46 protein-coding genes (1 of these 46 only partly in view) are annotated in these 46817 nt (G+C 71.1%); 25 read left to right on the top strand and 21 right to left on the bottom strand.

Annotation, left to right across the window (positions count from 1 at the left end):
- Positions 1–309: 309 nt before the first annotated feature.
- Complete coding sequence (locus tag AC27LF_RS32850) at positions 310–1167, bottom strand: hypothetical protein (RefSeq protein ID WP_479660016.1); 858 nt, start codon at positions 1165–1167, stop codon at positions 310–312.
- A gap of 635 nt (positions 1168–1802) precedes the next feature.
- Here AC27LF_RS32850 and AC27LF_RS32845 point away from each other — a divergent pair.
- The 3 genes from AC27LF_RS32845 to AC27LF_RS32835 all read left to right on the top strand — a co-directional run bounded on the left by AC27LF_RS32845 (position 1803) and on the right by AC27LF_RS32835 (position 4126).
- Positions 1803–2186 carry a hypothetical protein gene (locus tag AC27LF_RS32845; protein WP_479660015.1) on the top strand — a complete coding sequence of 128 codons (384 nt, stop codon included), beginning with the start codon at positions 1803–1805 and terminating at the stop codon, positions 2184–2186.
- Positions 2187–2202: 16 nt separating this feature from the next.
- Complete coding sequence (locus AC27LF_RS32840; RefSeq protein WP_479660014.1) at positions 2203–2469, top strand: hypothetical protein; 267 nt, start codon at positions 2203–2205, stop codon at positions 2467–2469.
- 763 nt (positions 2470–3232) lie between these two features.
- Positions 3233–4126 (top strand): glycosyltransferase family 2 protein, encoded by an 894-nt coding sequence (locus AC27LF_RS32835; RefSeq protein WP_479660013.1) that lies wholly within the window; start codon positions 3233–3235, stop codon positions 4124–4126.
- 255 nt (positions 4127–4381) lie between these two features.
- Here AC27LF_RS32835 and AC27LF_RS32830 read toward each other — a convergent pair whose 3' ends face one another.
- The gene (locus AC27LF_RS32830) at positions 4382–6064 is read right to left on the bottom strand and encodes a bifunctional 3'-5' exonuclease/DNA polymerase (protein WP_479660012.1); all 1683 of its coding nucleotides are present in this window, start codon (positions 6062–6064) and stop codon (positions 4382–4384) included.
- Positions 6065–6141: 77 nt separating this feature from the next.
- Positions 6142–6681, bottom strand: a complete 540-nt coding sequence (locus AC27LF_RS32825; RefSeq protein WP_479660020.1) for a Clp protease N-terminal domain-containing protein — start codon at positions 6679–6681, stop codon at positions 6142–6144.
- Between the two features lie 687 nt (positions 6682–7368).
- On the opposite strand from AC27LF_RS32825, the gene AC27LF_RS32820 reads away from it, so the two are divergent.
- Complete coding sequence (locus AC27LF_RS32820; RefSeq protein WP_479660011.1) at positions 7369–8508, top strand: DUF2786 domain-containing protein; 1140 nt, start codon at positions 7369–7371, stop codon at positions 8506–8508.
- Positions 8509–8765: 257 nt separating this feature from the next.
- Here AC27LF_RS32820 and AC27LF_RS32815 read toward each other — a convergent pair whose 3' ends face one another.
- From AC27LF_RS32815 to rpmB, 4 genes are all read right to left on the bottom strand, one after another.
- Positions 8766–9278: a DUF4232 domain-containing protein gene (locus AC27LF_RS32815; RefSeq protein WP_479660010.1), complete on the bottom strand. Its 513-nt coding sequence runs from the start codon at positions 9276–9278 to the stop codon at positions 8766–8768.
- A 159-nt stretch (positions 9279–9437) separates the two neighbouring features.
- Positions 9438–9944 carry a hypothetical protein gene (locus AC27LF_RS32810; RefSeq protein WP_479660009.1) on the bottom strand — a complete coding sequence of 169 codons (507 nt, stop codon included), beginning with the start codon at positions 9942–9944 and terminating at the stop codon, positions 9438–9440.
- A 317-nt stretch (positions 9945–10261) separates the two neighbouring features.
- Positions 10262–10567 (bottom strand): 30S ribosomal protein S14, encoded by a 306-nt coding sequence (rpsN, locus tag AC27LF_RS32805; RefSeq protein ID WP_479660008.1) that lies wholly within the window; start codon positions 10565–10567, stop codon positions 10262–10264.
- An 18-nt stretch (positions 10568–10585) separates the two neighbouring features.
- Positions 10586–10822, bottom strand: coding sequence for a 50S ribosomal protein L28 (gene rpmB / locus AC27LF_RS32800; protein ID WP_479660007.1), 237 nt, complete (start codon positions 10820–10822; stop codon positions 10586–10588).
- 62 nt (positions 10823–10884) lie between these two features.
- Here rpmB and rpmG point away from each other — a divergent pair, with 62 nt between their 5' ends.
- The 8 genes from rpmG to AC27LF_RS32760 all read left to right on the top strand — a co-directional run bounded on the left by rpmG (position 10885) and on the right by AC27LF_RS32760 (position 14552).
- On the top strand, positions 10885–11049 hold the full coding sequence (rpmG, locus tag AC27LF_RS32795; protein ID WP_003999141.1) for a 50S ribosomal protein L33: 165 nt from the start codon (positions 10885–10887) through the stop codon (positions 11047–11049).
- Positions 11050–11058: 9 nt separating this feature from the next.
- Positions 11059–11313 carry a type B 50S ribosomal protein L31 gene (locus AC27LF_RS32790; protein WP_479660006.1) on the top strand — a complete coding sequence of 85 codons (255 nt, stop codon included), beginning with the start codon at positions 11059–11061 and terminating at the stop codon, positions 11311–11313.
- Positions 11310–12581, top strand: a complete 1272-nt coding sequence (locus AC27LF_RS32785; protein ID WP_479660005.1) for a CobW family GTP-binding protein — start codon at positions 11310–11312, stop codon at positions 12579–12581. Before AC27LF_RS32790 ends, AC27LF_RS32785 begins: the two co-directional genes overlap by 4 nt.
- Positions 12582–12587: 6 nt before the next feature.
- Positions 12588–12821 (top strand): 30S ribosomal protein S18, encoded by a 234-nt coding sequence (gene rpsR, locus AC27LF_RS32780; RefSeq protein WP_479660004.1) that lies wholly within the window; start codon positions 12588–12590, stop codon positions 12819–12821.
- Positions 12822–12914: 93 nt separating this feature from the next.
- On the top strand, positions 12915–13304 hold the full coding sequence (locus AC27LF_RS32775; protein WP_479660003.1) for a VOC family protein: 390 nt from the start codon (positions 12915–12917) through the stop codon (positions 13302–13304).
- Positions 13301–13654 (top strand): ArsR/SmtB family transcription factor, encoded by a 354-nt coding sequence (locus AC27LF_RS32770; RefSeq protein ID WP_479660002.1) that lies wholly within the window; start codon positions 13301–13303, stop codon positions 13652–13654. Before AC27LF_RS32775 ends, AC27LF_RS32770 begins: the two co-directional genes overlap by 4 nt.
- Entirely contained in the window at positions 13651–14136 is a 486-nt protein-coding gene (locus AC27LF_RS32765; protein WP_479660001.1) for an SRPBCC family protein, read from the top strand. Before AC27LF_RS32770 ends, AC27LF_RS32765 begins: the two co-directional genes overlap by 4 nt.
- A 197-nt stretch (positions 14137–14333) precedes the next feature.
- Positions 14334–14552 (top strand): DUF397 domain-containing protein, encoded by a 219-nt coding sequence (locus AC27LF_RS32760; RefSeq protein WP_388719932.1) that lies wholly within the window; start codon positions 14334–14336, stop codon positions 14550–14552.
- A gap of 90 nt (positions 14553–14642) precedes the next feature.
- Here AC27LF_RS32760 and AC27LF_RS32755 read toward each other — a convergent pair whose 3' ends face one another.
- Positions 14643–15131 (bottom strand): ATP-binding protein, encoded by a 489-nt coding sequence (locus AC27LF_RS32755; protein ID WP_479660000.1) that lies wholly within the window; start codon positions 15129–15131, stop codon positions 14643–14645.
- A 333-nt stretch (positions 15132–15464) separates the two neighbouring features.
- Between AC27LF_RS32755 and AC27LF_RS32750 the strand changes: the two genes are divergently transcribed.
- The 3 genes from AC27LF_RS32750 to AC27LF_RS32740 all read left to right on the top strand — a co-directional run bounded on the left by AC27LF_RS32750 (position 15465) and on the right by AC27LF_RS32740 (position 18704).
- Entirely contained in the window at positions 15465–16289 is an 825-nt protein-coding gene (locus AC27LF_RS32750; protein WP_479660019.1) for a helix-turn-helix domain-containing protein, read from the top strand.
- A gap of 190 nt (positions 16290–16479) precedes the next feature.
- A complete protein-coding gene (locus AC27LF_RS32745; RefSeq protein WP_479660018.1) occupies positions 16480–17940 on the top strand; it encodes an aldehyde dehydrogenase family protein in 1461 nt (486 codons plus the stop codon).
- 122 nt (positions 17941–18062) lie between these two features.
- The gene (locus tag AC27LF_RS32740; protein ID WP_479659999.1) at positions 18063–18704 is read left to right on the top strand and encodes a PadR family transcriptional regulator; all 642 of its coding nucleotides are present in this window, start codon (positions 18063–18065) and stop codon (positions 18702–18704) included.
- A 75-nt stretch (positions 18705–18779) separates the two neighbouring features.
- Here the strand turns inward: AC27LF_RS32740 and AC27LF_RS32735 are convergent, their stop codons facing one another.
- The gene (locus AC27LF_RS32735; RefSeq protein ID WP_479659998.1) at positions 18780–19937 is read right to left on the bottom strand and encodes a Dyp-type peroxidase; all 1158 of its coding nucleotides are present in this window, start codon (positions 19935–19937) and stop codon (positions 18780–18782) included.
- 89 nt (positions 19938–20026) lie between these two features.
- Between AC27LF_RS32735 and AC27LF_RS32730 the strand changes: the two genes are divergently transcribed.
- On the top strand, positions 20027–21367 hold the full coding sequence (locus tag AC27LF_RS32730) for a right-handed parallel beta-helix repeat-containing protein (RefSeq protein WP_479659997.1): 1341 nt from the start codon (positions 20027–20029) through the stop codon (positions 21365–21367).
- A gap of 7 nt (positions 21368–21374) precedes the next feature.
- Here AC27LF_RS32730 and AC27LF_RS32725 read toward each other — a convergent pair whose 3' ends face one another.
- From AC27LF_RS32725 to AC27LF_RS32710, 4 genes are all read right to left on the bottom strand, one after another.
- Positions 21375–22058, bottom strand: coding sequence for a hypothetical protein (locus AC27LF_RS32725; RefSeq protein WP_479659996.1), 684 nt, complete (start codon positions 22056–22058; stop codon positions 21375–21377).
- 310 nt (positions 22059–22368) lie between these two features.
- Entirely contained in the window at positions 22369–24903 is a 2535-nt protein-coding gene (locus AC27LF_RS32720; protein ID WP_479659995.1) for an SdrD B-like domain-containing protein, read from the bottom strand.
- Positions 24904–25349: 446 nt separating this feature from the next.
- Positions 25350–26762 carry a glutamate decarboxylase gene (gene gad, locus AC27LF_RS32715; RefSeq protein WP_479659994.1) on the bottom strand — a complete coding sequence of 471 codons (1413 nt, stop codon included), beginning with the start codon at positions 26760–26762 and terminating at the stop codon, positions 25350–25352.
- A gap of 38 nt (positions 26763–26800) precedes the next feature.
- Positions 26801–28084, bottom strand: a complete 1284-nt coding sequence (locus tag AC27LF_RS32710) for an ion channel protein (RefSeq protein ID WP_479659993.1) — start codon at positions 28082–28084, stop codon at positions 26801–26803.
- Positions 28085–28193: 109 nt separating this feature from the next.
- Here AC27LF_RS32710 and AC27LF_RS32705 point away from each other — a divergent pair, with 109 nt between their 5' ends.
- A complete protein-coding gene (locus AC27LF_RS32705) occupies positions 28194–28964 on the top strand; it encodes a MerR family transcriptional regulator (RefSeq protein WP_479659992.1) in 771 nt (256 codons plus the stop codon).
- Positions 28965–29145: 181 nt separating this feature from the next.
- Positions 29146–30138 carry a DedA family protein gene (locus AC27LF_RS32700; RefSeq protein WP_479659991.1) on the top strand — a complete coding sequence of 331 codons (993 nt, stop codon included), beginning with the start codon at positions 29146–29148 and terminating at the stop codon, positions 30136–30138.
- A 49-nt stretch (positions 30139–30187) separates the two neighbouring features.
- On the opposite strand, the gene AC27LF_RS32695 is transcribed toward AC27LF_RS32700, so the two are convergent.
- Both AC27LF_RS32695 and AC27LF_RS32690 read right to left on the bottom strand, forming a co-directional pair.
- The gene (locus tag AC27LF_RS32695; RefSeq protein WP_479659990.1) at positions 30188–31849 is read right to left on the bottom strand and encodes a threonine/serine exporter family protein; all 1662 of its coding nucleotides are present in this window, start codon (positions 31847–31849) and stop codon (positions 30188–30190) included.
- Positions 31850–31954: 105 nt separating this feature from the next.
- The gene (locus tag AC27LF_RS32690) at positions 31955–32446 is read right to left on the bottom strand and encodes an inorganic diphosphatase (RefSeq protein ID WP_189303680.1); all 492 of its coding nucleotides are present in this window, start codon (positions 32444–32446) and stop codon (positions 31955–31957) included.
- A gap of 85 nt (positions 32447–32531) precedes the next feature.
- Here AC27LF_RS32690 and dacB point away from each other — a divergent pair, with 85 nt between their 5' ends.
- From dacB to folE, 6 genes are all read left to right on the top strand, one after another.
- Positions 32532–34160 carry a D-alanyl-D-alanine carboxypeptidase/D-alanyl-D-alanine endopeptidase gene (dacB, locus tag AC27LF_RS32685; protein ID WP_479659989.1) on the top strand — a complete coding sequence of 543 codons (1629 nt, stop codon included), beginning with the start codon at positions 32532–32534 and terminating at the stop codon, positions 34158–34160.
- 340 nt (positions 34161–34500) lie between these two features.
- Complete coding sequence (locus AC27LF_RS32680) at positions 34501–35634, top strand: zinc-dependent metalloprotease (RefSeq protein ID WP_479659988.1); 1134 nt, start codon at positions 34501–34503, stop codon at positions 35632–35634.
- Positions 35635–35827: 193 nt separating this feature from the next.
- On the top strand, positions 35828–36895 hold the full coding sequence (gene tilS / locus AC27LF_RS32675; protein ID WP_479659987.1) for a tRNA lysidine(34) synthetase TilS: 1068 nt from the start codon (positions 35828–35830) through the stop codon (positions 36893–36895).
- 65 nt (positions 36896–36960) lie between these two features.
- On the top strand, positions 36961–37521 hold the full coding sequence (gene hpt / locus AC27LF_RS32670) for a hypoxanthine phosphoribosyltransferase (protein WP_351736104.1): 561 nt from the start codon (positions 36961–36963) through the stop codon (positions 37519–37521).
- 186 nt (positions 37522–37707) lie between these two features.
- Entirely contained in the window at positions 37708–39747 is a 2040-nt protein-coding gene (gene ftsH / locus AC27LF_RS32665; protein WP_479660017.1) for an ATP-dependent zinc metalloprotease FtsH, read from the top strand.
- A gap of 152 nt (positions 39748–39899) precedes the next feature.
- Complete coding sequence (folE, locus tag AC27LF_RS32660) at positions 39900–40505, top strand: GTP cyclohydrolase I FolE (RefSeq protein ID WP_479659986.1); 606 nt, start codon at positions 39900–39902, stop codon at positions 40503–40505.
- Between the two features lie 29 nt (positions 40506–40534).
- Here folE and AC27LF_RS32655 read toward each other — a convergent pair whose 3' ends face one another.
- The 6 genes from AC27LF_RS32655 to AC27LF_RS32630 all read right to left on the bottom strand — a co-directional run bounded on the left by AC27LF_RS32655 (position 40535) and on the right by AC27LF_RS32630 (position 45735).
- A complete protein-coding gene (locus AC27LF_RS32655; RefSeq protein WP_479659985.1) occupies positions 40535–41023 on the bottom strand; it encodes a DUF3180 domain-containing protein in 489 nt (162 codons plus the stop codon).
- Between the two features lie 82 nt (positions 41024–41105).
- On the bottom strand, positions 41106–41717 hold the full coding sequence (gene folK, locus AC27LF_RS32650) for a 2-amino-4-hydroxy-6-hydroxymethyldihydropteridine diphosphokinase (protein WP_404031418.1): 612 nt from the start codon (positions 41715–41717) through the stop codon (positions 41106–41108).
- A complete protein-coding gene (gene folB, locus AC27LF_RS32645; protein WP_479659984.1) occupies positions 41714–42073 on the bottom strand; it encodes a dihydroneopterin aldolase in 360 nt (119 codons plus the stop codon). The genes folK and folB overlap by 4 nt, the downstream gene beginning before the upstream one ends.
- Before the next feature lie 249 nt (positions 42074–42322).
- Positions 42323–42826 (bottom strand): nuclear transport factor 2 family protein, encoded by a 504-nt coding sequence (locus AC27LF_RS32640; RefSeq protein WP_479659983.1) that lies wholly within the window; start codon positions 42824–42826, stop codon positions 42323–42325.
- The gene (gene folP, locus AC27LF_RS32635; RefSeq protein ID WP_479659982.1) at positions 42823–43749 is read right to left on the bottom strand and encodes a dihydropteroate synthase; all 927 of its coding nucleotides are present in this window, start codon (positions 43747–43749) and stop codon (positions 42823–42825) included. Before folP ends, AC27LF_RS32640 begins: the two co-directional genes overlap by 4 nt.
- Before the next feature lie 120 nt (positions 43750–43869).
- Positions 43870–45735, bottom strand: coding sequence for a phosphatidylglycerol lysyltransferase domain-containing protein (locus tag AC27LF_RS32630; protein WP_479659981.1), 1866 nt, complete (start codon positions 45733–45735; stop codon positions 43870–43872).
- 231 nt (positions 45736–45966) lie between these two features.
- Between AC27LF_RS32630 and AC27LF_RS32625 the strand changes: the two genes are divergently transcribed.
- Positions 45967–46817 carry the 5' portion of an alpha/beta hydrolase gene (locus AC27LF_RS32625; RefSeq protein WP_479659980.1) on the top strand. 268 nt of this gene lie beyond the right edge of the window, so the window shows 851 of its 1119 coding nt (coding positions 1–851); the start codon lies at positions 45967–45969; its stop codon lies beyond the right edge, outside the window.

Below are 46817 nucleotides of genomic sequence, written 5' to 3'. Positions count from 1 at the left end.
TCTCAGTCGTGGTCTCGTCCGCTGTTGACTCCGAGGTGATCGGGTCACGTCCGTTAACGTCCGGCAGGCCGTCTGACCAGGGATGTAAGCAGCACGGCGAACGACGATGGACACCCCCGGACCAAGATCGGACAACTCGTAATACGTAGGCCAGGGGTTCGACTCCCTTAAGTGGCTCATCCAATGAAGGGCCTAGGTCGTGTCCGTGACCTGGGCCTTTCCGCCTCACCTGACCCTGCGGCGATGGTGGGTGGGTTCTCCCACAGGCAGGCAGAGTCGAAAGTCGTCTCCGTGGATGCTCAGGCTGTACTAGGTCGCAGGGGACTCGGGGACGCGCCAGGTGATCTGGAACCGCTCAGCCGTCGGCAGGCCAGGGCGGCCGACGGTCCTGACCTCCTTGATGAGGTATCCGAACACCATCTGATGCGCCTCCTCCGAGACGTCATCCCAGGTGTCCGGGGTCACGGTCATGACCTCTCGCATCAGGGTGATGTCCGACTCGGCCCGCAGCATCTCCGCCCGGTCTTCTCTGCTCATCGCCTCGTCGGCGCGCATCGCACGGATCGATTCTTGGAGAAGGTTAGGCTCGGATCGCAGCCGTCGGAGGATCTCCTGGCAGCCGTACCGGAATACCTCGTATGCCTCCGCTGTCTCGAAACCAGGGTCCTTATAGCCGTAGGGCGCGCCGCTCTCGGCTCCTACGTAGTCGCCCTTCAGCGTGCGTAGCAGGGCACGCAGGGCGAACTCCGCGCCGTGCTCCTCGATGAGCCGCACGCCCGCGCGGACCCAGTCGTCCTCCGCCATCAAGGGCTCATGTGGGGCCGTGAGCGAGGGATGGATCTCGATTGCGTTGAAGGGATTGATCAGGATGCCGACGACCTGTTCGGGGGTCCACCGTCCGTCCCCGCCTCCCCAACCGCTGAGGGCGAATTCCTGTGGCGACTTCAGTGCGCCCGAGTCGCCGTCACGCGCAGCACGCCATAGTGGCAAGAACCGGGCCACCTCGGACTGCGGGTTCCGGGGCGGGCTGCACTGTTCGGCCAACACCGCGACGATCGAGTGAACCGTCTCCCAGCGTGGCACGCGCTTCCCCTTGAGAGCGGACCGAATGCCTTCGTGGCTGACGGGCGTCGGGAGGTTTTCCTGGCCGTCGATGAGTGCGCTCACCCGTCGTGTGCTCAGCCAGCCAGCCGCCCGGTGCAGCTCCTGGAGAGCCTGGACCAACTCCCGGTTCGCACTCGTCGGTTGGGGGGACGAAGTAACGCTCACCGGCTGCGGACCTGCCTTCAAAATGTGGTGTCAGATTTCGTCAACATCGTAGGAGTCGCAGGGCAGGGGCGTGTCAACTTTCGCCAAGTTTCCGGCCTCGACCGTCAGACAGTGACATGTGGTCCGTGGCGGCGAGGAGCATGAGAAACGGCGCCGATGGGGGTCGGCGCTTTCTTCCGAGGAGTTGCCCGCACATGCATATCCCTGCCTACGCCCGTGCCACGATCCGGGCCGCGCTGCCGACCGTCCCTACGTCGCGTCAGGTGGGTGGCCTGGACTGCTGCCTCTGCGATGAGCCCTTCGACGATCGCGTGCCCGTCCCGCTCAGCCCGACCGAGACATCCGGCCTGTTTGCGTGCCGTCCCTGTTTGACCCGTCTGGTGTCATGGGCCCGTCGGTTGCGCGATAGCGCACTCGCCCAGGACGCCGAGCAGACTCGGGCAGAAGCAGCCGTGTGGGCTGCAACATGCGAACGGTACCTGGCCGGTTTCGACAGCGTGCGTCGGGCTGCCGAGGCCGTCACTCGCCTCGCTATGGAAGGGATCCTCGAACCGCTGCGGATCGCCTGGCTCCTCGTGTCACTAGAGTCGGCGTACACCTGGGCTACGGGCGACACTCCCGATCCGCCGGCCTCTGCGGATCCCATGGACACGACGTTGAGGGATGGCGAGTTCCGGCTCTACCTGGAGATGATCTCGGCGAGGGAGGCAGTGGCGGACCGTCTCGCCTATCACCTGATCAATGAGGCTATGCCTGCCGAACCGGAGTTGTGCGAGGAGTTCGAGTGCCCAGAGGGCTGCTCTGGTCGACATGACAGCTCGCACATCGACTGTGGACCGGACGCCATTTTCGAGGACTTGGCGGAGCATAAAGTCGTCGTGGAGCGCCCAGACCTCCGGTGCGACCCAGCCCGATAGAAGGTGAAGGCGCGCTATGAAGTGGGACGACGTGACACTGGTTATCCTCGCTGTGTTCGGCTGCGTCACGCTGTTGCTAACACAGGTCAGCGAGGTGCTGGCGAGACTGCCACAGATCATCCGCGCCTGGCGTCAGGTAAGGCAGGAATTGAATGGCGGTACCGACTCCGGCTCTGGAGACCACTCAGCGAGCGCCATTGCCCCAGGCATCAGCGCGGTCAGCTCGGGCGGTAGCGAAGGCCACGCATCCGGAGAGCCCGCAGAAGAGCGAAGCGAGGGCTGACCGAGTCACTGTCACCGCTGGTGGAATCCTCTTGAGTGAACGATCTCAGCAGACTTCCTCACCTGGCATGTACAACCTTTGTGCACCGACAATGGCCTCCACGCTTTCCTGGGACCATGGGTTACGCCGCCCGCTTCTGCGGGCCGGTGCGTGACCTGGCTGACTCATGGTCTCAGTCCCGGTCTCAGTTACTTCTACCTCCGGCGACGTCCGTGGTTATCCGCTGACGTGTGTCTCTACCTGTGACCTGCGGCGTTAGGTGGTCGGCAGACCTGGCCGGATTTACGCGGATCAAGTTCGGACAACTCGTAATGCGTAGGTCTCGGGTTCGAATCCCGAAAGCGGCTCTGGAAAAGGCCAGGTCACATTATACGTGACCTGGCCTTTTGGTTGATTCGAGACCTGTCGTGTCGCCTGGCTTGGCTGCCGGACGCCGTTTGCCTCCGCGAGGAACGCCCATCCTGTGATGTTCCGCGACAGGCGCATGTCGTCGTACCCCTGTGCCGACCGGTCATGAACGGGTCCCACAGTGGCACAGATGCCGGCCGGGCCGTCCGGTCAGGCAGGCCGAATGGCACCCTTCCTGCCCGGAGGCCGGGGGCGGGTGGACTCGTGGGGGAAATCGGGGTCAAAGGCGGAGCAAAAGGGCTGGAAAGTGAAGTGGAGTCTGGGGTAACGGCGGATCTGAGGGAACATCTTGGTGAACGGTGGGCGCCGCGCGGCCGGGCGTGGCTGCCGCCGACGGTCGGATGGGGTGAGGGACGTGGTGCAGCCGAGGATCGCCGTCGCCGTGGTGACCATGGGCAACCGGCCCGCCGAGGTCGACGCCCTGCTGGAGTCCGTGGCCAAGCAGGACCTCGCCCCCGCCCGGATCGTGATCGTCGGAAACGGCTGCCGGCTGCCCGAGTTCGCCCGGCGGCTTTCGCTGCCCGGCGAGGTCACCGCCATCGACGTGGAGGAGAACCTCGGCTGTCCCGGTGGCCGGAACGTCGCCCTCGCCCGGCTGCGGGAGTTCGGCGATGTCGACGTGGTCGTGGAACTGGACGACGACGGACTGCTCGTCGACGCCGACGTGCTGCGCCGGGTGCGCGATCTGTACGCCGCCGACCACCGGCTGGGCATCGTCGGCTTCCGTATCGCCGACGAGACGGGACAGACCCAGCAGCGGCACGTGCCCCGGGTCGGCAACTCCGATCCGCTGCGCGGCGGTTACGTCACCGGCTTCCTCGGCGGCGGACATGCGCTGAGCATGGCCATGCTGGAGGAGACCGGGGACTGGCCCGCGGAGTTTTTCTTCGCGCACGAGGAGACGGACCTCGCGTGGCGGGCCGCGGACGCGGGCTGGAAGATCCTCTACGCGCCCGAACTGCTGCTGCGGCACCCCAGGACCTCGCCGGCCCGGCACGCCATCTACTACCGGGTGACCGCCCGCAACCGGGTCTGGCTGGTCCGGCGCCGGCTGCCGCTCGCCCTGATCCCGGTGCACCTCGGGGTGTGGGCGCTCCTCACGCTCGTCCGCACCCGGTCGGCGGGCGGACTGCGGGCATGGTGGGGCGGCTTCGTGGAGGGCCTGCGGGAGCCGGCCGGCGAGCGCTGCCCCATGCGGTGGCGGACGGTATGGCACCTGACCCGCCTCGGCCGCCCGCCCGTCATCTGATACGACCCCCGGTCACCGCGCGTCCGCAACGTCATCGGCCCCGGCCCGCCCGCCCTGCCAGCCGACCTGGACCTGACCGCCGGCCCCGTCAGCCGACCTGGTCCCGGCCGCCCACCCGTCGCCTCACCTCATATGGCCTCGGTCGCGCCGTGTCTGACACCGAATCAGTCGTCCCTCGCCCGCGTGGCTCCGGTCGAGCCGCGCCGGCCACCCCGGCGAGGTTCGGTGGCCGCTCGACGGTCCCGGTGGGGGTGGTCACTTGGCGTCCGCGTAGCACTCCACCACGGCCGTCGTGAACGGAAACCGCACCGGTGTGTCGCCGAACGTCAGCCGCCCCGCCAGGTCCGCCGCCTGTGCGATCGCCGCGACGACGGCGTCGGCCTCCTCCTTCGGGCAGTGCACGATCACCTCGTCATGCTGGAAGAACACCAGTTCGGCCGCCATGGACGCGCAGGTCCTGCGCAGCGCCGCGAGCAGCAGCAGGGCCCAGTCGGCCGCGCTGCCCTGGACGACGAAGTTACGGGCGAAGCGGCCTCGGGCGCGGGCGTTGGTCGAGGCGTACCCCGGCTGCCAGCCCTCGGCGGGCGGCTCGACCGGCTCCTCCTGGGGAAGGCCGGCCTCCTCGGCGGCACCGGCCCCGGCAGCCGGTGGGCAGGTCCGTCCCAGCCAGGTCCGCACCAGCCGGCCTTCCTCGCCGGCCCGGGCCGCCTCGTCCACGTACGCCACCGCCTGCGGGAAGCGGCGTCTGAGCGCGGCGAGGTTCTTCAGGCCGTCGCCGGAGGTCTGGCCGTAGACCGCGCCGAGCACAGCGAGCTTGGCCTGGGCGCGGTCGCCGGAGAAGGCGTGGTCGGAGACCGACTGGTACAGGTCGGTCGGGCGGCCGGCCACCTCCATCAGACCGGGGTCGCGGGAGATCGCCGCGAGCACGCGCGGTTCCATCTGGTCGGCGTCGGCCACGACGAGCCGCCAGCCGGGTTCGGCGACCACCGCCCGCCGGATCACCTTGGGGATCTGCAGCGCGCCCCCGCCGTTGGTCACCCAGCGCCCGGTGACCGTCCCGCCGGCCAGGAACTCCGGCCGGAACCGGCCCTCCCGCACCCAGTCCTGCAACCACGTCCACCCGTGCGCCACCCAGACGCGGTACAGCTTCTTGTACTCCAGCAGCGGTCCGACCGCCGGATGGTCGACGGACTCGATCTCCCAGCGGCGGGTGGACTTCACCTTGATCCCGGCCTGCGCGAACGCCTTGATGACATCCGCCGGCAGATCGGGCCGCACCCGTCGGCCGAACGCCGCCGACACCTCGTCGGCCAGCTCGGCCAGCCGGCGCGGTTCGCCCCCGCCCGCGTACCGCTCGCCGAGCAGGCCGTCCAGCACCTCGCGGTGCACGTCCGCGCTCCAGGGCAGGCCCGCGCGGTTCATCTCGGCGGCCACCAGCATGCCCGCCGACTCGGCCGCCGTCAGCAGCCGCATCCGGTCGGGATGGGCCGCCCTGGCGTGCCGCCGCTGCTGCTCGGCGTAGACCGCGATCAGGTCGTCGAGCGGCAGACGGGTGCCCTGCGGCTCGAACAGCGGTGACTGCGCGCCGGGTTCGGCCGGGCGCAGCGGCGGATCGGGCGGTACGGGGCCGCCGCGCAGCCGGGCCAGGGCGGCGGCGGCCGAGCGTGGCTCGCCGTACCGCCCCTCGTGGCCCAGCAGGAGTGTCTCGGCGCCCTCGATGTCGTAGCACCTGTCCACTCGCACCCCCGTGGCAAGCAGACGCGGGTAGACCTCGGGGGTCGACCGCCACACCCAGCGCGTCACCTCAGGCCGGTCCCGTACCGCCCCGGCGAGATCGGGTTCCCGCCGCACCGGACCGGCGGGCAGCCCGTCCGGGCCGAGGGGTGCGACGTCCACGCCACCGTCCTCGGCCGGAGCGAGCGCCCAGCGGTCGGTCATGTCGGCGAGTGTGGCAGGCGGGTCTGACAATCCGCTCTGACCTGCGGTTTCAGTCCCTCAGCCGGGTGTCTTGTGCCTCAGTCGCTCTGTCGGTCCTCCTCCTTGTGACGCTGGACGATCTCCTCCAGCATCTCGGCGACGTACCGCTCCGTCGTCGGCTTGTCGATGCCGAGGCCGCTCAGCACGCCCTCGCCGTTCTCGTGCTCCAGCAGGGCCAGCAGGATGTGCTCGGTGCCGATGTAGTTGTGGCCGAGCCGCAGGGCCTCGCGGAAGGTGAGTTCCAGGACCTTCTTGGCGTCCGAGCCGTACGGGACCAGGTCCGGCGCGTCCTCGGTGGCCGGCGGCAGCGCCGCGGTGGCCGCCTCGCGGGCCGCCTCAAGCGACACGCCCTGCGCGGTGATCACCTTGGCGGCGATGGCCTCCGGCTCGGAGAGCAGCCCGAGGACGAGGTGCGCGGGCACGCCTTCGGCGTTGCCGGACTCCTTGGCCCTGGCGTGGGCGGCGATCACCACGTTCCGGGCGCGCGGGGTGTAGCGGCTGAACCCCTGGTTGGGGTCGAGGTCGATCGACTCCTTCGGTACGAAGCGCTTCTGGGCCGCTTGCCGGGTGACCCCCATGCTCTTGCCGATCTCGGTCCAGGACGCGCCCGAGCGCCGCGCCTGGTCCACGAAGTGCCCGATCAGATGGTCGGCCACGTCGCCCAGGTGATCGGCGGCGATCACCGCGTCCTGGAGCTGGTCGAGGGGTTCGGTGTGGACCTTCTTGATGGCGTCGATGAGGTCGTCGAGACGGATGGTCCCGCCGACTCCGCGATTGGTCGTCATGTGTCAACCTTAGGTTGACAGTCCACGGGGTGTCAACCCGAAGTTGACACCCTGATGGGGTCCCGCATGAGAGTCGCCGCGAGCAGCCCCGCCGGCCCCGCCGGCACCGTTCCGCCGACGATGCGACGCGCCCGAGGCGTGGCCGCGCGCTCCGGCGGAGGGGAGCGAGAATCGCGGACCGGGCAGCCGGCACCGGCGGGTCGGGTCCGCGCCCACGTCAGCGCGTAGGGTGCGTCCGCACCGGGGCTCAAAGCCCGCTCCGCGCCAGCGCGTAGGGTCCGTCCGCGCCGGCGCCAGGGTCCGCACCCGGGCCCAGGGCCCCTGCCCCCACCGGGGCTCAGGGCCCACGGCCCCCACCCGCGCCCAGGCTCCGCGCCCGGAGTGGCATCCAGCCCCGCCGGACCGTCGCCCGGGGCGGGAGTTTTCCACAGGGTGTGGACAGTGCGGGTGGCTGTCGGTGGTGCGTGGCACGATCGACGGGTGAGCAGCAGTACGACCAGCACCGTCGAGCGGGCCTTCCGGGCCGCTCTCTACGACGACACCGATTCCGGCCTCGACACGGGCGCGTCCCTCCTCGCGGCCGACCTCACCGCGGACGCCGAACTCGCCCGGCGCGGCGAGGAGTTCGTGGCGGCGTCCTGGCGGCGCGGCTGGCAGCCCGCCGACGTCGTCCGGATGGTGCGGCGCGAGCTGGAGGAGATACATGTCGGGCTGGCTGCGACGCTGATCCGCGCGCAGGCGGCGGCCGACGGACCCCGTGGCCCGCGCTGGGCGGCGCAGCTCGCCGGCCTTCCGGCCGCTCCCGCACGCGGGACGGACCGCTTCTCGCACGCGGTCGCCGTCCTGGAGCTGTACCGGCTGCTGCTGCGGCTGCCCGCCCTGGAGGCGCCGGTGGATCCCCCGAGCGCCCGGCCGGGCCCGGACGGGCAGGCGCCGGACCAGGGGCGTCCGGCCGCCCGCATGCTCGGCCGGATCCGTGCGCTGCTCGCCAAGGCGGAGGCGACCGGGTTTCCGGAGGAGGCGGAGGCGCTGAGCGCCAAGGCGCAGGAGCTGATGGCCCGGCACAGCATCGATGAGGCGCTGCTGGCCGCCGAGGCGCCCGCTCCGGACGCGCCCGGCGCCTGGCGGATCGGGGTCGAGCCACCGTACGAGCAGGCCAAGGCGGTGCTGCTGGACGCGGTCGCCACCGCGAACCACTGCCGCGCGGTGTGGCACGAGCCGTTCGGCTTCTCCACGGTCGTCGGATTCGCGGCGGACCTGGAGGCGGTCGAACTGCTCTACACCTCGCTGCTGGTGCAGGCCACGCACGCGATGACGAAGGCGGAGGCGACGCAGCGGGCGGGCGGACGCAAGCGGACCAAGACCTTCCGGCAGTCGTTCCTCGCGGCCTACGCCCACCGCGTCGGCGACCGCCTCACGGCCGCCGCCGAGACCCAGGCCGGCCCCGAACTGCTTCCGGTCCTGGCCACCCGGGAGGTCGCGGTGAGCGAACACATGGAGCGCATGTTCCCGCACACGACCTCGACCCGCCTGCGTGGGGTCGGTGACGCGGCGGGCTGGGCGGAAGGCGCCCGTGCGGCGGACCGGGCTCGGGTCGCGCGTCGTCGTGCGGTGGAGTGAGCGTGGGCTCGGGGGCGGGGTGTGTTCGGGGTTCGGTTGCCGGATTGCTGGGGGCGTCTCGTTCCGTGCGGGTGGGGCCGGAGACGCGGTCGGTTGGGCGGAAGGCGCCAGCGTGCGGCGCCCCTGTGCGGCGCTCCCGTGCGGCGCCCCCGTGTGGCGCCCCCGTGCGGTGGGCCCGGCTCGGTGGGCCCGGCTCGGCGCGCGCCTCTCCGTGGGGCGGAGTGAGCGTGGGTCCGAGGCGCGGGGGTGCGCGGGGCTCAGTCGCCCGACTGCTGGAAGGCGCTCACGGAGGCGTCCGGGGTGTCCTGGCCGGCCTTGCCCGCGACGGGGCCGTACGTCCATGGGAAGCTCTTGACGTCCTTGGAGCCGGGCAGGCTGATCTCCACCGTCTTCGCCGCCACACTGGCCCCGTCGCCCGCCGCACCGCGCACATAGCTGATCGTGAAGGACGCGGAGTCGCCCTTGGCGAGCTTCAGCTTCTGCGCCTTCGCGTCCTTCAGGGCGGCGACGGTGACTCGGGTGCCGCCGGCGTCCAGCGCGACGCCGGCGAAGTCGTCCAGGGTGCACGGCGCGCTCTGGTTGGTGATGCTGACGGGCACCTCACCCGTGTCACCGGCGGCCGGGGCCACGCTCGCCGACCCGATCTGCACGGAGACGCCGCCGACGGCGCAGGCCGCGCCGCCCTTGCCGTTCGTGCCGCCGTCGTTGTCGCAGGCGGTCAGGGCGAGGGCGGTGGCGAGGACGGTGACGGTGAGCGGAATGGCGCGCATGTGTGAGGTCCCTGTCGAGGTCGTGACGGTGTACCCAGCATCATCACGCCTGGCGCCCGCACCGGATCGCGCGCCCCCTCTTCCTCCGGGTCAGGAACCGAGTTTCCTCCGGGAGAGGGACCGAGTTTCCTCCGGGTCAGGGACCGAGACGCCTCCGGGTCAGGAACCGAGGTTCGCCGTGGGCAGCCCCGTCGGCAGCTTGCCGCCCTCGGCCTTGGCGTAGGTCTCCTGGCCCAGCTTGCCGGACCAGGTCACCTTCAGGGTGTCCCCGTCCACGGAGTCGACCATTCCGGACTTCCGGTCGGCGCTGCCGTCCGTGCAGGTCAGATGGATCATCTGCATGCCCGACTCCTGGCCGGCGGTCCCGCTGCACACGGCGCCGCCCGTCGCGAAGAGCCCGGCCCGCTCGCCGGTGATCACCAGGGCCACGGCCTTGCCGCCGGACGTGGTGAGCCAACTGCCCTGCAGGGCGCCGGACGACGCCGTGGCACCGCCGGTGTCCGAGGTGCCCGAGGAGGATGAGGGGGACGAGGGGGCGGCGGACGCGCTCGGACGCGGTGAGGCGTCGTCCTTGGAGTCGCCGCCACCGCACGCGGTCAGCGCGAGCACGCCCGTCAGCCCCGCGGCCGTGGCCGCGATCCGCACCGTCCTAGTCGCCGAAGTCACTGGAAGCTCCCAAGCTGTAGCCGGCCTGCCGAACGCCCGCAGCAAGCTACCAGGACTCACCAGGGGGACCACGGCGCCGAGTTGTCAGCGCGGCGAGTTGCCAGGAGCCACCGGAGGGGCCACCGCGGCGAGTTGTCGGGGCTTGCCAAGGGGGCCACCGCGGCAAGTTGTCGGGACTCACCGGGCGGACCACCGCGGCGAGTTGCCGGGGCTTACCAAGGGGACCACCGCGGCGAGTTGTCAGCACTCACCGGGCGGGCCACCGCAGCAAGTCGCCGGTACTCACCAGGGGGACCACCGCGGCAAGTCGCCGGTACTCACCAGGAGGATTTCCGTACGCCCGGCAGGTGTCCGCGGTGGGCCAGTTCGCGCAGGCTGATCCGGGACAGGCCGAAGGCGCGGAGGCAGCCGCGCGGACGGCCGTCCACCTGGTCGCGGTTGCGTACGCGCGTGGCGCCGGCGTCGCGCGGCTGCCCGCGCAGTTCCCGCTGCGCGGCGAGCCGCTGCTCCTCGGTGGAGGACGGCCGCTGGATGATCTCCTTCAGCTCGGCGCGACGGGCGGCGTACCGGGCGACGGTCCGCTGCCGTTCCCCGTTCTTCGCGATCTTGCTCTTCTTCGCCATGGCGTTCTCCCGTCCCCCTCAGACCTTCACTCCGCGCGCGCGGATGCGTGCCACGGCCGCCTCGACACCGATCGCGTCGACCGTCCTGATCGCCTTGGTGCTCAGCCGCAGCCGCACGTAGCGGCCCTCGCTGGGCAGCCAGTAGCGCTTGGTCTGGATGTTGGGGTCGAAGCGGCGGGACGTGCGCTGGTGGGAGTGGGAGATGCGGTTGCCGAAGCCGGGCTGTGCGCCGGTCAGTACGCAGTGGGCGGACATGGGTGACGTACCTCTCCTCGCTGACCGCTGTTAATGGAATTCATTTTCAGTAACATAGCGGCATGGCTCGCAACGAACTCCGTCCGGTCATCAAGCTCCGGTCCACCGCCGGGACCGGCTACACCTACGTGACCCGCAAGAACCGCCGCAACGACCCGGACCGCATGACCCTGCGTAAGTACGACCCGGTGGTCGGCCGGCACGTCGACTTCCGAGAGGAGCGCTGAACCCCCGCCATGCGCAAGGACATCCACCCGCCCTACGGTCCCGTGGTCTTCCGGGACCGGGCCGCGAACCACGCCTTCCTCACCCGGTCGACCATGACCAGCGAGAAGACCATCGAGTGGGAGGACGGCAACACCTACCCGGTGGTGGACGTCGAGATCTCGAACGTCAGCCACCCCTTCTACACCGGCACCGCGCGCGTCCTGGACACCGCGGGGCGCGTCGAGCGCTTCGAGCGGCGGTACGGGAAGCGGGGCGGAGCGTGAGCCTGTCGGTCGTGATCGTCGGCGGGCTGCACGCGGACGCCCGCAGGACGGCCGTGGCGCGGCTCCTCGCCGACGTGCCCGGCAGCGTCGTACTCCACCACGACCTGGAGACGGCCCCGGCCGGCACGGTGGAGCGCACGGTCCGCGACGCCGGCGGGCTGCTGGCCGTCGGCGAGGCGCCCCTCGTCAACGACTGCGCGTGCTGCGCGCTGCGCGAGGACCTGGTGCCCGAGCTGCGCCGGCTCGCACGGGACGGGCGGACCCGGCTCGCGGTCGTCGAACTGTGGGACTCGGTCGAGCCCAAGGCGATGGCGGAGGTGGTCACCGCGGGCGGGCTCACCGTCACCGGCGTGATCACCGCCGTCGACCCGGCCCTGGTGCTGCCGTATCTCGGCAACGGCGACGATCTCGCCGAGCGCGGGCTCGCGGCGGCGGCCACCGACCAGCGCACGGTCGCCGACACCTTCGCCCGGCAGTTGGAGTACGCGCCCGTGCTCGCCGTGGTCGATTCCCCCGAGGCCGACGACGAGGACCGCGAACTGCTCTCCCAGCTCCACCCGACGGCCCGCCAGGTCCCGATCGCGGACAGCGGGTCGTCGGGCGCTGCCGCCGAGCACCCGGCCGGGCAGGTCCACACCGGCGCAGTCCGCGCACCGCGGGACCAGGGTGGCCCGGAGGGCCAGGAGACGGACGGGGCGACCGCGGCGGGTCCGGCGGGCGGCCGTCCGCTGTCGGCGCTCGCGCGCGCCGCCCTCGCCGGATTCGACGTGGAGGCCGCCGCGGCGGCCCAGCACCCGGCCTGTGCCCTGCTGCCCGCGGAGGCCGACGCGCACGGTGTCGCCACCTTCGTCTGGCGCCGGCACCGGCCGTTCCACCCGGAGCGGCTGTACGCGGCGCTGGAGGACGTGACCTGCGCCGCCGCCCGCAGCCGTGGGCGGTTCTGGCTCGCCGACCGTCCCGACACGCTGCTGCACTGGGACGCGGCGGGCGGGGCCCTGTGCGTGGAGAGCGCGGGCCCGTGGCTGGCCGCGCTCCCGGACGCCGCCTGGGACATGATCCCGCCGGTGCGCCGTGCCGCCGCCGCGCTCGACTGGCACCCGGAGCACGGCGACCGCTGCCAGCACCTCGTCTTCACCTCCCCCGGACTCGACCGCGACGGACTGGCGCGGCTGCTGGAGTCCTGCCTGCTGACCGACGCCGAGTACGCCGCGGGGCGCGACGCCTGGAAGCGGCTGCCGCCCGCCTTCGACTCCCTCCTGGAGGTCTGAACCGCCGTGCCCCGCAAGAGTGAGCGCAAGCCCGCCAAGAACCGGCCCAACCCGTTGGAACAGGCCGGGATCAAGTACATCGACTACAAGGACACCGATCTGCTGCGGAGGTTCATCTCGGACCGCGGCAAGATCCGCAGTCGGCGCGTCACGCACGTCACCGCGCAGCAGCAGCGGCTCCTGGCCCGTGCGATCAAGAACGCCCGGGAGATGGCCCTGCTGCCCTACTCGGGCCGCTGAGAATGCCCAGGGCGTTGTGAGACGCCCCACATAGACAGGTAGGAGATTTCCTACGTTTGACGCGTAGGGAATCTCCTACTTATGGTCGGGCGCATGACCATCACACATGCCTCGTTCGTCACGCTCCCCGTCACCGATCAGGACCGTGCCCTGCGCTTCTACACCGAGGTGCTCGGCTTCCGGGTCACCGCCGACCTCGACCTGCCCCAGGGTCGATGGCTCCAGGTCGCCCCCGAAGGCGCACAGACCGTCTTCACGCTCGCCGGACCGGGAATGGGCGATTTCGAACCCGGTGCGAGCCGGGGGATCATGTTGGTGACGACCGATGTCGACGCCGACTGCGCGCGGCTCGCCGAGGCGGGCACCCCCGTGCACGGCCCGGACGAGTTCCCGTGGGGCCGGATGGCCTCCTTCCGGGACCCGGACGGCAACGGTCTGATGCTGCTCACGCAGGCTCGGCACCAGGCGGAAAGGAACGCATGACGACGACCGGGGCCCGCGAGGACGCCGAGGACCGCGTCTTCGCCGCGCTCGCCAACGCCACCCGGCGCGAGGTGCTGCGGCTCCTGCGCGACGGCGGGCCGCAGCCCGTCCAGGCCCTGGCCGATCACTTCGCGATGCGGCGCCCCAGCCTCTCGGAGCACCTCAAGGTGCTCCGGGCGGCCGGCCTCGTCTCCGAGCAGCGCTCCGGCCGGCAGCGCATCTACCGCCTGGAGGCGGCCCCGCTCGCCGAGTTGCAGGACTGGCTCCATCCGTACGAGCGGTTCTGGCGCGACCGTCTGAAAGGGCTCGGCGAACTGCTCGACCGCATGCCCGACGATGACCGCCCATGAGCACCCGTCCCCCGGAAGGCGACGCAGGCGAGGCCGGCGACCTCACCACCGTCCGCGTCGACCAGTTCCTCCCGCACCCGCCCGCCAAGGTCTGGCGTGCCCTCACCGAGCCCGATCTGCTCGCGCAGTGGCAGATGCCCGGCGCGGAGCAGTTCCGGCTCAAGGTCGGCCACCGGTACCGGATGACCTCGGTCCCGCGTCCCAACGCCCGCTTCTCCGGCGTCGTCGACGTGCAGGTTCTCGCCTACGACGTCGAACGGATGCTGTCCGTCCGGTGGGCGGACGCCGATCCGGCCAATCCCGCGGACTGGACCATCACCTGGACACTGGAACAGGAAGGGCGCGGCACGCGTCTGTTCCTAGTGCACGAGGGATTCGACCCGGACGACCCGGCACAGATGATGGCGCGGAAGATCATGGACGGGGGTTGGCGTACGCATGTCATGCCAAGCCTGGGGCAGACGCTTGAAGGGCTTCGGTAAAAGGGTCGTCAAAGCTGTAACCGGAGGAACACCCGGCGTGCACGTGCATCTGCCCATGCATCTGCACATGAACAGGGTTATGATCCCGATCAGTTGACCACTGCATCAATGGCCACACCAGCCAGTGCACCAGCGGGGAGCAACCTGTGAACCTCGACGTTGACGGCGGGTACGGGGGGTACGACGTGTACAACGGCATGGCTGCCACGCAGCTGGCCGGCGTGGCCTGGCAGAAGAGCCGGTACAGCAACTCGCAGGGCTCCTGCGTGGAGTTCGCCCGGCTGCCCGGCGGAGACGTGGCCGTCCGCAACTCCCGCTACCCCGACGGACCCGCGCTCGTCTACACACGCGCGGAGATCGAGGCGATGCTGCTCGGGATCAAGGACGGCGAGTTCGACCACCTGATAACGAGCTGACGCCGGCGCCTCGGGCGGGCGCCGGCGCTTCACCGCAGGAGGCCGGGGAGACGCGCGTAGAACGGCGGCGTCGGACGGTGCCGTGCCGCGTCAGACGCCTGGGAGCCGGAACAGGGCCCAGACGACCTTGCCGCTGAGGGTGCCCGCGAGCGGGTGCCAGCCCCAGCCGTCGCTGAAGGACTCGACGAGGAACAGCCCGCGCCCCGACTCCGCCACATGGTCCTCGGCGGCGTGCGCGACCGGGGTCTCGTGGCTGGGGTCGCGCACCGCGCACACCAGCCGCTCGGTCCAGCGCATCAGGTGCAGCCGCACCGCCGCGGACGGGTCGACGCCGCCGTCGCCCGGCAGCGCGTGCCGCAGGGCGTTGGTGACAAGTTCCGAGACGACCAGGCATATGTCGTCGAAGCGGTCGCCGACGTCCCACTGGTCCAGGGTGCCGCGGGTGAAGCGCCGGGCCTCGCGCACCGCCTCGTACCGGGCGGGCAGGGCGCAGGAGGCGGCGCTGGACACGGCCGCGGGGTCCAGTGGCGGAAGGCCCTGCCGTAACGGCTTGAGCATGGTCGATCCATTCGTCCCCATGCGAGGCACTCCCGGGAATTCGCGGTCGTTGCGATGCAGCGGTGGCGCGGGACCATGGTTTCGGATGCGCACAGCAGATGCAAGGGCAGATGCACGTGCACGAGGCCGAATTGCTCCCTCCCGTACCACTTCTTGGTCATTTTTTCCGCCAACCTCGCGTGCGTGGCTCGCCGCTTCCCTGCTCCTTCCTGCGGGAAAACTTTGGCGTCTTTCCGTTTCCGTAACCAGACGAGTACTGCTCGAAGTGTTTTAGTGGCAGACTTCGGCCCTTGAAGACGGTTGGGGAGGCTGGCGAACGTGAGCGCGGGAGAGCCCGGATCGGTGGTGCGACGCATGCTGCTCGGCTCGCAACTCAGGCGACTGCGTGAGTCTCGCGGCATCACGCGCGAGGCCGCGGGATACTCGATCCGTGCCTCGGAGTCGAAGATCAGCCGGATGGAGCTGGGCCGGGTGAGCTTCAAGACACGGGACGTGGAAGACCTGTTGACGCTGTACGGCATCACGGACGAGGTGGAGCGCGAGTCGCTGCTCTCGCTCGCCCGGGAGGCGAACGTGGCCGGCTGGTGGCACAGCTACTCCGATGTACTGCCGAGTTGGTTCCCCACCTATGTGGGCCTGGAGGGCGCCGCCTCCCTCATCAGGGTGTACGAGGTGCAGTTCGTGCACGGTCTGCTGCAGACCGAGGAGTACGCCCGGGCGGTCGTGCGGCGCGGCATGAAGGGTGCGAGCGTCGCCGATGTGGAGCGGCGCGTCACACTGCGCCTGGAACGGCAGAAGCACCTCGTCGCCGAGAACGCGCCCGAGTTCCACATCGTCCTGGACGAGGCGGCCCTGCGCCGCCCCTACGGCGACCGGGAGGTGATGCGCGGTCAGCTCCAGCACCTGATCGAGATCTCCGAGCGGCCCAACGTACGGTTGCAGATCATGCCGTTCGGCTTCGGCGGGCACTCCGGAGAGAGCGGCGCCTTCACCATCCTCAGCTTCCCCGAGTCCGATCTGTCCGATGTGGTCTACCTGGAGCAGCTGACCAGCGCGCTGTATCTGGACAAACGCGAGGACGTCGCCCAGTACGAGCACGCGCTGAAGGAGTTGCAGCAGGACAGCCCCGGCCCGGACGAGAGCCGCGATCTGCTGCGCGGGCTGCTCCAACTGTCCTGATCGCGCCCCTGCCCGGCGGTGACGATCCGATCCCACCCGCAATTCGTACCCTCACGTGACATCCCAACTCACGCCCAACACAAGTACGATGACGCCTGATCAGCGTGATGGGACCGTGAGCGTGATCAGCCGTGGAGTTGATCGGGTGTCTGGCTGGCTGCTGCGGCAGCAAGGGGGATCGAGGGATCACATGTCGTCCTGCTTCACCGACCTGGCCCAGCAGTACATCGACGGTGAGTGGCGCCCGGGCACCGGTTCCTGGGACATCATCGACTTCAACCCGTACGACGGCGAGAAGCTGGCCTCGATCACCATAGCCACCGTCGACGAGGTCGATCTGGCCTACCGGGCCGCGGCTCGCGCCCAGCACGAGTGGGCCGAGACCAACCCCTACGCCCGCCGTGTCCTGTTCGAGCGGGTCCTGCGCCTGGTCGAGGAGCGGGAACAGCAGATCACCGACATGATCGTCGCCGAACTGGGCGGCACGCTCGTGAAGGCCCGGTTCGAGATCCACCTCGCCAAGGAGTTCCTGCGCGAGGCGGCCCAGCTGGCGCTGCGCTGCGAGGGCAGGCTCCTGCCGTCCCCGAGCGACAGCAAGGAGAACCGGGTCTACCGCGTCCCGGTCGGCGTGATCGGCGTCATCAGCTCCTTCAACTTCCCCTTCCTGCTGTCGATCAAGCCGGTCGCCTCGGCGCTCGCCCTGGGCAACGCCGTCGTCCTCAAACCCCACCAGGACACCCCGGTCTGCGGCGGCACGCTGCTCGCCCGGCTCTTCGAGGACGCGGGACTGCCGGCGGGGCTGCTGAACGTGGTGCTCACCGACATCGCCGAGATCGGTGACGCCTTCATCGAGCACCCGGTGCCCAAGGTGATCTCCTTCACCGGCTCCGACAAGGTGGGCCGGCACATCGCCACCGTGTGCGCGGGCCAGCTCAAGCGGACGGTGCTGGAACTCGCGGGCAACAGCGCCCTGGTGGTGCTGGACGACGCCGACCTCGACTACGCGGTCGACGCGGCCGTCTTCAGCCGGTACGTCGACCAGGGCCAGGTCTGCATGGCCGCCAACCGGGTCCTGGTGGACCGTTCGGTCGCGGACGAGTTCACCGAGAAGTTCGTGGCCAAGGTCAGGACGCTGAAGACGGGCGACCCGAGCGACCCGCGGACGGTGATCGGGCCGGTCATCAACTCCCTCCAGGCGAACGCCATCTCGGCCGCCATAGAACAGGCCGAGGCCGAGGGCGCCACCGTCCTGGTGCGCGGCACGACGACCGACAACCTGGTCGAGCCGTCCGTCCTGACGGACGTACCCACCCGCTCCTCGCTGCTGCGCAAGGAGATTTTCGGCCCGGTCGCCCTGCTCGTGCCGTTCGACGGCGAGGAGGAGGCGGTCCGCATCGTCAACGACACCCCGTACGGGCTGAGCGGCGCGGTGCACACGGCCGACATCGAGCGGGGCGTGGCGTTCGCCAAGCGGGTCGACACGGGGATGTTCCACGTCAACGACGGCACGGTCCACGACGAGCCGCTGGTGCCCTTCGGCGGCGAGAAGCACTCCGGGATCGGCCGCCTCAACGGCGAGACGACACTGGCCGCTTTCACGACCCTGAAGTGGATCTCGGTACAGCACGGCCGGACGTCGTTCCCGTTCTGACGGTTCCGGCGACCGGGGCCCTTGGAGGAGCGAGGGCCGCTCCGGCGGGGCGGGTGCGGCTTCGGTGGCCGGTGGTTCGGCCCGGCTGGGGCGGATGATCCGGGGGTCCTAACCTGGAGGGCATGTCAGCGATCCGTCTTCTCGTGCTGGGCGCCGTCCGTCAGCACGGGCGGGCCCATGGGTACCAGGTGCGCAACGACCTGGAGTACTGGGGCGCGCACGAGTGGTCCAACGCCAAGCCCGGCTCGATCTACCACGCCCTGAAACAGATGGCCAAGCAGGGCCTGCTGCGCGCCCACGAGATCGCGCCGTCCACCGCGGGAGGCCCGCCGCGCACGGAGTACGAGATCACCGAGGCGGGCACCGAGGAGTACTTCCGGCTGCTGCGCGAGGCGCTGACCTCGTACGACCAGCGGATGGACGTCAAGTCGGCCGCCATCGGCTTCATCGTCGACCTGCCGCGGTCCGAGGCGGTGGCGCTGCTGGAGGAGCGGATCCGGCGGATCGAGGAGTGGCGCTCCACCGTCATCGAGCACTATGTGCCCGAGGAGGGCCCGGGGCAGTACGGGCACATCGGCGAGATCATGAACCTCTGGCTCCACACGGCCGACGGTGAGGCCGAGTGGACACGGGGCCTGATCGAGCGCATCGAGGCGGGCGCGTACACGTTCGCAGGGGAGGGCCCCCAGTTCGTCGGGGTACTCGCGGCCGACGAGCCGAACCCGTACACGACGGGCGAGCCCCACCCCGAGGACGACCACTGATCAACGTCCGACCGATCAGGCCGGAGGGACCGGCTTCGGTCCCCTTCGGGACGCGGTCGAATTCTCGGGGCGTGGTCAGGTGAACAGCGGGGAGCCCAGGGGGCGTTGGCGGTCGAAGCCGGGGAGGATCAGGAAGGTCGCGCCGGCGGTTGTGGTGGTGAAGGACAGCAGCGCGTCGGACGTCTCCATGTGGGTGAGGGTGGCCGTGAAGGTCCGCAGGTCGTTCTGGAAGCTGATGAAGAGCAGGCCGGGGGCGGGATCGTCGGTGCTGTAGGAGCGGCGGAGCATGAGCCCGACCCCGACCACGGTGGCGTGCGCTCTGCGTACGTGGGCGTCCGCGGGGACGAGATAGCGCCCGTCCGGTGTCTTGGCTCCGAGTTGCGGGCCCGAGGCGGCGCTGCCCCCGGACAGGGGGACGCCGCTGGCCCGGCGCCGGCCGAAGACCGCCTCCTGTTCGGCCACGGACAGGGCGGCGAACCGCGGCAGGTCGAGTTCCATACGCCGCAGTACGGCAAGGGTGCCGCCGGCGACCGCGGGTGGGCCCGCAAGCCACAGGTCGCGTTGTTGTTCGGCGGTCGTGTGCGGGCCCACGATGCCGTCGATGAAACCGAGCGGGTTGCGGGGCGCGGTAAGGCCGTCGCCGACGGGCACGTTCGCACCGCGGCGTGCGGACTGCCGCCAGCGTTCGCGGATGCGGTCACCGGCCTGGTCCACAAGCGCGGCGGCGACGACAGGCAGCAGCAGCGCGTCGCTGGCGCAGATCTGTATCAGCAGGTCACCGCCGCGTGCCTGCGGGGCGATCCGCTCGCGGGAGAAGCGCGGGAGGTCGGCCGCTCCGGGCAGCGAGGCGCCGGCCGTGCGCACCAGCCGGGGGCCCACGCCGACGGTCACGGTGAGGTCGCCAGGCGGCAGCCCCAGCAGCCGCGCGTCGGTCCCCGCCGTGAGGGTGCGGATGGCCTCGCCGAGTTCGGCCAGTAACGGGCCGGGAGCCGCGGTGGCATCGAGGTCGGCCACCACGGCGAGCAGGTTGGGCTGGGCCGGCTGCGGAAGCGTGATGCCTGCCTGATGGCGGCCCGTCGCCGGAACCGGCTTCGGCGTGGCCTCTGGGGCAGGCGCGGGCCGGCCCGGCTGGGCGGCGTCCGATGTGCACCCGGCGGTCAGCCCGGCGGCCATCATGGCGCCGGTGACATCGAGGAACCTGCGGCGTGACGGGGGGTGGTCGGCTCGGCGCATGGGGTGCAGAATGCCACAGCCGTATCGCGTGGACCGGTCAACCCCATGATTCCGGCGTGCAATTGGGCGCACCATGACAGACTGGGATCATGCCTCGATCAGCTCTTCGCGTGGTGGCGGCCGTAGCGGGCACGCTCACACTGGTGGCCGGCTGCGGCGGCGGCGACGGCGGATCGGACAAAGGCCGGCGTCCGGCCGGTGCGCACGCGACGATCCGAGTGCCTGCCGATGCCCCGACCATCTCGGACGCGGTGTCCTTGGCCAGGCCCGGTGACTTGGTGCTGGTCGCGCCGGGCGTGTACCGCGAGTCGGTGAAGATCGACACGGCGCGCATCACTCTGCGCGGTGTGTCCCGGGACAAGGTCGTCATCGACGGGCGGTTGCAGCAGCCGAACGGCGTCGTCGTCTCGGCGCCCGGGGTGGCCGTGGAGAACCTGACGGTGAAGAACAACACGCAGAACGGGGTCCTGGTCACCGGTTCGGCGAAGGCGGCCGCCGGCCTGCCGGGGGGAAGCGGCGGCTACGACACCGGCGACGAGCCCGTCACCTTCCTGAAGTCGTTCCTGGTCTCCCATGTGACCGCGACCCGCAACGGTCTGTACGGCATCTACGCGTTCTCCGCCCAGAACGGTGTCATCGAGCACTCGTACGCCTCGGGCGGCGCCGACTCGGGGATCTATGTCGGCCAGTGCAAGCCCTGCAACATCGTGGTGCGGGACAACGTCGCCGAACTCAACGCGGTCGGTTACGAAGGCACCAACGCCAGCGAGGACATGTACGTGGTCGGCAACCGCCTGGTCGGCAACCGGGTCGGACTCACCACCAACTCCGACCACCAGGAGAAACTGCTCCCGCAGAAGGGCTCCCTCATCGCGGGCAATCTGATCGCCGCCAACCAGCAGACGGCGACCCCGGAGCAGGCCGACGGCGGGTGGGGCATCGGCGCAGGCATCGACGGCGGCAGCGACAACCGGTTCGTCCGCAATCGCATCGCCGGCCACCGCAACGCCGGGCTGCTGATCACCGCGACCGCCGACATACCTCCGGTCGGCAACCAGATCGTGGACAACACGTTCACCGGCAACCGCGTCGACGTCGGCTGGACGTTCCCCACCGCCACACGAGGACGGGGCAACTGCCTGCGGGGCAACGATCTGCGCACCACCGTGCCCGCCCGGCTCGCGACGACTGCGGCCTGCCCGCTGCCGGCCGGGTCCACCTCGCCGGCCGGGAAGTGGACGGCGCCGACCGCGCCCGGTGGCATCCCGTTCACCGAGGTCGCGGCGCCTGCTCCGCAGCCGCAGTTCCCCGACGCCGCCACCGCCGGTGCCACCGTCGTCCCGCCCGTCCCGGCCCTGCCGAAGACGGAGGACATCCCGCTGCCGCCGGCGTCCCTGCTCGCCGCGAACGCGCGGGTGCGGACGTCCTGAACGGCGGCTACCGTGCCGGGGTGGCTCCGGGTACCGGCTCGACCGGGACGTACGGGTGGGTGTCGAAGTCGATGACCACCGGCTCCGGCTGCGAACCCACGCTGACGCGGACCCGGTACATGGTGCCGTCGGAGCCGATCCAGTAGCGCACGTTGCCCGCCGTACCGGAGCGGTCGGGGGAGGACGGCCCGGTCATGACGTCCACCCGGCGCCCGTCCACCTGCTCCCGCCCCCACCAGGCGGCGCCGTTCTGCGGCAGCAGTTCGGCGTTGTCCGGCCGGTCGCCGCCGAGACCGAGCGCGATGGACAGGGAGGTGTCCAGCGCGCTGCCGGAGGCCAGCAGCGGACGGTCGGACCAGCCGGAACGGGGCGGCGACGCGGGGGCGTCGGCCGGGGCGTCCGTGATCGGACGGACATGCACCGAGGTGGGCGTCCACTGGATCAGCCCGTCGCTGGACCTGGCGCGCCCGGTGCCGTGCACCACGCCGTAACCGACCTTGCGCCGGTAGTCGACGGACCCGGTGACGGTCAGCTTGCCGGCAGTGCCCGGCACGGTGATGGTCACCGCGCGGCCCTGCGCCTGGTAGTTGCGGAATCGTGTGATCGCCAGCCGGCTCGCCTCGTCCGGCGTCAGCGGGCGCGGCCCGCCGGAGCCGCCGTCGGCGACCAGGAACGCGGCCACCGTGGCCATCGCGGCCACCGCGACGGCCGCGATGCCGATGACGGCCGCGGTCCGGCGCGACCACGGCCATCGCCGCCGGTCAGCCGGACGACCCGATGGGGCTTGCCGGGGTTTCACGCTCCGCACGCGGTTCGACGCTGACACTCTCCGATGCATCCTTTCGATCAGCACACCGTGAGGCCGCCGCGGGCTCGCGGCGGCACTCGGCAGTCCGGTGGCAGACCACGCCAAGGCCGGCCCTGGTGGACCGGCCGAGACGTGATGTGCCCGTCCGCGCCGTCCGGATCGCGGACGGGCGGATCACCGTTGTGCGGTTCGTTCAGTGGTGCCGGGCGCGACGATTCCGGGTCACGTACGCGATGACCAGGCCCGCACCCACCAGCAGACCGACGATGCCGATCATCTCCGCCACCCCGGGCGTACCGGTGCTCGCCAGCGAACCCCCGCCGCCACCGGCCGGGGCCGGGTGGTTGGCGGGCGGCGCGGGCGACGGCGGCGCGGAGGCCGCGGGCGGCGTCGGCGTCGGTGTCGGTGTCGGTGTGGGAGTCGGCGTCGGTGTGGGAGTCGGCGTCGGGGTCGGCTCCGGCGTCTCCTTCGGGATGTACACCCCGGCGTCGATCGTGTGATCGACCCCGCCCGGCTTGTCGGGCGCCGTGACAGGCGCGTAGCCGTTGCACAGCCGTCCGGTGGTCGGCGGGGTCACATTGGAGTCGTGCGCACGGTCGGCACCGGCCCGCGGGAGCGTGAACCTCAGCTCGCTCGCCGGGGGCTGCTCGGGCACCTGGCTGGTGTCCGCGGTGCACACGTCGAACTGCACCGTGTACTTCGCGCCGGGCGTGAGCTCGTACGCGGCGCCGACACCGCCGAAGTAGTACTCGCCTGCGGCATCGGTCGTGGTCGTGGCGACCTGTTTGCCGTCCTCGTCCAGCAGGTTGATCGTCGCCCCGGGCAGCAGCACATGCCCCGGGTCCTGGATCCCGTTGTGGTCGCCGTCGAACCACACGACGTTGCCGATCTGGATCGGCGCGTTCGCCGCCGCGTACGCGATGTCACCGAGCCCGCCGGCCTTGCCGAACCCGCCTTGCTCCCGGCTGACGAACTGGAACCCGTTGGCGGTCGGGTTGTTGCCCGGGCCCTCGCCGGTCGTGATGTCGTGGTAACCGGTCCCTGAGGTCGCGACGTTGACGACCGGGTCGAACTCCGTGCTGACGACCCACTGCTGCTGCGGGATATAGGCCACCGACCCCAGCGCGGTCTCCTGGTGCGAGTTGGCATAGAAGTCGCCCGGGAAGTATTCGACGACATCGGCGGCCTGGCCGCCGCTGTTGGCGGTGGTGGCGTGGTTGGGGCAACTCCCGGTGCCTTCCCACTGGTATTCACCGGTGGGAGTGGCGCAGACCATGGTGATGTCACCACCGGACATGCCGCTTTCCGCCGTGTCGTTGCCCGGGCGGGGATCCAGCCCTCCCCAACCGAGCACATCCATGAACCGGTCGCGGAAACCCAGGATCATCGAGCCGTCGCGGGCGAAGGCGAGGGAGGCCAACTCCGGCTGCGGGTCGATGAAGGCGCCGCCCGACTTCCGGTCGTCCCACGTGTCCAGGCTGGTGTTCCACGGATTCCAGTGACTGCCCTTGACGTCGCCGCCGAAGACGTTGCCGCGTTGGGCCGTGAGCGGATGGCTCAGCACCGTGGTGAACCGCCTGCCGTCATAGGTGGAGACGACGGCTTTCAGGTCCGCGCGCTGCTGTGTGCTCTCCGCGCTGCACACGCCGCCGACGTACAGCGTGTTGTTGTGGACCTGGAGGCCGAACGGCCGCCAGTCATCGGGGCTCGCGCACCCCGGGTCCGGGATCGGGACCGTCGACTTGGGCGCCGCGGCGGTGGCCCCTGTCGCGTCGAAGCTCACCAGGCTGCGGGTCCGCAGGTTCACCGCGTACAGCGTGGAGCCGTCCGCCGACAGGGCCAGGCCACCGATGCTCTCCTTGCCGGGCGCCTCGGTGAACCCGGCATCCTTGATCATGTTGGCGGTGTCGTGCTGCGTCACCGCGGCGTCCGGCACCCGCGCGAACAGCTCCGGCGCACCCGAGCCGTTGACCGGCACGGTGTAGATGGCGCCCCCGCCCTGCGGCCCGTAAGCGGCGTACCGGCGGGCGAACGCGCTCTGGAACAGCCGGGTCCGGTCCTTGTCGTACGCCAACCCGAACGTCGTGCCCACCTGGTCCTGCGTGGCCAGCGTGGTCGGGCAGGCCACGTCGGTGGGACACGTGCCCCGGACCTTCGTCCCGAACGCCACCAACGCCCGGTTGTCGTTCCCGCCCGGGCCGTTGTGGACCGGCACGAAGTACCGCGAGTCCGGCAGCGCGTAGTCGGCCGGATCCCACACCCCCGTGACCACAGAAACGTTTCTGCCACCCGACACGTCGACGAACGACGTGAAGCTGTCGAAGTGGTTCTCCGCCGTCGACGCGGGCGCCGCGCGCAGATAGTCGCTGTACGGCGCCGGGACGCTGACGTCGACGCGGTACCGGCCGCCGCTCAGCGCGGTCGACTGCGGCACCACGACCTTTCCGGTGGCATCCGTGACGCCGGTGACGATGTGCCCGGCGGGGTCGGAGACCTCCACCTTCATGCCCCGCTGCGGCACGTCCATCGTCGCGTTGATCACGCCGGTGCCGAAGAAGTCGCGCAGCACCTCGACCGTCAGCGTGCCGTCGTCGGCCGAAGCGGCGGCCGGTCCGGCCGTCGCTCCCACGGCACCGCCCGCCAGCAAGAGAACAGATATCGCGATGCGCGCCGACGGCTCGACAACCTTCCTGGTTAACCGGCGCGAGTCTCTGCCGAGTCGGTTCATGGCATCACACTCCACACTTCTCTTGTCGTCTCTTGTCGTGTCTTGTCGTGAAAACGAAGCACCCGCTTCGTGCCGCATGTCCGCTTGCCTCACGGAAGGGGAAAGGGGCCCACCGCTGTTGCGCGGATCACTTCGGTGATCGCATGAGGACATTGTCGGTGAGTGGTGAGCTCCGCGGGCCAGAAAGAGCAAACGCGCATTCACGGCCACGACTTGTGCCCCCACCCCCACCCCCGACCTCACCGACCGCCATCGCGAGCAGCGCGCGGCATCCTATCGCCCGACAGTCTCCGGGCGCTCAGAGAAGGGCGACCGGAAGAATGTGCGACAGCGAAGTAATGGCCGAATCCGGCCCGTTGGGCACCGCACACGGTCCCGCCCGCGTGATGGAGTCGCAGGCCGATGTCTACGGCCGACGGCCTGTCGGGGCGCTTCCAGCGGAGCGCTCAGTGGTGGAAGCCGGTGGCCGCCTGTTTGTCCTGGGTCAGGGGGTGCGGTTGGCGGCGCAGCTCCGGCAGGAGGCGGGTCAGGTCTTCGACGAACAGGTCGGCGAGATCGGTGGAGAAGCCGTTGCGGCACACGATCCGCAGGACGGACAAGTCCTCGCGGTGCGGCGGGAAGGTGTACGCGGGGACCAGCCAGCCGCCCTCGCGCAGCCGCCGGGAGACGTCGAAGACGTCGTACGACGTCACGTCCGGCGCGGTGGTGAAGGCGAACACCGGCAGCTCGTCGCCCCGGGTCAGCAGCCGGAAGTCGCCCAGCGCCTCGATCCGTTCGGCGAGGGAGCGCGCCACGTCCCGGGTGGACTGCTGCACGGCCCGGTAGCCCTCGCGGCCGAGCCGCAGGAACGTGTAGTACTGCGCGACCACCTGTGCGCCGGGCCGGGAGAAGTTCAGCGCGAAGGTCGGCATGTCGCCGCCCAAGTAGTTGACCCGGAAGACCAGTTCCTCGGGCAGCGCCTCCTTGTCCCGCCACAGCGCCCAGCCGACGCCGGGGTAGACCAGGCCGTACTTGTGCCCGGAGGCGTTGATCGAGGCCACCCGCGGCAGGCGGAAGTCCCAGGCCAGGTCCTCGTCGAGGAACGGCGCGACCATGCCGCCGGACGCGCCGTCCACGTGCACCGGCACATCCAGGCCGGTGCGTTCCTGGAGGTCGTCCAGGGCCGCGCACAGGTCGGCGATCGGCTCGTAGGAACCGTCGAAGGTGGAGCCGAGGATGCCGACCACCCCGATGGTGTTCTCGTCGCACAGCTCGGCCGCCGCCCGCGGGTCGAGGTGGTAGCGGTCGCCCTCCATCGGCACCTGGCGGGCCTCGACCTCCCAGAAGGTGCAGAACTTCTCCCAGCAGACCTGGACGTTCACGCCCATGACGAGGTTGGGGCGGGCCGTGCTGGACGGGTAGCGGTCGGCGTTGCGGTGCATCCACCGCCGCTTGAGCGCCATCCCGGCCAGCATGCACGCCTCGCTGGACCCGGTCGTCGAACAGCCCACGGCGGCCGACGGGTCCGGCGCGTTCCACAGGTCGGCGAGCATCGCCACACAGCGCCGCTCCAGTTCGGCCGTGCGCGGGTACTCGTCCTTGTCGATCATGTTCTTGTCCTGGCACTCGGCCATCAGGACACCGGCCTGCGGCTCCATCCAGGTGGTGACGAAGGTGGCCAGGTTGAGCCGGGAGTTGCCGTCCAGCATCAGCTCGTCGTGCACCAGCTGGTACGCGGTCGACGGCGCGAGCGGCGCGCTCGGCAGCCGGTGGGTGGGCGGTGCCTCGGTCATGCCGCCGACCGGATTGGCCTCCCCGAAGAACGGGTTGACGGACAGCCGCCGGTGTTCGTGCTTCTGCGGGCCTTTGTGCAGTGCCATGGAGGTGCCTTCCTGGAGGGTCGGGGGTGTCCGGCCGGTCAGCGCATCGCCGTACCGTCCGCGCGCAACTGCATCTGCGGTCGCCCGGTCACCAGCAGCCAGGCCGGCAGTGAGGCGATGCACAGCAGCGCGAGGGCCGCGGGCGACGCCACGAGTACCGCGGCGGTGAACAGGCTCACCCAAGCCTGCCGGGTGATCGCCAGGAGCATGCCCAGCACCCCGGCGGCCACGCCCACCGCCGGCTGCACGGCGGGCACCAGGGCGTGGGCGCACAGGCCGAGGGCGGCGCCCACGAAGACGGCCGGGAAGATCCGGCCGCCCCGGAACCCGCAGGACGCGGCGACGAGCAGCGCGGCCAGCTTCACCACCGCCATCCCGGCGAACTGCCCGGCCGTCCAGCCCTCGGGATCGCGCGCCAGTTCACCGACCTCGTCCAGCCCCTTGAACAGCGTCAGATGGCCGCCCAGGGCGCCGAGTGCGCCCAGTACGACCCCGCCCGCCGGCAGCATCAGCATCGGGTGCCGCAGCCGCCGGAAGGCCCCGTGGACGTACGGGAAGCCGCACACGGCGCACAGGCCGAGCAGCGCGCCCGCCGCCGCGACGACGAGCGCCGCGAGCACGTCGGCCCAGGCCGGCCGGCCGATCGGCGGCAATCGCAGGTCGAAGCTCGGGTGGGCGACCAGGGTGGTCGTCAGGGCGCCCGCCGCGCCCGCCGTGAGCGGCGCGAAGACGTTGTCCCAAAGGCGCCCCCTGATCGGCCGCCCGGCCAGTGCCTCCGAGATCACCAGGGCCGCCGCCACCGGAGTGCCGAACAGCGCGCCGATCGTCGCCGACTCCGCGAGCGTCGGCCACAGGCCGCCGGGCAGCCCCGGCGCCAGCCGGGTGCCCAGCCACAGCGCCAGGCCCACGTTCGCGGCGATGATCGGGTTCTCCGGGCCGAGGCTCGGCCCGCCCGCGAGCATCAGTGCGGTCGCCAGCAGCAGGCCCGGCAGCACCGCGGGCGGCAGCGTGGGCGCGTCCAGGCCCAGTCCGGCCGGGTCGGGCCCGGCGTGTCCCGGCACCTTCCACACCACGAGGCCGACGGCGATCCCGGTCGCGGTGAGCATGATGAGGACCCATGCCACGGAGTAGCGGCCGATCCCGAGCGCGTCGGGGAGGTCGGCCCAGAGCACGCCCTGAAGCTTCTCGGCCGCCACGCTCACCCCGACGAAGAGCACACTGGCCAGCACGCCCACCACGAGGGCGGGCAGGACCAAGGGCAGCAGGGCGCGCGCCGGGGTCGCCGGAGCGGTGGGCGCCTGCCGCGCCGTGTCCTGGGCCACGGGCTCACGATAACGGACATAAGCGGGCGAACATCCCGAGGGAAATGGGCTTGCACCTCACGTCACGTGAGGGGCGACCGTGGAGCGCGTACCGAGTGAAGGAGCGGAAGTGAGCTACTCCGTGGGACAGGTCGCCGGGTTCGCCGGGGTCACGGTGCGCACCCTGCACCACTACGACGAGATCGGCCTGCTCGTCCCGGGCGGGCGCAGCAGGGCGGGCCACCGGCGTTACAGCGAGGCCGACCTGGACCGGCTGCAGCGGATCCTGTTCTACCGGGAGCTCGGCTTTCCGCTCGACGAGGTCGCGGTCCTGCTCGACGACCCGGACGCGGATCCGCGCGCGCACCTGCGCCGCCGGCACGAACTGCTGACCGCCCGGATCGAGCAGCTGCAGCGGATGGCCGAGGCCGTGGAGCACGCCATGGAGGCACGCAGAATGGGCATCAACCTCACGCCGGAGGAACGGTTCGAGGTCTTCGGGGACAAGGACCCCGAGCAGTACGCCGAGGAGGCGGAGGCACGCTGGGGCGGCACGGACGCGTACGCCGAGTCGCAGCGCCGTGCCGCCCGCTACACCAAGGAGGACTGGAAGCGGCTCCAGACCGAGGTCGACGACTGGAGCGAGCGGTACGGGGCGCTGGTGGACGCGGGCGCGCCCCCGGCGGGCGAGCCGGCCATGGACATGGCCGAGGAGCACCGGCGGCACATCTCCCGCTGGTACTACGAGTGCCCGTACGACACGCACCGCTGCCTCGGTGAGATGTACGTCGCCGACGAGCGCTTCAAAGCCTTCTACGACGCGATGCGGCCGGGCCTGGCCGAGCACCTGAAGGAGGCGATCTGGGCCAACGCCGCCCGTCACACCGCGCAGACGCGGTAGGCGCACAGGGCGCCCGGGCCGATCCGCCGGGGGCGGCGAGGCCCGCCGGGTCGTCCCTTCGTACCCGCGGCGTGGTGCGGAGCCACCGGTGGAACCTGGGGCGGTCACCCGGCGTTGATAGCTTTGTGCGGCCGCACCAGGACGCCCCCTCGCCGCCCTCACCCCTCAGGAGCCCGGAACCGTGACGACGATTGCCCTCGGACCGAGCTGGCTGGACCCCAATTACCTGCTGGACACGTACAGCATCTGGGGCCTGCTCCTCATCGTCTTCGCCGAGTCCGGCCTGCTCATCGGGTTCTTCCTGCCGGGTGACTCGCTGCTGTTCACGGCCGGACTGCTGATCACCTCCGGTCAGCTGGACTTCCCGCTGTGGGGGGCCATCGCCCTGATCTGCCTCGCCGCGATCCTCGGCGACCAGGCGGGCTACATGTTCGGCAAGAAGGTCGGCCCGAGCCTCTTCAGCCGCCCGGACTCCCGCCTCTTCAAACAGGAGAACGTCACCAAGGCACACGAGTTCTTCGAGAAGTACGGCCCGAAGTCCCTGGTCCTGGCCCGCTTCGTGCCCATCGTGCGCACGTTCACGCCGATCATCGCCGGCGTCAGCGGCATGAAGTACCGCTCGTTCCTCGTCTTCAACGTCGTCGGCGGCGTCCTGTGGGGCGCGGGCGTCACGCTGCTCGGTTCCTGGCTGGGCAACATCGACTTCGTGAACCAGCACATCGAGATGATCCTCATCCTGATCGTCCTGATCTCGGTCGTGCCGATCATCATCGAGTTCCTGCGGGCCCGCTCCAAGAACAAGAACAACCCGCCCGCCGACCCCGCCGCGCAGCAGCCCTTCCAGCAGCAGCCCCCGGCCATGGACGACGCCACGACCCGGCTGCGCCGCATCGAGCCGGGCCCGGGCTACGAGCCGCAGGCCCAGGCTCAGCAGCAGCCCCACCAGCCCCAGCAGACGCAGCAGCCCCAGGACCCGTACGGCAACTGGAACCAGGGCCAGGACGGCCGGGGCTACGACAACCGGGGCTACGGCACTCAGGGCTATGGCGACCAGGGTTACGGCGACCAGGGTCACGGGAACCAGGGCTACGGCGACCAGAACTACGGCGACGGCGGTGGCTACGGCCGGCAGCAGTACCCGTACGACTCCCGCCAGGGCAACTACCGTCCCTGACCGGCGCGACGACCAGGGGCCCGGGGCCGCCGCCCGCTCGATGGGCCGCTCAAAAGCCCCTGGTCCGCTTGGCCGCCCGCCGCTTCCCGGCGGAGCCCACCCGCAGGAACAGCCGCGAGATCTCCGCGCCGAGGTTGACCCCGATCGCGATGGCCATGGCCAGGGACGCGGCCTTCGCCAGCGACACCAGCCCCTTGTCCACCTCGTTCTGCGCGATGGACAGCAGACCGAAGTAGGTGGCCGAACCCGGCAGCAGCGGCCCGATCGCCGCCGTCGTGTACGGCAGCGCGGACGCGAACCGGTAGCGCGACAGCAACTGCCCGAACAGGCCCACCAGACCCGCCGCCACCGCCGTGGACGCCACCGGCGAGATGTCGCCGGCGTAGCGCATCGCGCCGTACACCGACCAGGCGACGCCCCCGTTGAGGGTGACGGCCAGCACCGTGGAGCGCTCCTGCTGGAGCAGCACGGCGAAGGTCAGCGACAGCAGCATCGCCGCCGCGGTCTGCAGCAGCGGCCGCTTCTCGATGTTCACCGCGGCCTCCGGGTTGAGCTGGCCGCCCACCTTGACCCCGAAGTACAGGACGATCAGCACGCCGATGACGATGCCGACGTAGAAGTACATGACCTCCAGCAGTCGCGCGGCCGCGGTGATGTAGAAGCCCGTCAGGCCGTCCTGCACGCCCGCCACCAGCGCCCGCCCCGGCAGCAGCGCGAACAGCCCACCGGTGATCACGGCCGCCGCCCGCACGTCGACATGCGCCAGGGTGAGCGCCACCCCGATCGCGGCCGGCGGCATCGCGGCCGCCGTGAACTGGTAGAACTCCGGCAGTCCGCGGCCCGCGCACAGCCAGGCGAGCCGGTCGCCGAGCATCGCGCCGAGCGCGGCGGCGAAGAACACGATCAGGTCGCCGCCGACCAGGATCGAGGCGGCACCGGCCAGCAGCCCGCTCGCCGCGGTCAGCGCCCAGCCCGGGTAGGGGTGCCGGTTGCGGCGGATCTCAGCGAGCCGCCGGTATGCCTCCTCCAGGGAGACATGCGTCTCCGGGTCGGAGAGGTCGTCCACGAGCTGGAAGACCGCCGACAGCCGCGTGTAGTCGGTGCCCCGTCTGCGCACCGTCCGCGAGGCCGTCACCGGGTCGTCCACCAGCGACGGCTGGTGGGAGATCGACAGCAGGGTGAAGGTGACGTTGGGCTCGCACCGGTCGAGCCCGTAGGAACGGCAGACCGCGAACATCGCGGCCTCCACGTCCTCGGCGTTCTCCCCGCCCGCAAGCAGCAGCTCGCCGATGCGCAGGGTCAGGTCGAGGACGCGCGGGACGGCCGGGCCGCCCTCCTCCGCCTTCGGCACCGGCTCCGGCGCCGGCCGCTCGGCCACCGGCATCCGCAGCATCGCGCGCATCCGGTCCTGCCAGGGCGCGTCCTTGGTCAGGCTGACCGCAGGGGTCCCGGTCGGGGGCGTGAACAGCGCCGGGGCGTGCTGGACGCTGTAGGTGCTGGGCAGGCTGAACGCCGACCCCTCCGGCTCGGCACCCGCGGGCTGCGGCGCGTCCAGGCCCTCGGGCACCGCGAACTCGGACGTCGTCTCCGACTCGCCACCGGTCCTCGGGACCACGAGACCCTGGGGGACGGCGAACTCGGATGTGATCTCGGGGTCGTACGTGGTCCTCGCCTCGTCCGAGCGAGGCTTGCGGTCCTCCGCCTCCGTCACTCCTCAACGCTCCCTGAACGACACCTTCCCTCAGCCTCAGTATGCGCAGACACGCACGGACGGGCCGCACGCGTGCGCGTGCGGCCCGTCCGTGCGGCAGCGGGCTCAGTGACCGCCCTGCTCCTCGAAGCGCTTGTAGGACCGCTCGATCTCCGCCTCGGCGTCCGTACGCCCCACCCAGTTGGCGCCCTCGACCGACTTGCCGGGCTCCAGGTCCTTGTAGACCTCGAAGAAGTGCTGGATCTCCAGGCGGTCGAACTCGGACACGTGGTGGATGTCGCGCAGATGCTCCACCCGCGGGTCGGTGGCCGGGACGCACAGCAGCTTGTCGTCGCCGCCCGCCTCGTCCGTCATGCGGAACATGCCGATCGCCCGGCAGCGGATCAGGCAGCCCGGGAACGTCGGCTCGTCCAGGATGACCAGCGCGTCCAACGGGTCGCCGTCCTCGCCGAGGGTGTTCTCGACGAAGCCGTAGTCGGTCGGGTAGGCGGTCGAGGTGAAGAGACGACGGTCCAGGCGGATACGACCGGTCTCGTGGTCCACCTCGTACTTGTTCCGCGAACCCTTCGGGATCTCGATCGTGACGTCGAACTCCACCGGTGGCTCCTCCATGATCAGCACATAGTTCTGGTGGTTAAGTGTCCCTCACGCAGGTGTGTGATCGCGAAAGGGGCTGGTGGTCATGCCAGAGCTGAGGCCGTGGCGCGCCGCGAGACCGCACGTGGTGCGGATCGTGAACGCCGTACTACCACGTCTGGCAGGGGGCGCGGCGACCGCCCGGCCACGGGTCGCGCGGCTCGTACGGGCCGTGAAACCGCAGCTCACGCGGATCCCTGGGCCCCGGACAGCGCGGACCTGGCAGTTCACCGCGGGTGCCGCAACCGCCGGGCTGGCGCTGGCCGCCGGGGTGGTGACCGCCGCCGGTCCCTGGGACGCCAACGGTCAGCGTACGGCCGAGCGGGACCGGGCCGCCGCCCTGGAGCGGGCAGGTGGCGCAGATCACGGCGACGGCTCCGGGACGGCCTCCGGCGGCCCCCGGCCGGCCCCGAGCGCGCCGCCCGTGCTGACCGCTCTCGGCGGCACCGCGAGCGCCGCGGACACCGAGGGCACCAAGGACACCGGCAGGGGCACCGGCGACACCACGGGAGTCGCGGGCACCGGAAAGCCCCTCGCGGACGTCCTCGGGCCGCTCCTGGACGCCCCGGCACTGGGCGGCTCCCACGCGGCCGTGGTGGTGGACGCGGTGACCGGCGAACGGCTGTACGCCACCGGAGCCGACAAGGCGCTGACCCCCGCATCCACCACGAAGATCGCCACCGCGGTCGCCGCGCTCTCCGCCCTCGGTCCCGACCACCGCCTCACCACCCGCGCCGTCCTGGAACCCGGCGCCGGGAAACTCGTCCTCGTCGGCGGCGGCGACCCCACCCTCACCGCCCGGAAGAACCCCGGCGGCTGGGCCGGTCTGCGCACCCTCGCCACCGACACGGCGAAGGCGCTGCGCGCCCGCGGCGTCCACGAGGTCGCCCTCTCCTACGACACCAGCCTGTACGCGGGCCCCGACCTGCACCCCATCGGCGTGAACGACAATCTCGCCCGGGTCAGCGCCCTGATGGCCGACGAGGGCCGCGCCGACGCCACCACGAGCGGCCCGGCGCCCCGGGTGCCCGATCCGGCGGCGGGCGCGGCCCGCACCTTCGCCGATCTCCTCGGCAAAGCCGGCATCAAGACGACGGCCCCCGGCCCCGGCAAGGCCACCGGCCGCGCCACCGCGCTCGCCTCCGTCGCCTCGCCCCCGCTGTCCGCCCTGGTCGAACGCATGCTGACCGACAGCGACAACGACATCGCCGAGGCGCTGGCCCGGCAGACCGCCGTCGCCACCGGCGGGCGGGCCGACTTCGACGGCGGCGCCCGGGCCATCGCCGCCCAGCTGACCAAGCTGGGTCTGCCGACCGCCGGGTCGGTCTTCCACGACGGCAGCGGCCTGAACCGCGACGACCGGCTGACGGCGAACCTGCTCACCGCCCTCCTGGCCAAGGCCGCCGCGCCCGGCCGGCCCGATCTGCGTCCGGTCCTCACCGGCCTGCCGGTGGCCGGCTTCACCGGCACCCTCAGCGACCGCTACGCGAACGGAGCGGCGGGTGTCGTACGGGCCAAGACCGGCACCCTTACGGGGGTCAACTCGCTGGCCGGCACCGTGGCCGACCGGGGCGGGCGGCTGCTGGCCTTCGCCTTCCTGGCGTCCGGCACGACGAACGCCGTCGAGGCCCAGGCGGCGCTGGACGCCACCGCCACGGCGCTGGCGGACCGCTGACCGTCGCTCCGCTGGGTGGGGCCGGGGAGGGTCGTTTTTTGGGTGCGGGTGCGTTGTGGTTGGTCGCGCCGTTCCCCGCGCCCCTTGCGGGGCGCTGGTCTGGGTGCGGTGTTTTGTGTGGGGTGTTCGGGGCGGCTGCGTTGTTGGTCGGGTGCGTTGTGGTTGGTCGCGCCGTTCCCCGCGCCCCTTTGGGGTCGTTTTTCGGGTGCGGGTGCGTTGTGGTTGCTCGCGCAGTTCCCCGCGCCCCTTGCGGGGCGCTGGTCGCGTCGTTCCCTGCGGCCCTTTGGGGCTCGGGGTGCTTGGACTGCCTGAAGGCGGGGGGCTCACGTACCGTTGATGCATGACGAGCATCGGCGGTGCCGCTTCTTCTGGGTTGGTCGACTGGAATCTCGCGGTCGCGACCGCGACCCGGCTCGTGCGGCCGGGCCCCGAGGTGAGCCGCGACGAGGCCCGGGCCGTCGTCGCGGAGCTGCGCCGGCACGCGAAGTCCTCGGAGGCGCATGTCCGGGGCTTCACCCGGTTGGGCACCGACGGCATCCACGACACCCCGGTCCTCGTCGTCGACCGCCCCGGCTGGGTCCGTGCGAACGTCGCCGGGTTCCGGGAAGTACTCAAACCGCTGCTCGACAAGATGCAGGAGCGGCGCGGCGGCACCCCGGGCGGCGCGGTGCTCGGCGCGGTCGGCGGCAAGGTCACCGGCGTGGAGCTCGGCATGCTGCTGTCCTTCCTGGCCTCCCGCGTCCTCGGCCAGTACGAGACGTTCGCCCCCGCCACCCGGGACCTCCCGGCGGGCGAGAACGGCGGCGGCCGGCTGCTGCTGGTCGCTCCGAACATCGTCCACGTGGAGCGGGAGCTCGACGTCAGGCCGCACGACTTCCGGCTGTGGGTGTGCCTGCACGAGGAGACCCATCGCACGCAGTTCTCCGCGGTGCCCTGGCTGCGCGACCACCTGGAGGGCGAGATCCAGTCGTTCCTCGCGGAGACCGACGTCGACCCCATGACCGTCCTGGAGCGCATCCGCGAGGCCGCCCAGTCGCTGGCCGGCGGGCGGCCCGAGGCCGAGGAGGACGACGGCGGCCGGTCCTTCGTGGAACTCGTGCAGACCCCGGCGCAGCGGGAGATCCTGGGCCGGCTCACCGCCGTGATGTCCCTGCTGGAGGGGCACGCCGACTTCGTGATGGACGGGGTCGGCCCGGACGTCGTGCCGACCGTCGCCGAGATCCGCGAGAAGTTCCAGCAGCGCCGCGCCAAGGGCGCGTCCCGGCTGGACATGGCCCTGCGCAAGCTGCTCGGTCTGGATGCCAAACTCAGGCAGTACCGGGACGGCGAACGCTTCGTGCGCGCCGTCGTCGAGCAGGTCGGCATGGACGGCTTCAACCGGGTGTGGACCTCTCCGAACACGCTGCCGACCAAGGCGGAGATCGCCAAACCGGCGGACTGGATCGCGCGGGTGCATCGCAAGCCGGAGTCGTGAACGGTACGCGGTCGTCGTGAATGGAATCCGGCCTACGGCAGGCGAACGCCCCTTCAATCACTCGTCCGAGGGACCGTGTGCCAGGGGTAGGCGTGCAATGCTCGGGGAACGGCCCGTTTCTGTCACCATCTACACACTCTGAGTGACCGAACCTCGGGTTCAACCCCCGAAGACTTCATGAAGGGAACCGGACATGGGTCCCCATCCTGCGGTCGCGGCGATACGCCTGGCGGTCCGCCGCGTCCTCCACGACATCCTCACCGACCACACATCCGCGACCCCGCAGGCCGCCCCCCGGCGCGCGGGTCCGCGCACCGGCGGTCACGGCGCCGGGCACGAGCGTTCCCCCTCCCCGCTCGTACTCGTGGCGTGCTCCGGCGGCGCCGACTCCATGGCACTCGCCTCCGCCCTCGCCTTCGAAGCACCCAAACTCGGCATCCGCGCCGGCGGCGTCACCGTCGACCACGGCCTCCAGCCCGGCTCCGGCGCCCGTGCCGAGGAGGTCGTGCTGCGGCTGCGTGAGCTGGGCCTGGACCCCGTGGAGTGCGTCGCGGTGCGCGTCGGCCGTGCGGGCGGACCCGAGGCGGCCGCCCGAGACGCCCGCTACGCCGCCCTCGACGCCGCCGCCGACCGCCACGGCGCCTGCGCGATCCTGCTCGGCCACACGCGTGACGACCAGGCAGAAACCGTCCTGCTGGGGCTCGCCCGTGGGTCCGGCATCCGCTCCCTGTCCGGAATGGCCGCGGTCTCGGGGGCCGGCGGCCGTTACCGGCGTCCCTTCCTCCGGCTCGACCGGCAGACCGCCCGCAAGGCCTGCATGGTCCAGTCACTGCCGGTCTGGGACGACCCGCACAACGCGGACCCGGCGTACACCCGCTCCCGGCTCCGCCACGAGGGCCTGCCCGCCCTGGAGAAGGCCCTCGGCAAGGGCGTCGTCGAAGCCCTCGCCCGCACCGCGCGGCTGTCCCGCGACGACGCCGACGCCCTCGACGCCTGGGCCGTCCAGGCCGCGACCGCCGTGCGCGACGCCACCGGCGTCCTGGAGTGCGCCAAGCTCTACGCCCTGCCGCCCGCCGTGCGCCGCCGAGTGCTGCGCCATGCCGCCATTGAGGCCGGCGCACCGGCCGGTTCGCTGTTCGCCCGCCACATCGAGGAAGTCGACCGCCTGATCACGGGCTGGCGCGGCCAGGGAGCCATCAACCTCCCGGGCAAAGTCGTCGCCCAGCGCCAGGGTGGCAGACTGGTGATCCGGCAAGGCTGACTCCCACTCCTCCGCGCGGGGGGACCGGACGGGCCGGTGCCGTAACTGCGGGACGACCGAAAGTGATGCGGGTGGACGCGAAAGACATGGGTGCCGACCTCCAGCAGGTGCTCATCACGAAGGAAGAGATCGACGCGAAGCTGGCCGAGCTGGCCGCGAAGATCGACGCGGAGTACGCGGGCAAGGACCTGTTGATCGTCGGTGTCCTCAAGGGCGCCGTGATGGTCATGGCGGACCTCGCCCGGGCACTGTCCACCCCCGTCACCATGGACTGGATGGCCGTGTCCTCCTACGGCGCGGGCACCCAGTCCTCCGGCGTCGTGCGGATCCTCAAGGACCTCGACACCGACATCAAGGGCAAGCACGTCCTGGTCGTCGAGGACATCATCGACTCCGGTCTGACCCTGTCCTGGCTGATCTCCAACCTCGGCTCCCGGGAGCCGGCCACCCTCAAGGTGTGCACGCTGCTGCGCAAGCCCGAGGCCGCCAAGGTCGCCATCGACGTGGAGTGGGTCGGCTTTGACATTCCCAACGAGTTCGTCGTCGGCTACGGACTCGACTACGCCGAGAAGTACCGCAATCTCCCGTTCGTCGGTACGCTCGCGCCTCACGTCTACGGCGGCTGAGACCCACCGCGGCCAGTCTCGTAAGACGATCGGGAACCCCAGCGGGTTTCGCGCCGTTGGAGCATGCAGAGACGGGAATGCCAGCCGTCCGTGCCACTTCGGGCAACAATGCTGGGGTACCGTCAGAAGAACTGTCTTATCAAACTCACTATGGCAGGAGGGACGGGGCGGCACCGCTCCGTATGGATGGACGTGAAGCGATACTTCCGTGGGCCGGTCATGTGGATCGTGCTGGCCGTCCTTGCCGTGGTCGTGTTGATGCAGGTCGTCGGCTCGTCCGGCGGCTACAAGACGGTGGACACCGGCCAGGTCGTGGCAGCGATCAACGACAACCGGGTGCAGTCGGCCAAGCTCACCACCGGTGACGAGCAGAGCGTCAAGGTCACGCTGAAGGACGGCCAGAAGGTCGACGGCAGCTCGAAGATCCAGGCGAGCTACATCGGCGACCAGGGCGTGGCCATCGCCGGCACGCTGCAGACCAAGTACCAGGACAAGCAGATCCCGGACGGCTACACCGTGTCGCCGTCCAAGCAGAACCCGTTCGTGGGCGTGCTGCTCTCGCTGCTGCCCTTCGTCCTGATCGTGGTCGTCTTCCTGTTCCTGATGAACCAGATGCAGGGCGGCGGCTCCCGGGTCATGAACTTCGGGAAGTCCAAGGCCAAGCTCATCACCAAGGACACCCCGAAGACGACCTTCGCCGACGTGGCGGGCTCGGACGAGGCGGTCGAGGAACTGCACGAGATCAAGGAGTTCCTTCAGGAGCCGGCCAAGTTCCAGGCCGTCGGCGCCAAGATCCCCAAGGGCGTGCTGCTCTACGGCCCGCCCGGCACCGGCAAGACGCTGCTCGCGCGTGCCGTGGCCGGCGAGGCCGGGGTCCCCTTCTACTCGATCTCCGGTTCCGACTTCGTCGAGATGTTCGTCGGTGTCGGTGCCTCCCGGGTCCGTGACCTGTTCGAACAGGCCAAGGCCAACGCGCCCGCGATCGTCTTCGTCGACGAGATCGACGCGGTCGGCCGGCACCGCGGCGCCGGACTCGGCGGCGGTCACGACGAGCGCGAGCAGACGCTGAACCAGCTGCTGGTCGAGATGGACGGCTTCGACGTCAAGGGCGGTGTGATCCTGATCGCCGCGACGAACCGTCCGGACATCCTCGACCCCGCCCTGCTGCGCCCCGGCCGCTTCGACCGCCAGATCGCGGTCGACCGCCCGGACATGCAGGGCCGCCTGGAGATCCTCAAGGTCCACCAGAAGGGCAAGCCGGTCGCCCCGGACGTCGACCTCTCGGCCGTCGCCCGTCGCACCCCCGGCTTCACCGGCGCCGACCTGTCGAACGTGCTGAACGAGGCGGCGCTGCTCACGGCCCGCAGCGACAAGAAGCTGATCGACAACCAGATGCTGGACGAGGCGATCGACCGTGTGGTCGCGGGCCCGCAGAAGCGGACCCGGATCATGTCGGACAAGGAGAAGAAGATCACCGCGTACCACGAGGGCGGACACGCCCTGGTCGCGGCGGCCTCCCCGAACTCCGACCCGGTCCACAAGATCACCATCCTGTCCCGCGGCCGGGCGCTCGGCTACACGATGGTGCTCCCGGACGAGGACAAGTACTCCACGACCCGCAACGAGATGCTGGACCAGCTCGCCTACATGCTGGGCGGTCGCGCGGCCGAGGAACTGGTCTTCCACGACCCGACCACGGGCGCCGCGAACGACATCGAGAAGGCCACCGCCACCGCCCGCGCGATGGTCACCCAGTACGGCATGACCGAGCGGCTGGGCGCGATCAAGTTCGGCGGCGACAACACCGAGCCGTTCCTCGGACGTGAGATGGCCCACCAGCGCGACTACTCGGAAGAGGTCGCCGCCCTGGTGGACGAGGAAGTCAAGAAGCTCATCGAGAACGCGCACAACGAGGCATGGGAGATCCTGGTCGAGAACCGCGACGTCCTCGACAACCTGGTGCTGGCCCTCCTGGAGAAGGAGACGCTGGGCAAGGAGGAGATCGCCGAGATCTTCGCGCCGATCGTCAAGCGGCCGCCGCGGCCCGCCTGGACCGGCTCCTCCCGGCGTACGCCGTCCACCCGGCCGCCGGTGCTCTCCCCCAAGGAGCTGGCACTGACCAACGGGGCCAACGGCGCGACGCCGGCGATCAGCACGGCCAAGTCGACGGCGGCGGAGTCCGCCCCGGTGGCCGAGCCGACCCCGGAGGACCGCCCGGAGAGCTGATCCTCCGCCGGCGGTATGGCCGCCGGCGGTGTGGTCCCCGGTCCCGGTGGCCACACCGACCCCGGAATGAATGCCGCGTCCCCCAGGGTTCTAGCCTGGGGGACGCGGCATGTGCGCATGTCCGCATGTGAGCGACAGGAACGAGGCACCCCATGACCGACCCCGTGACCTTGGACGGCGAGGGCACCGTCGGCGAGTTCGACGAGAAGCGCGCCGAGAACGCCGTACGCGAACTCCTCATCGCGGTCGGCGAGGACCCGGACCGCGAGGGCCTGAGGGAGACACCGGCACGGGTGGCACGGGCGTACCGCGAACTGCTGGCGGGGCTGTTGCAGGAGCCCGAGGACGTGCTGACGACGACGTTCGACCTGGGCCATGACGAGATGGTCCTGGTGAAGGACATCGAGATCGTGTCGCTGTGCGAGCATCATCTGCTGCCGTTCCACGGCGTGGCGCACGTCGGGTACATTCCGGCCGAGAGCGGCAAGATCACCGGTCTGTCGAAGCTGGCCCGCCTCGTGGAGGTGTTCGCCCGTCGACTACAGGTGCAGGAACGACTCACCACGCAGATCGCCGACTCCCTCGTGCGGATCCTTGAGGCCCGGGGCGTGATCGTCGTCATCGAGGCGGAGCACATGTGCATGTCCGTGCGCGGTATCCGCAAGCCCGGCGCCAAGACGACGACGTCTGCCGTACGCGGCCAGCTCAGGGACGCCACGACCCGCGCCGAGGCCATGAGTCTGATACTGGCCCGCTGAACCGCCCTCCCCGACGGGGGAGGGGCGCGTCAGGCCACCGGTTCCGCGCCCGAGTTGTCGTGGTCGTCGTCTTCGGGGAGTTTGCAGACGCGCTCCAGGAACAGGGCCGCCGCTATGACGGCGATGCCGGCCAGGACGCAGAAGCCCGCGTAGAACGCCTGGTCGCGGCGGGCGGGGATGTCAAGGATCTCCAGGAGGAAGACGCCCGTGCCGCCGTACATCCCGGCGACGAGGGCGGCGACCAGGGCGCTGGCCTGGGCGAAGACGACCGCGCGGGCGGCCATCAGCGGGTCGACGCCCTTGGCGCCGGGACGCCGTTCCCGCTGGGCCTTGAGCCGGGCGCGCAGCGACAGCGCCGTGGACAGCAGGACCGCCGCGATCAGGGCGAGGACGATGGGGGCGGCCAGCGGCACGCTGGGCAGCGTCCCCACCGAGTTCCACAGGCGGGCGCCCGCCCAGGACAGCACTCCGGCGACGACGAACACACCGACCAGCACCCTGATCCGCAGCTCTCTCACGGTGTTTGTTCAGCTCCCCCGGACGTGGTCGTGGGCGGCCCACCTCGGTGTGTCCGTCCCGTGGTCGTCTCGACCTTAACGACTACTCGGGCAGTCGGAGTTCCAGGTCCGGGCGTGCTGCGACGCCGCTGCGGGTGACGGCGCCGAGGAGGTCGGCGACGGCGCCGCGGCCGGGCAGCTTGGCGTCGGGGTCCAGATCGTGCCAGGGCGCCAGCACGAAGGCGCGTTCGTGGGCGCGCGGATGGGGCAGGGTGAGCTGCGGGTCGTCGGAGACGATGTCGGCGTACGCCACGATGTCCACGTCGAGGGTGCGCGGGCCCCAGTGCTCGTCCCGCACCCGGTGGAACGCCTCCTCGACCGCGTGCGCCCGCTCCAGCAGGGAGGACGGCGGGAGGGTGGTCTTCAGCACCACGACCGCGTTGAAGTACGAGGGCTGGCTGCCGGGCTGCACGCCCCATGGCTCGGTCTCGTACACCGGAGAGACCGCCTTGATGCGGACGCCCGGGGTGTCCTCCAGGGCGTCGACGGCGCCCTGAAGGGTCTCCAGGCGGTTGCCGAGGTTGGAGCCGAGGGAGATCACCGCGCGTTTGGGGTTCTGCAGGGTGGTGTCGGCGGCGTCGACCTGTTCGACGACGGAGGCGGGCACCGGCTGTACGGTCGGGTCGCTCGGACCGTGCGTGAAGAATGCGGTCATACTCGGCTCCGGGTGATGGTGACGGTCACGTCGTCGAAGGGAACCGTGATCGGCGCGTCCGGTTTGTGGACGCAGACCTCGACCTCCTCGACCCCTTCGTGCTTCAGGCAGGTCTGGGCGATGCGCTCGGCCAGGGTCTCGATCAGGTTCACCGGTTCGCCTTCGACCACGGCCACGACCTCCTCGGCCACGATGCCGTAGTGCACGGTCTTCGCCAGGTCGTCGTCGGCGGCGGCCGGCCGGGTGTCCAAACCGAGGACCAGGTCCACGATGAAGGTCTGGCCCTCCTCGCGTTCCCTGGGGAACACACCGTGGTGCCCGCGGGCCTTCAGGCCGCGCAACGCGACACAATCCACGCGAATCACTCCTGCGATCGTCGGTGACGGCCGGTCCGTACCGAGTGCGGGCGGCACTCCGGCCTCACACGAATCTACCTGCGGGCACTGACAGCACCGGGCCACGGGGGTGTGCACCCGGCCGGGGACCGGGAGGTTTCACCGCGCGTTTCCCCTGGGGAACCCGGCGGCTCACGGGGCGGTGGCCCGACCCCGTGAGCCGGTTCGTGATTCCGGCCACTTCCCGGTCCCTGGCAGGCCCCTACCCGCTCAGGCCGGTGAGGCGTCGTCCTCGTCCTCGTCGTTTTCGGCCAGAACCGGTGAGGCGTGGTGTGACCAGAGCTTCCAGCCGTCGGATGTGCGCCGGAACACATTCGTGGCGACGACGAGCTGCCCGACCAGGGGGCCGAGCTCCGCGCCGGCCTCGGGGGCGGGACCGCCGCTGAGGATGTTCTCGGTGCAGGTGACCAGGGCGGTGTCGCCGGTGACGGAGACATGCACGTCCGTGAGGAAGAACTGGATGTAGTCGGTGTTCGCCATGATCAGCGCGTACGACCTCAGGACCTCGCCGCGGCCGGTGAGCACCGGCCAGCCCGGGTGCACGCAGGAGACCACGCCCATGTCCGCCGGGTCGTGGTACTCCTCGTCGACGCCCAGGTCGGACGGGGCGAGCCAGAGCGAGGACAGCTCTTCGAAGTCGCCTCGCTCCAGCGCCTCGTAGAAGGCGGCGTTGGCCTGTTCGACGTGTTCGACGTCCGTGTGGGCGGCGCTCACCGGGCGTCACCGGCGCCGTGCGTGCCGTGCGCGCCCGGCGCGCTTTGCGTCGAGTTCGCCGGCGTGCGCGCTTGTTCCACGGCGCGCGCCACCCGTACGGCGTCCGCCGTGGCGCGCACTTCGTGGACGCGTACGGCCCAGGCGCCGGCCTGCGCGGCGAGTGCGGAGACGGCGGCCGTGGCCGCGTCGCGCTCCCGGGCGGGCGGCGGGGCCCCGTCCGGGCCGGCCAGCACCCGGCCGAGGAACCGCTTGCGGGAGGCCGCGACGAGCAGCGGGTGGCCGAGGGTGTGCAGGCGGTCGAGGTGGGCGAGGAGGGTGAGGTCGTGCTCGGCCTCCTTGGAGAAGCCGAGGCCCGGGTCGACGACGACGCGGTCGGCGGCGATGCCGCCCGCCAGGACGGCCTCCACGCGCGCGTGCAGTTCGTCGACGACTTCGGTGACGACGTCGCCGTACACGCCGGGGACGTTGCCGCCGTGCAGGAAGCCGCGCCAGTGCATGACGACGAAGGGCGCGCCCGCCGCGGCCACCACCGGGATCATCGCGGGGTCGGCGAGCCCGCCGCTGACGTCGTTGACGAGCGTGGCGCCGACCGCGAGGGACTGTTCGGCGACCGAGGCGCGCATGGTGTCGACGGAGACGGTGACGCCCTCGGCGGTGAGGCCGCGCACGACCGGGACGACGCGCCTCAGCTCCTCGGCCTCGTCGACGCGGGTGGCGCCCGGGCGGGTGGACTCGCCGCCGACGTCGATCAGGTCGGCGCCCTCCGCGACCAGGTCGAGGCCGTGTTTGACGGCGGCGGTCGTGTCGAAGTAGCGGCCGCCGTCGGAGAAGGAGTCCGGGGTCACGTTCACGACGCCCATGACCGCGCAGCGGTCCCATGCCGGAAGGCCCGCCACTCGGCCGCGCCCGCTCTGGTTGCTCATACGTTCAGCGTAGGCCCCGGGCGGGACGGTCCGGCCCGTCGGCCCGGGCGACGCGGCCGGGGCCGGCGGGCCCCACCACGCGCCGGGTCGCCGGGCCATGGAGGCCGGGGCCGGTGCGGGTCAGGCGGCTCGTATGTCGCGTTCCGCGTGGCCGTGGGCGCACGGGCGGGCGGCGGGCGAGCGGCGTCGCAGGAAGCGGGGCAGCGGCAGGGCGAGGGTGACGAAGCCCTCCGCCTGCATGGCGGCGAAGCCGATGCGGGGCAGGTCCCCGGAGGCGCGGTAGACGACGAACCGCGGCTCCCAGCGGGGCCGGAACTTGGCGTTGAACTTGTACAGCGACTCGATCTGGAACCAGCGCGAGAGGAAGACCAGCAGCCCGCGCCAGGCGCGCAGCACCGGGCCCGCGCCGATCTTCTCGCCGCGGGCCAGGGCCGAGCGGAACATCGCGAAGTTGAGCGAGATCCGCGTGATGCCGAACTTCGGCGCCGCCTGGAGCGCGGCGACGATCAGCAGTTCGTTCATGCCGGGGTCGGCCGAGCGGTCGCGGCGCATCAGGTCCAGGGACACGCCGTCGTCGCCCCAGGGCACGAAGTGCAGGACGGCCTTCAGGTCGCCGTACGGGCCGGGCTGGTCCTCGGCCCGGCCGTCGCCCGCGGCGGCACGGACCGGGGCGCCGGCCGCCGCCCCGTCGACCCGGTGGGCGGTGGCGATCAGGCAGTCGCCGTCGGCGGGGTCGCCGATGCGGCCGAGCGCCATGGAGAAGCCGCGCTCGGTGTCGGTGCCGCGCCAGTCCTCCGCGGCCCGCCGGATCCGTTCGAGTTCCCCTTCGCCGAGGTCACGGATGCGCCGTACCCGGGTTTCGTAACCGGCTCGTTCGATGCGCTTGACCATCTGCCGGACGTTGCGCATCGCGCGTCCGGCGAGCGAGAAATCCGCGACGTCCACCACCGCCTCGTCGCCGAGTTCGAGCGCGTCCAGGCCGGTCTCCCGGGTCCAGACCTCGCCGCCGGTCTCCGAGCAGCCCATCACGGCGGGCGTCCAGGAGTGCGCCCTGGCCTCGTCCATGAAGCGCTCGATGGCGCCCGGCCATGCCTCGACGTCGCCGATCGGGTCGCCGCTGGCGAGCATCACGCCGGAGACGACGCGGTAGGTGACGGCCGCCTTGCCGCTGGGAGAGAACACGACCGCCTTGTCGCGGCGCAGCGCGAAGTGCCCGAGGGAGTCGCGCCCGCCGTGCTGGGCGAGGAGGGCGCGCAGCCGGGCCTCGTCCTCCTCGGTCAGCCGCGCGGCCGGGTGCTCGGGGCGGAAGGCGAGGTAGATGGTGGTGACCGCGGTGAGCAGGCCGAGGGCGCCGAGCGAGAAGGCGACCGTCCAGGAGGTGCTGCCCCGGTAGTCCACCGGCCCCTCGATGCCGAACAGGCCGTACAGGACGTGGGTGAGACGGTCGGCCACGCTCGGGTCGCCGATGGTGCGCTTCGGGTGGACGCTGACGATGACCAGTCCGAGGGCGAGCGAACCGGCGCCCATGAGGACGAAGTTGGCGAGCGCCCGCCACCTGCTGCGCGGATCGGGCAGGGCCGCGAACTCGCCGCGGTGGCGCAGCAGCGGTACGAGCAGGGCCAGCGAGATGAGCGCCCCGATGACGGAGTGCCGGTACGCGAACTGGGCGACCGCACCGGCCGGCAGCAGGGCTACCGCGGCCCGCCACGCCCGTCGCTTGCGCCGTTTGAGGCCGTGCGCGAGGAGCAGCAACAGCACCCCGGTGCTGAGTGAGAGGGCGGCGGCGAACGGGCCGAGCGCGCCGGGCAGCACCTCGGCGAGCGCGTGCATACGGCTGTGCCGGAAGCGCGGGAACACGCCCGCGGCGATGTCCAGGACGCCCACGAGGGCGCTCGCCCGGCCGGTCAGGGCGGGGACGGTCTCGGGGCGCGGGCCGCGGAGTATGCGGCGCGCCACGCTTGCTCGACTCGGAACCTTGCCTGACATATCCCCATCTATCCTGACAGACACACCGCATCCCGTAGTTCTGCGAGAGACCTTCGACCCGGTGCCGATTCGGGCATCCGGCGACATTGCGCCCTCTAGGACGGTGTCTCGGGGGGAGAGGTTCATTGCTCACCGGAAAGCCGGTTCAAAGGCCACGGAAAGTCCGGGGCAAGCCCACGCGACGAACGCGTCGGCGGGCCGCGGGCGGAAAGCGCAGGCAGGAAACAACCCATGGGTCTGACGAGCGACAAAGTGCTGGCGCTGGCGATCGCGTTCGCCGTCCTCCTGTTCGCCGGCACGGTATGGGCGTGGCCGCGGCTGGCCCGCACGACCTGGCGGGCCGTCAGCGGCCGGATCGGCCTCCTGCTGGCCACCCAGGTGGCGCTGTTCGCCTCCCTGGGCATCGCCGCCAACCAGGCGTTCGGCTTCTACGCCAGTTGGGCGGACCTGTTCGGCCAGGAGACCGACCAGGGCGTCGTCGTCGACCACGCCGGCGCCCAGGGCCCGGTCCGGGTGGTCGGCACCGCGCGCGTGCCGGGCGTCGGCGGCTCGCTGCCGCAGATGGCCGGGGAGGTGCAGCGGGTCTACGTCATGGGACGCACGACTCGCATCGCCACACCCGCGTATGTGTATCTGCCGCCCGAGTACTTCCAGCCGCGCTACCGCACGCGTACGTTCCCGGCGGTCGTCGTCCTCACCGGCTACCCCGGTACGGCGCGCTCCCTGGTGGACAAGCTGCACTACCCGCGTACGGCACAGCAACTCGCCAAGGACGGGCGCGCGCGGCCGATGATCCTGGTGATGCTGCGGCCGACGGTGGCGCCGCCGCGCGACACGGAGTGCGTGGACGTCCCGGGCGGCCCGCGCGCCGAGACGTTCTTCGCCCGGGACCTGCCCGATGCCGTGCTCGCCCGCTACCGGGTGGGCAAAAGGCCGGGCAGCTGGGGAATCGTCGGTGATTCCACCGGCGGTTACTGCGCCCTGAAGCTCGCAATGCACCATCCGGATGTGTACGCGGCGGGCGCGGGCCTGTCCCCGTACTACAAGGCGCCTACCGATCCCACCACCGGTGATCTCTTCCA

The organism is Streptomyces diversicolor, assembly GCF_057537855.1.
This window is presented reverse-complemented; position numbering and strand designations above follow the sequence as displayed.

Excerpts from the sequence above, each read along its gene's own strand:
- AC27LF_RS32845 (WP_479660015.1), top strand. The coding sequence starts at position 1,803 with ATGGAAGGGATCCTCGAACCGCTGCGGATCGCCTGGCTCCTCGTGTCA.
- AC27LF_RS32840 (WP_479660014.1), top strand. The coding sequence starts at position 2,203 with ATGAAGTGGGACGACGTGACACTGGTTATCCTCGCTGTGTTCGGCTGC.
- AC27LF_RS32830 (WP_479660012.1), bottom strand. The coding sequence starts at position 6,064 with ATGACCGACCGCTGGGCGCTCGCTCCGGCCGAGGACGGTGGCGTGGAC.
- AC27LF_RS32825 (WP_479660020.1), bottom strand. The coding sequence starts at position 6,681 with ATGGGGGTCACCCGGCAAGCGGCCCAGAAGCGCTTCGTACCGAAGGAG.
- AC27LF_RS32815 (WP_479660010.1), bottom strand. The coding sequence starts at position 9,278 with ATGCGCGCCATTCCGCTCACCGTCACCGTCCTCGCCACCGCCCTCGCC.
- rpsN (WP_479660008.1), bottom strand. The coding sequence starts at position 10,567 with ATGGCGAAGAAGAGCAAGATCGCGAAGAACGGGGAACGGCAGCGGACC.
- rpmB (WP_479660007.1), bottom strand. The coding sequence starts at position 10,822 with ATGTCCGCCCACTGCGTACTGACCGGCGCACAGCCCGGCTTCGGCAAC.
- rpmG (WP_003999141.1), top strand. The coding sequence starts at position 10,885 with ATGGCTCGCAACGAACTCCGTCCGGTCATCAAGCTCCGGTCCACCGCC.
- AC27LF_RS32790 (WP_479660006.1), top strand. The coding sequence starts at position 11,059 with ATGCGCAAGGACATCCACCCGCCCTACGGTCCCGTGGTCTTCCGGGAC.
- AC27LF_RS32775 (WP_479660003.1), top strand. The coding sequence starts at position 12,915 with ATGACCATCACACATGCCTCGTTCGTCACGCTCCCCGTCACCGATCAG.
- AC27LF_RS32770 (WP_479660002.1), top strand. The coding sequence starts at position 13,301 with ATGACGACGACCGGGGCCCGCGAGGACGCCGAGGACCGCGTCTTCGCC.
- AC27LF_RS32765 (WP_479660001.1), top strand. The coding sequence starts at position 13,651 with ATGAGCACCCGTCCCCCGGAAGGCGACGCAGGCGAGGCCGGCGACCTC.
- AC27LF_RS32760 (WP_388719932.1), top strand. The coding sequence starts at position 14,334 with ATGGCTGCCACGCAGCTGGCCGGCGTGGCCTGGCAGAAGAGCCGGTAC.
- AC27LF_RS32755 (WP_479660000.1), bottom strand. The coding sequence starts at position 15,131 with ATGGGGACGAATGGATCGACCATGCTCAAGCCGTTACGGCAGGGCCTT.
- AC27LF_RS32750 (WP_479660019.1), top strand. The coding sequence starts at position 15,465 with ATGCTGCTCGGCTCGCAACTCAGGCGACTGCGTGAGTCTCGCGGCATC.
- AC27LF_RS32745 (WP_479660018.1), top strand. The coding sequence starts at position 16,480 with ATGTCGTCCTGCTTCACCGACCTGGCCCAGCAGTACATCGACGGTGAG.
- AC27LF_RS32740 (WP_479659999.1), top strand. The coding sequence starts at position 18,063 with ATGTCAGCGATCCGTCTTCTCGTGCTGGGCGCCGTCCGTCAGCACGGG.
- AC27LF_RS32735 (WP_479659998.1), bottom strand. The coding sequence starts at position 19,937 with ATGCGCCGAGCCGACCACCCCCCGTCACGCCGCAGGTTCCTCGATGTC.
- AC27LF_RS32730 (WP_479659997.1), top strand. The coding sequence starts at position 20,027 with ATGCCTCGATCAGCTCTTCGCGTGGTGGCGGCCGTAGCGGGCACGCTC.
- AC27LF_RS32725 (WP_479659996.1), bottom strand. The coding sequence starts at position 22,058 with ATGGCCACGGTGGCCGCGTTCCTGGTCGCCGACGGCGGCTCCGGCGGG.
- AC27LF_RS32720 (WP_479659995.1), bottom strand. The coding sequence starts at position 24,903 with ATGAACCGACTCGGCAGAGACTCGCGCCGGTTAACCAGGAAGGTTGTC.
- gad (WP_479659994.1), bottom strand. The coding sequence starts at position 26,762 with ATGGCACTGCACAAAGGCCCGCAGAAGCACGAACACCGGCGGCTGTCC.
- dacB (WP_479659989.1), top strand. The coding sequence starts at position 32,532 with ATGCCAGAGCTGAGGCCGTGGCGCGCCGCGAGACCGCACGTGGTGCGG.
- AC27LF_RS32680 (WP_479659988.1), top strand. The coding sequence starts at position 34,501 with ATGACGAGCATCGGCGGTGCCGCTTCTTCTGGGTTGGTCGACTGGAAT.
- tilS (WP_479659987.1), top strand. The coding sequence starts at position 35,828 with ATGGGTCCCCATCCTGCGGTCGCGGCGATACGCCTGGCGGTCCGCCGC.
- hpt (WP_351736104.1), top strand. The coding sequence starts at position 36,961 with ATGCGGGTGGACGCGAAAGACATGGGTGCCGACCTCCAGCAGGTGCTC.
- ftsH (WP_479660017.1), top strand. The coding sequence starts at position 37,708 with ATGGACGTGAAGCGATACTTCCGTGGGCCGGTCATGTGGATCGTGCTG.
- folE (WP_479659986.1), top strand. The coding sequence starts at position 39,900 with ATGACCGACCCCGTGACCTTGGACGGCGAGGGCACCGTCGGCGAGTTC.
- folK (WP_404031418.1), bottom strand. The coding sequence starts at position 41,717 with ATGACCGCATTCTTCACGCACGGTCCGAGCGACCCGACCGTACAGCCG.
- folP (WP_479659982.1), bottom strand. The coding sequence starts at position 43,749 with ATGAGCAACCAGAGCGGGCGCGGCCGAGTGGCGGGCCTTCCGGCATGG.
- AC27LF_RS32630 (WP_479659981.1), bottom strand. The coding sequence starts at position 45,735 with ATGTCAGGCAAGGTTCCGAGTCGAGCAAGCGTGGCGCGCCGCATACTC.